The 57,671-nt window shown below is 46.0% G+C and carries 38 protein-coding genes and 1 pseudogene (2 of these 39 cut by a window edge); 31 read left to right on the top strand and 8 right to left on the bottom strand.

Annotated features, from left to right (window positions below):
• From coxB to GQF01_RS17315, 6 genes are all read left to right on the top strand, one after another.
• Positions 1-866, top strand: partial view of a cytochrome c oxidase subunit II gene (gene coxB, locus GQF01_RS17340; protein WP_161407976.1) — the 3' portion only. The gene continues 151 nt to the left of window position 1, outside the view; the window shows 866 of its 1,017 coding nt (coding positions 152-1,017); the start codon falls outside the window, past its left edge; the stop codon is at positions 864-866.
• Between the two features lie 27 nt (positions 867-893).
• Positions 894-2,765 carry a cytochrome c oxidase subunit I gene (gene ctaD / locus GQF01_RS17335; RefSeq protein ID WP_161407975.1) on the top strand — a complete coding sequence of 624 codons (1,872 nt, stop codon included), beginning with the start codon at positions 894-896 and terminating at the stop codon, positions 2,763-2,765.
• The gene (locus tag GQF01_RS17330; RefSeq protein ID WP_161407974.1) at positions 2,762-3,376 is read left to right on the top strand and encodes a cytochrome (ubi)quinol oxidase subunit III; all 615 of its coding nucleotides are present in this window, start codon (positions 2,762-2,764) and stop codon (positions 3,374-3,376) included. The genes ctaD and GQF01_RS17330 overlap by 4 nt, the downstream gene beginning before the upstream one ends.
• Position 3,377: 1 nt before the next feature.
• Entirely contained in the window at positions 3,378-3,695 is a 318-nt protein-coding gene (locus GQF01_RS17325) for a cytochrome C oxidase subunit IV family protein (RefSeq protein WP_161407973.1), read from the top strand.
• Between the two features lie 94 nt (positions 3,696-3,789).
• Entirely contained in the window at positions 3,790-4,647 is an 858-nt protein-coding gene (locus GQF01_RS17320; protein WP_161407972.1) for a cytochrome c oxidase assembly protein, read from the top strand.
• A gap of 18 nt (positions 4,648-4,665) precedes the next feature.
• Complete coding sequence (locus GQF01_RS17315) at positions 4,666-5,121, top strand: DUF420 domain-containing protein (protein WP_127453741.1); 456 nt, start codon at positions 4,666-4,668, stop codon at positions 5,119-5,121.
• Positions 5,122-5,212: 91 nt separating this feature from the next.
• Here the strand turns inward: GQF01_RS17315 and GQF01_RS17310 are convergent.
• Positions 5,213-5,443 (bottom strand): annotated as a pseudogene (locus GQF01_RS17310) (VOC family protein); the annotation flags it as partial.
• Between the two features lie 150 nt (positions 5,444-5,593).
• On the opposite strand from GQF01_RS17310, the gene GQF01_RS17305 reads away from it, so the two are divergent.
• The 3 genes from GQF01_RS17305 to GQF01_RS17295 all read left to right on the top strand — a co-directional run bounded on the left by GQF01_RS17305 (position 5,594) and on the right by GQF01_RS17295 (position 11,786).
• Positions 5,594-6,499: an ABC transporter ATP-binding protein gene (locus GQF01_RS17305; protein ID WP_161407971.1), complete on the top strand. Its 906-nt coding sequence runs from the start codon at positions 5,594-5,596 to the stop codon at positions 6,497-6,499.
• Positions 6,492-7,775, top strand: coding sequence for an ABC transporter permease (locus GQF01_RS17300; protein ID WP_161407970.1), 1,284 nt, complete (start codon positions 6,492-6,494; stop codon positions 7,773-7,775). Before GQF01_RS17305 ends, GQF01_RS17300 begins: the two co-directional genes overlap by 8 nt.
• A 747-nt stretch (positions 7,776-8,522) precedes the next feature.
• The gene (locus GQF01_RS17295; RefSeq protein ID WP_161407969.1) at positions 8,523-11,786 is read left to right on the top strand and encodes an S-layer homology domain-containing protein; all 3,264 of its coding nucleotides are present in this window, start codon (positions 8,523-8,525) and stop codon (positions 11,784-11,786) included.
• 184 nt (positions 11,787-11,970) lie between these two features.
• Here the strand turns inward: GQF01_RS17295 and GQF01_RS17290 are convergent, their stop codons facing one another.
• Positions 11,971-12,453 carry a MarR family winged helix-turn-helix transcriptional regulator gene (locus GQF01_RS17290; RefSeq protein ID WP_161407968.1) on the bottom strand — a complete coding sequence of 161 codons (483 nt, stop codon included), beginning with the start codon at positions 12,451-12,453 and terminating at the stop codon, positions 11,971-11,973.
• 310 nt (positions 12,454-12,763) lie between these two features.
• Between GQF01_RS17290 and GQF01_RS17285 the strand changes: the two genes are divergently transcribed.
• From GQF01_RS17285 to GQF01_RS17235, 11 genes are all read left to right on the top strand, one after another.
• On the top strand, positions 12,764-13,639 hold the full coding sequence (locus GQF01_RS17285; protein ID WP_235959852.1) for a carbohydrate ABC transporter permease: 876 nt from the start codon (positions 12,764-12,766) through the stop codon (positions 13,637-13,639).
• Positions 13,636-14,517 (top strand): carbohydrate ABC transporter permease, encoded by an 882-nt coding sequence (locus GQF01_RS17280; protein WP_235959850.1) that lies wholly within the window; start codon positions 13,636-13,638, stop codon positions 14,515-14,517. Before GQF01_RS17285 ends, GQF01_RS17280 begins: the two co-directional genes overlap by 4 nt.
• Before the next feature lie 35 nt (positions 14,518-14,552).
• Complete coding sequence (locus tag GQF01_RS17275) at positions 14,553-16,571, top strand: beta-galactosidase (protein ID WP_161407966.1); 2,019 nt, start codon at positions 14,553-14,555, stop codon at positions 16,569-16,571.
• 258 nt (positions 16,572-16,829) lie between these two features.
• A complete protein-coding gene (locus GQF01_RS36865) occupies positions 16,830-18,650 on the top strand; it encodes a sensor histidine kinase (RefSeq protein WP_161407965.1) in 1,821 nt (606 codons plus the stop codon).
• Between the two features lie 38 nt (positions 18,651-18,688).
• Positions 18,689-18,940, top strand: a complete 252-nt coding sequence (locus GQF01_RS17265; protein ID WP_161407964.1) for a hypothetical protein — start codon at positions 18,689-18,691, stop codon at positions 18,938-18,940.
• A 38-nt stretch (positions 18,941-18,978) separates the two neighbouring features.
• A complete protein-coding gene (locus GQF01_RS17260; RefSeq protein WP_161407963.1) occupies positions 18,979-20,619 on the top strand; it encodes a response regulator transcription factor in 1,641 nt (546 codons plus the stop codon).
• A 112-nt stretch (positions 20,620-20,731) separates the two neighbouring features.
• A complete protein-coding gene (locus tag GQF01_RS17255; protein WP_161407962.1) occupies positions 20,732-22,033 on the top strand; it encodes an ABC transporter substrate-binding protein in 1,302 nt (433 codons plus the stop codon).
• A gap of 156 nt (positions 22,034-22,189) precedes the next feature.
• Complete coding sequence (locus GQF01_RS17250; protein ID WP_161407961.1) at positions 22,190-28,474, top strand: discoidin domain-containing protein; 6,285 nt, start codon at positions 22,190-22,192, stop codon at positions 28,472-28,474.
• Between the two features lie 78 nt (positions 28,475-28,552).
• Positions 28,553-30,343 carry an S-layer homology domain-containing protein gene (locus GQF01_RS17245; RefSeq protein WP_161407960.1) on the top strand — a complete coding sequence of 597 codons (1,791 nt, stop codon included), beginning with the start codon at positions 28,553-28,555 and terminating at the stop codon, positions 30,341-30,343.
• A gap of 78 nt (positions 30,344-30,421) precedes the next feature.
• A complete protein-coding gene (locus tag GQF01_RS17240; RefSeq protein ID WP_161407959.1) occupies positions 30,422-35,119 on the top strand; it encodes an NPCBM/NEW2 domain-containing protein in 4,698 nt (1,565 codons plus the stop codon).
• An 86-nt stretch (positions 35,120-35,205) separates the two neighbouring features.
• On the top strand, positions 35,206-39,018 hold the full coding sequence (locus GQF01_RS17235; RefSeq protein ID WP_161407958.1) for a LamG-like jellyroll fold domain-containing protein: 3,813 nt from the start codon (positions 35,206-35,208) through the stop codon (positions 39,016-39,018).
• 380 nt (positions 39,019-39,398) lie between these two features.
• Here GQF01_RS17235 and GQF01_RS17230 read toward each other — a convergent pair whose 3' ends face one another.
• The 6 genes from GQF01_RS17230 to GQF01_RS17205 form a co-directional block, all read right to left on the bottom strand.
• Positions 39,399-40,298, bottom strand: coding sequence for a fumarylacetoacetate hydrolase family protein (locus GQF01_RS17230; protein WP_161407957.1), 900 nt, complete (start codon positions 40,296-40,298; stop codon positions 39,399-39,401).
• A 48-nt stretch (positions 40,299-40,346) separates the two neighbouring features.
• Entirely contained in the window at positions 40,347-41,120 is a 774-nt protein-coding gene (locus GQF01_RS17225) for an SDR family NAD(P)-dependent oxidoreductase (RefSeq protein WP_161407956.1), read from the bottom strand.
• A gap of 16 nt (positions 41,121-41,136) precedes the next feature.
• Positions 41,137-41,886: an IclR family transcriptional regulator gene (locus GQF01_RS17220; protein WP_161407955.1), complete on the bottom strand. Its 750-nt coding sequence runs from the start codon at positions 41,884-41,886 to the stop codon at positions 41,137-41,139.
• A 246-nt stretch (positions 41,887-42,132) separates the two neighbouring features.
• Positions 42,133-42,813: a TIGR00266 family protein gene (locus GQF01_RS17215; RefSeq protein WP_161407954.1), complete on the bottom strand. Its 681-nt coding sequence runs from the start codon at positions 42,811-42,813 to the stop codon at positions 42,133-42,135.
• 43 nt (positions 42,814-42,856) lie between these two features.
• A complete protein-coding gene (locus GQF01_RS17210) occupies positions 42,857-44,056 on the bottom strand; it encodes an MFS transporter (RefSeq protein ID WP_161407953.1) in 1,200 nt (399 codons plus the stop codon).
• Positions 44,057-44,255: 199 nt separating this feature from the next.
• Positions 44,256-45,233: an ArsR/SmtB family transcription factor gene (locus GQF01_RS17205; protein WP_407945411.1), complete on the bottom strand. Its 978-nt coding sequence runs from the start codon at positions 45,231-45,233 to the stop codon at positions 44,256-44,258.
• Between the two features lie 112 nt (positions 45,234-45,345).
• Here GQF01_RS17205 and arfA point away from each other — a divergent pair, with 112 nt between their 5' ends.
• The 11 genes from arfA to GQF01_RS17150 form a co-directional block, all read left to right on the top strand.
• Entirely contained in the window at positions 45,346-46,857 is a 1,512-nt protein-coding gene (arfA, locus tag GQF01_RS17200) for an arabinosylfuranosidase ArfA (protein ID WP_161407952.1), read from the top strand.
• Positions 46,858-47,105: 248 nt separating this feature from the next.
• Complete coding sequence (locus GQF01_RS17195) at positions 47,106-47,435, top strand: c-type cytochrome (RefSeq protein ID WP_161407951.1); 330 nt, start codon at positions 47,106-47,108, stop codon at positions 47,433-47,435.
• 97 nt (positions 47,436-47,532) lie between these two features.
• A complete protein-coding gene (locus tag GQF01_RS17190; RefSeq protein WP_161407950.1) occupies positions 47,533-49,566 on the top strand; it encodes an LTA synthase family protein in 2,034 nt (677 codons plus the stop codon).
• A gap of 33 nt (positions 49,567-49,599) precedes the next feature.
• Positions 49,600-49,755: a hypothetical protein gene (locus GQF01_RS36330; RefSeq protein ID WP_161407949.1), complete on the top strand. Its 156-nt coding sequence runs from the start codon at positions 49,600-49,602 to the stop codon at positions 49,753-49,755.
• An 84-nt stretch (positions 49,756-49,839) separates the two neighbouring features.
• Positions 49,840-50,616, top strand: a complete 777-nt coding sequence (locus GQF01_RS17180; protein WP_161407948.1) for an ABC transporter permease — start codon at positions 49,840-49,842, stop codon at positions 50,614-50,616.
• Positions 50,613-51,404, top strand: a complete 792-nt coding sequence (locus GQF01_RS17175) for an ABC transporter permease (RefSeq protein WP_202556426.1) — start codon at positions 50,613-50,615, stop codon at positions 51,402-51,404. The genes GQF01_RS17180 and GQF01_RS17175 overlap by 4 nt, the downstream gene beginning before the upstream one ends.
• 36 nt (positions 51,405-51,440) lie before the next feature.
• A complete protein-coding gene (locus tag GQF01_RS17170; RefSeq protein ID WP_161407947.1) occupies positions 51,441-52,412 on the top strand; it encodes an ABC transporter ATP-binding protein in 972 nt (323 codons plus the stop codon).
• Positions 52,413-52,428: 16 nt separating this feature from the next.
• On the top strand, positions 52,429-54,723 hold the full coding sequence (gene helD, locus GQF01_RS17165; RefSeq protein ID WP_161407946.1) for an RNA polymerase recycling motor HelD: 2,295 nt from the start codon (positions 52,429-52,431) through the stop codon (positions 54,721-54,723).
• 141 nt (positions 54,724-54,864) lie between these two features.
• A complete protein-coding gene (locus tag GQF01_RS17160) occupies positions 54,865-55,962 on the top strand; it encodes an endospore germination permease (RefSeq protein ID WP_161407945.1) in 1,098 nt (365 codons plus the stop codon).
• Positions 55,959-57,410: a spore germination protein gene (locus tag GQF01_RS17155; protein ID WP_328803473.1), complete on the top strand. Its 1,452-nt coding sequence runs from the start codon at positions 55,959-55,961 to the stop codon at positions 57,408-57,410. The genes GQF01_RS17160 and GQF01_RS17155 overlap by 4 nt, the downstream gene beginning before the upstream one ends.
• Positions 57,407-57,671, top strand: the beginning of a protein-coding gene (locus GQF01_RS17150; RefSeq protein WP_161407944.1) for a Ger(x)C family spore germination protein. It continues 896 nt past the right edge of the window; the window shows 265 of its 1,161 coding nt (coding positions 1-265); its start codon is at positions 57,407-57,409; the stop codon falls past the right edge of the window. The genes GQF01_RS17155 and GQF01_RS17150 overlap by 4 nt, the downstream gene beginning before the upstream one ends.

Here is a 57,671-nt window from a genome sequence, read left to right as displayed (position 1 = left end):
TTATCATGGTTTTTGTCGTAATTGTCGTATTTGCGATTTATGTGTATGTGTTAATTCGGTTTAGGAAGCGCAAGAACGACAACAGCATTCCGAAACAAGTGGAAGGAAGCCACGTGCTTGAGATCATCTGGACCGTTGTTCCGATTCTCTTACTGTTAGTGCTTGCGGTGCCAACAGTATCTTACACATTCAAGCATTCAACGAACTACACTAAGGACAAAGCCGCCGTTCACGTCAAAGTCACTGCGCATCAATTCTGGTGGCAGTTTGAATATCCAGATTTAGGCATCGCGACAGCGCAGCAGCTTGTTGTGCCTAAGGATAAAATTATTGCATTTGAACTTGTTTCCGCGGACGTCTCTCACGCATTCTGGGTACCATCCCTAGGCGGTAAAGTAGATACGAACCCTGGAATCACGAATACGCTTTACCTGCAAGCTGATGAAATATCTACATTCCAAGGTAGATGTACAGAGCTTTGCGGAGCGTCTCACGCATTGATGAACTTCACGGTTGAGTCGAAGAGTCAAACGGATTTCGATGCATGGGTAGCGAAAATGAAAGCACCAGCAACTGTGCCGGCAACAGCTCAGAAGGGTGAAGAACTTTTCAAAGAAAATTGTATGTCTTGTCACGCAGTTACTGCTAATGGTCCTGGTGTTGCTCCGAACCTCAAAGGTTTCGCTGATCGCGATACACTTGCTGGTATTTTGGAACATACTCCTGAGAAAATGGCGCTGTGGATACATAATCCGCAAGAACAGAAACCGGGCAACAAAATGCCAGCGTTCGGTCAAGCGGCAGGCGGTAAGCTTGATGACGCACAAATTAACGATATCGTTCAGTACTTACAGACTTTGAAATAAACTTCTCAGGTAAAGGAGGTTAATACGTTGGCTCACTCTCACCCAGTAAAAAAACATACCGGTCTCATGGATTGGCTTACAACAGTCGATCATAAGAAGATCGGTATCCTGTACTTACTTGCGGGCGGCCTTTTCTTCCTCGTAGGAGGACTTGAAGCCATTCTGATTCGGATTCAGCTCGCTTATCCGGATCAACATATTTTTGTCGGTGATTCATTTAACCAATTAACAACGATGCACGGAACAACGATGATTTTCTTTGCGGCGATGCCGATCATCTTCGCATTCATGAATGCCATCGTTCCTCTACAGATTGGTGCAAGGGACGTTGCGTTCCCATTCGTGAACTCACTAGGTTTCTGGCTGTTCTTCGCGGGCGGCGTCTTGATGAACACAAGTTGGTTCTTGGGTGGTGCACCGGATGCTGGTTGGACGGGATATGCGCCATTGTCCTCGATTACCGACAGCGGTTGGGGGCAGACGCTCGAGGGTAACATTCAAGGTACAGATTTCTATGTACTAGGTTTGCAAATTGCCGGTATTGGTACACTTATCGGGGGGATTAACTTCCTCGTAACAATTATTAACATGCGTGCACCTGGTCTTACATATATGCGTATGCCAATGTTCACATGGTCAGCTTTCATCACTTCTGCTTTGATCGTACTTGCTTTCCCTGCAATTACAGTAGCACTAGTTGAACTTATGTTCGACCGTGTCTTTGGCGGAGCATTCTTCGATGCTGCCAGGGGCGGTAACAACGTATTATGGGAGCATCTATTCTGGATTTTCGGGCACCCCGAAGTTTACATCCTGATTCTTCCAGCGTTTGGTATTATTTCTGAGATCGTATCGACGTTCTCCAAAAAGCGTCTTTTCGGATACAGCTCCATGGTCTTCGCAACTGTATTAATCGGTTTCTTGGGCTTCATGGTTTGGGTTCACCATATGTTTACAACAGGCTTGGGTCCAGTTGCTAACTCGATCTTCTCGATTGCAACAATGGCGATTGCCGTTCCTACTGGTGTCAAAATCTTTAACTGGTTGTTCACCCTTTGGGGCGGGCAAATTCGTTTCACAACAGCTAATATTTTTGCAACAGCTTTCATCCCGACATTCGTTATGGGTGGAACAACAGGGGTTATGCTTGCGATTCCAGCAGCAGACTTCCAGTACCACGATACGTATTTCGTAGTTGCTCACTTTCACTATGTTATCGTTGGTGGTCTAATTCTTGGCTTGTTCGCAGGTCTTTACTACTGGTGGCCAAAAATGTTTGGTCGCACGCTCAGCGAAGGACTCGGGAAATTACATTTCTGGTTGTTCTTCATCGGTTTCCATTTAACATTCTTCCCGCAGCATTTCTTGGGTCTAATGGGGATGCCGCGTCGTGTATTTACGTACCAGCCAGGGTATGATCTTGAAGTAGGTAACTTGGTTTCTACAGTAGGTGCCTTCTTCATGGGTATCGGTACGCTCGTGTTCCTAATCAACATCATTGCAACAGCAAGGAAACCAGTTACGGCGCTATCCGATCCTTGGGATGGTCGTACATTGGAGTGGTCGATTCCTTCACCTGCACCTGAATATAACTTTAAACAAACTCCGCTTGTTCGCGGCTATGATGCACTTTGGAAAGAGAAAATGGCAGGTAATAAGCAAATGACTCCGGCAGAACCGGTTGGTTCGATTCATATGCCGTCAGCATCCATCTTGCCGTTAATGATGTCCGTTGGCTTGTTCATTGCTGGTTTTGGTTTTATGTACAAAAACTACTATGTTGCAGGCGCTGGGATCATTGTTACATTTATTGCTATGTTCTTACGCTCCGTATACGACGATCATGGTTGGCATATTGAACCGGAAGAACTTGAAGATGACAAGGGGGTAAAGGCATGAGTACTCATCATACGGGCGTACTGCCTGCTAATCCGGAAACGGCTACCCTCGAAGGGAAAAATAAGGTTCTTGGTTTCTGGTTATTCCTTGGCGCCGAAGTTGTATTGTTTGGTTGTTTATTCGCAACTTACATTGCACTTCGGAACTCTGTTCCAGACGGTCCGACAGCTGATGAAATTTTCAAACTCAAAACAGTGGGTTGGTCAACTTTCATCCTCTTAACAAGTAGCTTAACAAGCGTGTTCGCGATCATCGCGATGCACAAACAGAAGCTGGGCCAATTGTTATTCTGGCTTCTTATCACGGTATTGTTTGGTCTTTCGTTCTTGGGTCTTGAGATTTATGAGTTCGTTGAATATGTTCACGAGGGTCATAAATTTACAACAAGTGCCTTCTCAACATCGTTCTATACGCTGGTTGGGTTCCACGGAGCGCACGTTGCCTTCGGTATTTGCTGGATTACACTGTTGATTCTACAAGGACTTAAGAAAGGTCTTACCGTTGTTACAGCACCTAAGTTCTACGTAGCAGCGTTGTACTGGCACTTTATTGACTTAGTCTGGGTATTTATCTTCACAGTCGTTTATCTGATGGGGAAGGTGGGTCATTAAGATGAGCAGCAATTCTCACGATACACACGCACCTAGCAAACGAGTAAAGCATGAATCTCCATTGAACCACTACTTGTCTTACATTATCTCGATCTTGCTGACAATGCTTGCATTTGCAGTTGTTCTCTACGGAGACCTCGATCGTTCGTTTATCTTGATCTTCATCGTCTCTTTGGCCCTTGTGCAAGCTATTATCCAGTTGTTCTTCTGGATGCATGCCAAAGAAAGAGGGCACCTGTTCCCGCTAATTTTTCTTGGGGGAGGAGCTTTCGTAGCTCTTACTGGTGTTATTACAGCTGTATATTGGATGTGGTGGTAAACCACTGGAAGAGGCAACTTTGTCTAGGCAAAGTGCCTCCTCTTTTTTTAGCATGAAGGTCTAGCATGAAGTTGAAAGGAGAAAGAGATCAGGTATGAGCCAAATTGGTGGGTTTTTTGAGTTGTGGAATCCTGTATTACTGTTGGTGGTCGTCGTTGTCGGATATACATATCGTCACTTTGTCGCTAAGGGGAAAGGGAATTCAGCAAATATTGAGCCAGTTTCGGCTTCACAGATGATCTCTTTCTATGTTGGGCTTGCTCTTTTCTACATTGGTCAAGGGAGTCCGATTAATTATATCGGACACCACTATTTGTTCAGCATGCATATGCTGCAGCAAACTATTCTATATCTCATCGTACCTATCTGTATTTGGCTGGGCACACCAGCGTGGATGATGCGTTCGATAATGAAAATTAAGGTTATTCGCGGTATATTCTCATTTTTCACACGACCGTTGATTGCACTATTCCTATTTAACATGCTCTTCTCCATATATCATATGCCTTTGGTTATGGATTACTTGATGATCAATGATCTATCGCTTTTCGGTTACCATACGGTGCTGTTATTTACGGCTTTTATGATGTGGTTCCCTGTTTTTTGTCCACTGCCTGAGATGAATCGCTTGAATGATTTGAAGAAGATGGCTTACATCTTTGGTAATGGCATTTTGCTGACACCAGCCTGTGCGCTCATTATTTTCGCGGATACGATTATTTATGACATGTACGCGAATGTATCCGTACCCTTCGCCCATTTATCACCTCTTGATGATCAGCAATTGGGTGGCGTTCTAATGAAGATGGTCCAGGAAGTTGTCTATGGAGCAACACTTGCGTATATTTTCTTCCGTTGGTATCGCAGAGAGCGTAAAGAAGATGACGATATGGATCTTATTGAGGCACAAGAGGGTCTGAATAATCAGAGCGGTAATTGGAATCGCGCTTAGGGGAAAGGATTTAGGGAGATGCACATTTTACCAACGATTTCTACGATGTTTATCGTGATCAGTGCCATTTTTGTCGGTTTCGGGTGGTATCATATTGTGAAAGGGAACCGGGAAACCCATCAGAAGCTGATGGTTCTTGGAGCTATTTTCGCACTAGCGTTCTTTATTATATATATGTCTCGTACGTTGTTTGAGGGTAACACCTCATTCGGTGGACCAGAGAGCTTGAAACTGCCGTATCATTTGTTCTTGTTCTTCCACATTGCCTTAGCTACGGTGGGCGGTGTTCTTGGATTAATAACACTTTGGTTTGCCTACAAAAACAAATTTCTTAAGCATAAGAAAATTGGCCGCGTGGCTGCAATTGTGTGGCTTTTAACAGCACCGACGGGTGTTTTGGTTTATGTTTTGCTCTACTTGATGTATCCGGGTGGGACGACGAAGCCGGTTATTGATGCGATTTTTGGATTGTAGGAAATAGATTCCGAAGAGGAATAAAGAGAAGAAGCTAATTCGCTGTGTTGAGCAGTTGAGTTAGCTTCTTTTTTTGTACGGAATTTTATCCTTAACCGTGAGCTGCATCCGTGTTCATGTAGTTGATTGCCCACATATGGCCGTCCAAGTCCTCGAAGGCCCAATGATACATGAATCCATAATCCTCAGGTTCTTCGTACGATTTCCCGCCTAAGGAGACCGCAGTATTCACGATTTCATCCACCTTTTCTCGGCTCTCGAAGGCCAATGCGATCGTCATTTGCGCATACTTTTCGGTATCAACGGTTTCCTTCTGCGTGAGCGACTTTAAAAGTTCTTTGGATATCAACGAACTTATCAACATACCAGTGGCACCAACCACTCGCAAAATTTCTTCTATTTACCAATTTCATGTAAACTATAATAATAGAACATTAATCTCTTAGCTCAATCAGAAAGGCAGGTTCAATCCATGACATACCCGCTTACAGTAGACAACGTTTCCAAGCAGTACGGTGAGAAAACAGCTGTGAACGCTATCACTCTGCGTGTGCAGGAGGGAGAAATTTATGGACTGCTAGGTGCTAATGGTGCTGGAAAAACGACAACGATGCGAATGGTTCTAGGACTTATATATCCCGATCAAGGACAAATTTTGTGGAAGGGGCAGGGCTATCGGGAAGAGTTGAAGAGGCTTATGGGCTACTTGCCCGAAGAGCGCGGCTTATATCCTAAAATCAAAGTAAGCGAACAAATTATATACTTAGCAGAGCTGCGCGGCTTATCTCGTAAGCAGGCAGAGACGGAACTGAAAGCTTGGCTTGAACGGTTCGACGTCCCTGAGTACTACAATAAGAAGGTCGAGGAGCTGTCCAAAGGGAATCAGCAGAAGATCCAATTTATTGCTGCCGTGATTCATAATCCTGATCTTTTGATTCTGGATGAGGCCTTTAGCGGACTTGACCCCGTGAATGTGGAACTGTTGAAAAAGACTGTGAAGAGCCTCCGTGACGAGGGGAAGACAATACTCTTTTCGAGTCACCGCATGGATCATGTGGAGGAGCTGTGCGAACATATCTGCATTCTGCATCGTTCAAATACGATTCTGCAAGGAAGCCTGAAGGAGATTAAATCTACCTTTCCGAAGGAGAGAATCACGCTGCAAACCGAGCAGCCAATTATGGGCTTGGAACAACTCCAAGGTGTTACGTCTGTGGAGAGACAGCAAACCGGCTATCACATTCGGATAGATTCCACTGCTGATGCGCAGCAGATTTTGCACCATGCGATAGGACAGTCTGCTATACATAGGTTTCAAATCATGGAGCCTACGCTGAATGAAATCTTTATTCAAAAGGTGGGAAAAGCGCATGAATAGGACATGGACTGTTATCAAATTCACCTATTTAACCCGTTTCCGCTCCAAATCATTTCGCGTGATGAGTCTTATTCTCATTGTACTGTTATCGGTGCTCATTCACTTGCCTACGATAATGGAGAAACTATCTTCGCATGAAGCGACGAAAATCGGCATTTTCGCAGGGAAACAAGGGGAGGTTGCAGGGAAGCTGGCCGCTTTTTATAATACTCAGCAGAATCCGGAAATCGTCATTGTACCCCTACTAGACGCAGGAAGTGCTGCCGCGAATGAGGCACTCGGGAAGAAGCAAATAGCAGACAAAACGATAAAAGGTTATCTTGAGTTTACAGATACAGCCGTATCCGGGTTCCCAAAAACGGTTTATAAATCCGAAGGAACGATGGAATTTTCGCTCAAAAACAAGCTACAGACAGCCCTACAACTGGTCAAAACGGACGTGGTCCTGCAAGGAGCAGGAATTGCCCCTGAGCAAAAAGCCAACATGCAAGCCCCCGTCTCCTTGGAAACGGTGCAGCTTCTATTGAACAATGAAGGAGCAGGCAAAACAGAGTCGCAAATGGTCATGTCCTATGCCCTCGTGTATGTCATGCTGTTCATGTTGTACATGGGCGTCATTGGTTTCGGCAACATGGTAGCCATGGAAATAACCGCAGAGAAGAGTTCGCGAGTAATGGAACTGCTCATCACAAGTGTGTCACCACTTAAGCAGATGTTTGGTAAAATTGTAGGTATCTGCTTGTTGGCTTTAACACAGATAGCCCTGTCCATCGCTGTAGGTGTTGTAAACTTAAGCTTATCCAGCAGCAGCCAGCTCGTCTCACAGCTCAATCTGAATTGGGCAGATCTGCAGGTTTCACTCATTGTTTATTTCTTGATCTTCTATCTATTAGGCTTCTTCATTTATGCGACCGTTTTCGCGGCAGTTGGTTCGCTGGTAAGTCGAACAGAAGATGTGGGGCAGGCGATTATGCCCGTGACGATGCTGGTCGTAGCCGCGTTTATGATCGCAATATTCGGATTAAACAATCCGAATACAGGATTCGTTGTCACGATGTCATTCGTGCCATTCTTTTCACCGTTAATCATGTTCCTGCGGATTGGGATGAGTTCACCAGCGTTGTGGGAAATATGGCTGTCAATCGTCATCCAATTGGTCTCAATTGGCGCAATGGCTTGGGTGGCGGCCAAAATCTATCGCACGGGCGTGCTCATGTATGGTAAAAGGCCTACCTGGAGAGAACTTCGTAAAGCGATGCGGGCTTATAAGATATAAAGTAGTTAAGTTTAAAATTATATTGACATAAACTATATTTAGTAATATATTATTTTATGTAAACTTTTTTTCATAACCTTTTTTTCCTTATGGGATTCGGAGTGGAAGCCGAATCCCACTTTTTTTATGCTCAAATACTTACTTTCAGCACATAGGCCAGTTTTGTATATACATATTGATACCGGTAGCGATGGAGTAGGTCCATAGGCATGAAATATAATTAAGAAAAAAACTATATTGACTTAAACTATATTATTTTGTATATTATAAGAGGAAATTGTATTCTTCATAAATGCAGTGGGATTCGGAGGGGATGCCGAGTCCCACTTTTTATTTTGTTTATATGATTGATAGATTCACTTCTAGGAGGATTCCCATAACCGCTGGAATCTAGCACAGACCATCAGGGAACTAATGCCAACGCCCATATAGTATTGACTTTAAATACAATTATAAATATAATCAATTAAGTAATTATATTTAAATATATAGTTTTAATCTAAACTATCTTAACTGATTAAACCTAACCCGGTTGCATCACATTTATTATTTTGAAGGGAGAGGATTTCTCTAGCATAGATTCAAAACCGAAGTCTATTAAGTCAGTTTGGCATTGGTTCTTGTTGCTAAGTTATCGGGTGATAAGGTGATGGAGTTAGAAAGTTTTGATGTTAGCAGTAAGGATTCACACTTATAAAAAATAACATCTAATTCGATTTATTCGAATTAGGGAGGAGAGAGTATCAAATGAAAAAGATGAAAAAAAGTCTTCAGGTAATCACAACAGCGACAATGGTTTTCTCGATGTTTGCATCAGTAGCGATGGCGGAAACAACAGCAACACCAGATTCTACGGTTAACACTGTCAGTACACAAGCAACTACGGTTAAGACATCCAAAGATTTCACAGATTTGAAAGATCTTGATGAAGCAACGAGAGTTAAGTTTGACGCAATGATCAGCGCTGGTATCTTCGATGGAGTCAGCGAAACAACTTTTGGACTGAAAGAAGAAATGAACCGCGCACAATTCTCGAAAGTTGCGGCATTGGTTATGGGTCTAGAAGTTAACAAAGATTTGAAAACATCCAGCTTCACTGACGTGACTGCTGACGATGCAGCCAACGGCTATGCTCTTCCATATATCGAAGCTTTGAAAACAGCTGGCGTAACAGACGGTTACGGCGAAGGTACTTACAACCCAGCTGGTAAAGTAACAAAAGAACAATTGGCTACTTTCTTGGTTCGCGTACTTGGTAAAGATGCTGAAGCTAAAGGGAAAACAGGTACTGATACTACTGTTTCCGATTGGGCTCAAGGTTATGTAGCTTTGGCGCTTGAATTGAAGCTTTTCCCTAAAGCAGATACTGGTTTCGGTGGCCAAACCAATGCTACACGTGACCTGCTTCTGACAGGTGCGTATGAAGCCAAAGCTCAGTATGTTGCTCCTGGTAAATTAACGGTAACTGGCGCTAAGGCAGCTGGCGTTCAAAAAGTTGAAGTATCCTTTAACAAACCGGCTGATACAGATAAAGCGACATTTACTCTTAAAAAAGGCACTACTGAAATTAAAACAACGGCGAAATGGTCCGATGATAAGAAAACTGCTACATTAACGCTGACTGACGAGAAACTTCGTACTGGTGAGTATAGTGTTGCTGTTAATGGTCTGGATGCATCTAATGTTGAGAAAACAACGGCTACTTTCACTGCGAAAGACGAAGTCCTTCAAAAGATTGATTTTGTAACTGTTGGTGATACAATTGCTCATTCCAAAAGCACTGTTGTTAAAGCGAAAGGTGTAAACCAATACGGTGAGAATGCTTCCTTCAATGCTGGTAGCTACACAGTTTATCCAGGTGGTGCAACTGTCACTAAAATCAATAAATTAGATGATGGAACTTTGGCAATCACGCTGGATACATCCGCTAGCACAGCTGGTGTAGGTATTGTTTCTCTATCCATCGTGAATAACGACCAACACGTAACTGCAGCGAAGAACTTCAAAGTAGGTACTGACCCAATTCTGACTAAACTTGAGCTGGGTGAAGCAACATACTCCAATCCTAACAATGCGATCTCAGGTAAAGGTGACTCCGTTAAGTTTGACCTTAATCTTTTTGACCAATATGGCGGCAATATCACATACGATTCCCCATACTTCAAAAAAGAAGATGTTAACATTATTTGGAACGAGTACATTGGTACAAACACAAAAAACAGCAATGAAATTATTAAACCAGAGTTCGAAGACAATGGCAGCAATATTCCTCGCCTGAAACTCTCTTTGACTGACAATGTTGATAAGAGCGGCGATTACACATTCACGATCATGAACCAAGCAGCTGCAGCTACTGGTAAAATAAGCATCAAATCCGTTGCTGTCGCTACAAAAGTTGAAATTGGTGACTTTAACGACGTAATTGCTGCAGGGGATCAGGATGTATATATCCCAATTGCTGCTTATGATGCTAGCGGAAACGCTCTGAGCGCTGATGATTTAGCTAGCGACACTAACCGCGAAAGAATCAGAGTTACAGTATCCGGTGTGGCTGGCAATATTGCTGGACAAGGCGAGATTATGGAATCAGGTGCTCATAGAGGATCTGTACATTTGAAAAATATTACTGGTGTATCTAAAGGCTCTGTTTCTCTAACATTGGTGATCGCTTCTCCGAACGCAACAAGCACGGCTACAAAAACATGGACGGTTGCTGATGTTCGTGTTCCAGATCGCATCAAAGAAGTAGTGAAACCTGCGAAAGAAATGATTGGTTATAACAATCCGACTTCCGGTGATGCGACAGTTGCATCCAGCTCCAATTTCCAATACCAAGTTCTTGACCAATACGGCAGAATTATGGACTACAACTTGGATACAAACGGAACGAATGGCAACGGTAGTGTAGGCACTTCTGTAACTTATGATGTATATGTACAACTTCAAAATGTACCAGACGCAAGCAATAACAATGACACAAGCTTCAATGCATTTAAAGTAACTAGAATTGATGATGTATCTAAAGTGCTTGTTGATGGCAAAACTAAAAAATCATTCACTGGTTCTGACGAAACAGATGAAAATGCATTGAAAGAATTCAATAAAGGCCTAAAAATTACGGCATTCGCGGGCAACGAAGGTAAGAAAGCTAACCTGCGTGTAGGAATTCGTAAAATTGATAAAGCCGATCCAACCAAAACACAAGAAATTACCTACGTTGAGCAACAAATTGCAGTAGCTCCAGCGGCTAACTCTTCCACTGGTGAAGATTGGAATTATACGTTGAGTGCTCCAACTAAATTGTTCAATACACTCGACAGCGATATTTTGGACGGTGCTGGATTTGACCTAGCTCCTGCAGGTGCTATTTCTAAATTCGCAATGAGTAATCGCATTAACTTTAAAGTAACAAATGCTGCTGGAGATGTAGTTTCTGTACCAAATAACTTTATTACGAATGTAACGTCTTCCAACCCTACCGTAGTTAAAGTAGACAAACGAGTTGCTGGTGGTAGTTATGGTAGATGGTACATGCTCGGTAATAAAGCGGGTACTGCTACGATTACAGCAACTTATATTGATAACAAAGGAAAAACGAAGTTCGCTACACAAACTGTAACAGTAACTTCAGATGCTCCAACAGTTGCTGATATGACGGCTAGCAAGAAAGTTACAGTAACTGGTGGCGGTACTTATGCTGCAACGACAGACTACGTTCCTTTCGGTGGCACGGCAGTAGGTGGAGTAGCAGGGAACATGGGTCTAACTAGTGTAGTGGTTACTGATTCCTATGGGGTTAGTTACGATTCTAGTGATGTTAATAAAATGAACTTCATTTATGGTCTTAACTTCACAGTTCAACATGTACGTCCTACGGCAGGCGCAGAGACGGACGTGACTATGGATTCAGCTAACAATGTTATTGTTGGGACTGCATTCAAAGGAACTTTCGATGTTATCATTATTGCACCAAGCGGTAAAACAACGACAACAGAAGTAACTGTTAAGTAATCTTGTACGTAATGCATAAATAAGAGAAGATCCCCTAAGGATCTTCTCCCTTTATGTTTTCTTTGTTAGTATTGCGCCAGATCAAATAGTGTATGCGGAACGCTAATTGTTTTTAAGTCTTTGGAAATGGATTAAAGGTATAAAAGAGGGGTTATAAAAGGCTGTTGATCAAGCACTGCATAGGCTAGATCGAAGTTCTATCGTTAATTAAATTAATCTCGGCCATAATATTTCGCATTTTTAATAGGTATGATGTAAATAATTGTCTGTCTTCTTCGGAAAAGACTTCTTTTACTTTACTCAGCCATTCAAAATGAGGCGGCATAATTTTCTCGACCAGTTTGGTGCCATTCTCAGTAAGTTTTAAAATAATCTTGCGGCGATCTTTAGGATGGTTGACTCTTTCTAGTAGATTTTCCTTTTCCAAACGATCGAGAAGGCCCGTCATTGAAGCACGAGTCACGTTAATTTTATCTGCTATATCAGATGGACCTAACGGCTCAGTACTTGTAAAAAGGAAAAATAACGTATGGAATTCTTCATTGGAAAGTCTATATGAGGCATAACGTTTATCATTTTCATACAGAACTTCACGCATTCGTAATACCAGTTCCAAGAAGGTCTCGGAAAACTCTTGGGTTTCGGCTAGCAATTCTTTGGTAAGCATTTCATCATCATCCTTTCTATGATAACCTTTTCATTTTGATTATATTTGTTTGAATTATATTTGTCAAAATAATACTGCTGAAAATAAAAAAAAGACTGTCTCGAAAGCAGAGTAATCTGCCGACGGGAGAGTCTTTTTTTGTGTGCTCAACAAAATTTATCAATTGAAAGCACAAAAATTATCATGTGAAAGCGTGTCCAATATATCTAGAATTAGGCTTACAAAAGATGATCTTAGGGGTAAGTACTAGCACCGCTGTCATTACAAACATCATTGATTAAGGAATGAGGGAAGTAAGTAAATGAATAACATGATGCAAAAAAGAGTGCTCATTTTTTCTTTTCTGGCGCTGCCGTTGGGATTAATGCTGTTATTCCTAATTTATCCTACGGTGAAGCTGTTCCAATACAGTTTGACCGACTGGAATGGAATTAGCAGAGATCTACATTTTGTAGGGTTTGACAATTATTTGAAAGCGCTCAAAATGTCGCAGGTGTGGCAATCGCTCTCGAATAACTGGCTATATTTCATCATCCATGCGCTGTTGATTCCCATTGAGATTTTATTGGCAGTTATGTTGAATGCCAAAATGCGAGCTAGCGAGTTTTTCCGTTCTATCGTTTTACTTCCTTACATCATTAATGGTGTAGCAGTCGCTTATATTTTTGGATATTTGTACAATCCAGTGAATGGTCCGATCAATGAGTTTCTGATGGCCGTAGGTTTAGAGGGTTGGATTCATAATTGGCTTAGTGATGTGAAGATAGTTAACTATTCGCTTGTAGCCATTTCCTTATGGCGATTCGCAGGATTTCATATCATTTTGTTCTTAGCAGGTGTGCAGTCTATACCAAGCGATTTGTATGAAGCTGCAACAATTGATGGTGCTAACAAAATGCAGCAGATTCGTTATATCGTGTTGCCAGGTATTCGCCGGGTTATTGAAATTATTTTGTTCTTAAATATTCGAGGAGCCTTACAAGTCTTTGATATTCCGTTTCTTGTTACACAAGGCGGTCCCGGTACCTCCAGTAGTACATTTACGATTTTCACCATTAATACGGCATTTAAATTCAATAGCTATGGCTTAGCTTCGGCCTTGGCAATAATTTTGATGGTTATGATCATTGCGTTTAGCTTCATTCAGAATTTATTGATTCGTGAGAAAGGGGAAAAATCATCATGAGCATGCCTCAAGCAAAGCTTGCAACCAAACCTCGTAGAATGGAAAGGGCATCGGTGTATTCCTTTCTTGGCAAATCGCTTTATTACGTCATTTTATCGCTCATCACGATTATTATTTTTGTCCCCTTGCTAGTGGTTGTCTTCGCAGCATTCAAGACGTCACCGGAGCTCGCGGCTACATCGCCGTTTGCGCTTCCGAAGAGCTGGTCGTTCCACAATTTTGCCGTCGCATTCGAGAAAGCGAACATGCTTGTAGGGTTAATTAACTCACTTAGTGTAACGGTTTCTAGCGTTGTCATTAATGCTATTCTCGGTGCAATGACAGCCTTTGTACTCAATCGGTTTAATTTCCGCTTCAAGAAAACAATCTTTCTGCTATTCATTATCGCATCCGTTGTACCCGCCTATACCACTGAAGTGGCGCGGTTTCAGACCATTAAGTCATTAGGCTTGTACAACACGTTATTTGCGCCGCTAATTATTTATGCTGGAACAGACTTGATGCAAATTTTCATTTATCTGCAATTCATTGAGAAGATTTCGAAGCAGTTAGACGAAAGCGCGCTGCTCGATGGAGCGTCGTATTTCCGGATTTTCCGCTCGATTCTATTCCCGCTCTTGCTTCCAGCAACGGCTACACTGGCAATCATCAAAGCCGTTGATATCATGAACGATATGTACATTCCTTATCTGTATATGCCTTCGAAGAAACTAAGTACCTTATCAACCGCATTGATGACGTTCGTAGGTGAGCGCGCTACCTATTGGAATGAGTTGTCTGCCGCGATTATCTTGGTTATGTTGCCAACCATCTTAATTTACTTGGTGCTTCGGAAATTTATTTTTGCTGGATTAATGGACGGAGCGATGAAAGAGTAGCACTGTTCAACTATTGAATTTTGGGGGTACTTGCAATGATTAATGACAAACTGCCATACATCTATTATGGCGGCGATTATAACCCTGACCAATGGCCAGAGGAAATTTGGCAAGAAGACATGCGATTGTTTAAATTGGCCGGCATTAATATCGTTACACTGCCTGTTTTTAGCTGGGCGAAGCTGCAGCCTTCGGAACATACGTACGATTTTGAATGGCTGGACAAAATTATTGCAACAGTCGCAGCGGAGGGCATTTTCCTATGTCTAGCTACATCAACTGCGGCGCAGCCAGCCTGGATGTCTCGCTTATATCCTGAAGTGCTTCCTGTCGATATTGACGGCAGGAAGCGCACGCACGGCTCACGCGTTAATTTCTGCCCGAGCAGTCCTGTATACCGGATGTTTTCTCAGCGTTTGGCGGTCAAGATGGCAGAGCGTTATGGACATCACCCGTCCTTGCTAGTGTGGCACATTGGCAACGAATATGCGCCTCATTGCTACTGCGATACGTGCGCGTCCGCTTTCCGTACTTGGCTGCAGAACAAATACGGGACATTAGAGGTTGTAAATCGCGTGTGGAATATGAGCTTCTGGTCTCATACGGTATATGAATGGGAAGAGATTGTTCCGCCTACGAATTTGAACGGGAATAATAAATGCTTCCAAGGGATCGCTTTAGACTATAAGAGATTTATGTCGGATGCTATCTTAGAATGTTATCAAGGTGAGTACGACAAGATCAAAGAGATCACTCCGGATATCAAAATCACTTCGAATATTTGGGGATTATTTAACGGTCTGGACCTCAAGAAATGGGCCGATCATATGGATGTTGTTTCATGGGACAGCTATCCCCAAATGAATGAACCCATGAGCAACGTCGCAATGAGGCATGATTATATGAGAGGGTTAAAGGACGGACAACCTTTCATGTTAATGGAGCAGACGCCAAGTCAGCAGAACTGGCAGCCTTACAATAGCCTCAAGCGGCCTGGGGTTATGCGGCTTTGGAGCTATCAAGCGATAGCCCATGGGGCAGATACGGTTATGTTCTTCCAATTGCGTCGTTCCGTTGGTGCGTGCGAGAAATATCATGGCGCTTTGATTGCTCACGCAGGACATGAACATACAAGAGTATTTAAAGAGTGTACACAATTAGGAATGGAGCTGCAGGTGTTGGGGGATACGCTTCTAGATTCCGTAACAGAATCCAAAGTAGCGCTGTTGTTTGATATTGATACTTGGAATGCCGTGGAAATGACCAGTGGTCCGAACGTGGATCTGGATTATCTCAAGCAAGCGCAGAAGTACTACAAAGCTTTTTATGATTTAAATGTAAGTGTAGATGTGATTAGCCCACTTAGTGATTTTTCCAAATATGAATTAATTATCGCACCAGTCATGTACATGTTGAAGCCTGGTGTGAGCGATCGACTGAAGTCGTTTGTGAAACAGGGCGGAACCATGGTCACCTCTTTTTTCAGCGGGATCGTGAATGAGAACGATCTTGTAACGTTAGGCGGCTACCCAGGTGAATTGCGAGATTTGCTCGGAATATGGGTAGAAGAAATTGATTCGCTTCAACCAGAAATGACGAATAAAATTGTGATAGATTCAGCTTTCGGAGAGCTCTATGGAGAATACGAGTGCGGGCTTTTGTGCGATTTGCTGCACCTTGAGGGAGCAGAGGCGCTTGGCGTCTATGGACGTGATTTTTATGCCGGCATGCCGGCAATCACCAGAAATACATTCGGACAAGGGGAAGCTTATTATGTAGCAACCGACCCTGAACAGAGATTTTTGGAACAACTCAGCCAAACAATTTGTGAACGATTAAATTTGGCGACAACGCACCAAGCTCCTGAAGGTGTCGAGATTAGAAGCAGACAGAAAGATGATAAAACGTATACCTTTGTTTTGAATCATAATGCATATGAAACAGCGATTTTATTGAATGCTGGATCCTATAAGGATTTATTGTCTCATCGAGTCTATGAGCGGACGCTGGTGCTAGAGCCGTACGGAGTAGCTATCTTAGAAGTTTGTAAATAATTAATCTCATAGGGAAGACGGCAATGTCTTCTCTATCTTTCATTGTAATTAATTGGATTTGATAGGGGGTTGACGTAGTTCGCAATAAATTTTATGATGACGGTAGATCATGTCGAATCTTGGTGAATACGCGATCAACAGATAAATGAAAGCGTAACAACTTTTACACAAATTACCTGGTACCCAGTTTCCCGTCATTTTGCCGGAATGTGTAATCTCACAGCAACGTTGTAACTTGAGGAAACGGGGGGACGGCCAGTGCGCATTTTTAAAAAGAGATGGCCAATTACTTCGATCTTGTACGTGATGTTCTTTTTTGTCATCGTAATGCCTATTGTTTTAGTTGCATTTCTGTCATTAAGGGCTTATACAGATATTTTGTTGTCTAACATCACTTCGCGCACTATGCAAACATTGGAACAAGTATCCTACTCCATCGATCAGGAAAAAAGTAGATATATCAGGACTATTGCCGCAATTGCCTCGGATAATAATCTAATTTCCCTTGCTACTTCGTACCATCGCAGCACACAATCCAAAGATCTATTCAACTCTTCCATCCAATTAGAAAATCAATTGAAAAATTATTTGCACGATATGCCCGACGTTGTGTCCGCGATGTTCGTTTATCGCGACGGAGGCGCCTATTTCTTTGAGGGCACCCATTTTCATAACATTAATACCAGGATTAACGAGAATTTATTGAAAGATACGCCGCTCTATCAGAAAGCGCTCCAAAATCAAGGGAGAGTTCTGTTATTCGGATCCGAAGAGAATGTACTGATTGAATCGAATGATAAGTATATTCTATCCGCAGCGATTGCTCCCCAATATGAAAGGTCATTTAGCGATATTGAAATGATCTATTTTGTGATACAAGCCAAAACATTTGAGAATCTGGCAGAATCCTCTTCCAACCAAAACGGTAGTTTCATTATCCTGGACGGCAACGGAAGCATCATGCTGGATACAAGTAAAGATAAAAATAAGAACATTGAAAAGCAAACGATCGAACAAGCCCAAAATAAGAAAAGCGGCAACTTTAAAACCATGGTTTACGACGAAAATATCTTTGTAACCTTCCTTACTATGGAGCGGACGGAATGGAAAATCATTTACATCACGCCATATGATCAGATGACTGCCCAAGTCAGAGAAATCTATCAATTAGTGATGAATGTTTCTGCGGCAGGATTAATCCTATTTTTGATTGTCTCGTTTTTTCTTGTTCGAAGCATCGTTGGCCCAATCAAATCGCTCATTTATCAAATGAACAAAATGAAGAGCGGATCCTTTCATGTCAATTTGGAGCTTTCTGGTCCATTGGAAATTTATTCGTTGGGAAAAACCTTTCAAAATATGACAATACGTATTCAAGAGCTCATCATCGAAAGGCAAGAACAAGAAAAGCTCAAAACACGCGCGGAAATCGATGCGCTTCAATCGCAAATTAATCCTCATTTTCTAGTGAATACGCTTAATGCTATTAAGATTATGGCGATGTTGTCCAAGGCTACCAATCTAGTGGAAATGACGGATTCTCTAATCAAATTGTTAGCTTCAACCTTTCATCGCGGCGGCTCATACATCCAAGTTTTTGATGAAATGCAAAGCTTGGAGAAGTATATCCATATTATGAAGGTCCGTTATGGTGACCGTTTTAAGGTCGAATATGATATCGATGATTGTGTGACGGATACTTATATACTCAAGCTGTTGCTGCAGCCTATTTTGGAAAATGCCATTATTCATGGATTTTACGGCAAAGAAGCGATGGGAATCGTCAAAATTACGAGTAGAAAAAATATGGATCAACTCATCATCACAATCACGGATAACGGAAAAGGGATGGAACAGCGGACGATGGAAGCCTTGCTGCATGAGAAAAAGGTGGAGTCATTGTGCGGAATCGGCATTGCCAATGTCAATGATCGGATTCGATTAAATTACGGCGAACCATACGGCTTGAAAATTAACAGTGAGTTAGGTGTTGGAACAGAAGTCATTGTGGTGCTGCCACTCTTATCGAATGATCCGGATCAATCGCAGGCAGCATTGACCGATGACAAATCTGCATAGATCGATGAGAAACGGATAAAGGGGGGCGCGTCTTTCCTATGAAATTTTGCTTATATGATACCAAATACGATCGTGTCATCCTCATTGAGAAAAGCTTTCTTTCAGCTTTGTTGTTGAAGGAGAAATTCGGGCTATCCGTTGATATTGCTGTCCTTCCTATTCTATCCAAAGAAGAGTACCTGTCGTTTCCCAGCTCGTTTCGCGGAGAAGTAAGCGGTCGATCTTATTTACTATACGAAGTCCCAGGAATCATAGAACAAAAGTATGATCAAGTCATTGTTCAGGATTAAAGCGGCACTAATGGCTTTATTTAGAATGGGGGAAAAGAATGTTTAGAGTCATGATCGTCGATGACGAGCCGCTGGTAAGACTAGCCATGGGTGCGATTATTCCATGGGGTGATTTGGACTGCGAGGTGGTGGCTGAGGCTGCGGATGGCTATGAAGCATGGCAGCGCATATCGGTACATCAGGACGTTGATTTGATGATTGTCGATATGAGTATGCCGATCATGGATGCACTTACCTTGCTGTCTAAATTGCAGGAAGCAAATTTGACTAATCCACCGCTAAGTATTGTGCTCAGTGCGTATTCTGATTTTGATTTTGTACGTAAAGCTTTCCTCCTTGGGGCTGTCGATTACATTATGAAGGCCGATCTCGATCCCGAACATATCATTCCTGTAATAGAAAAGGCGATTAGTCAGATCAAAGAGAAGACGATTTCAACGGCAAATTTGAATAAAAGCAATAGCGAATCCGATTTGAAGCAGCGAGAAACCTGGCTCCGAGGTCTGTTGTGCGATAAAGATTACATTTATAGCCATAACTTAACGCAGGACGACTCCTTTCAAAAGTGGATGTTGCAATTTGTGAATTTTCAGCATGTTATCATATCCGTCTTGCCGGATATACAATCCCCCGCTAGGAATATGGCGCTGCAAGCCGGTGCGGAGAATCAGGATCATTTAGTTAAGATCATTAAACAAGGGATGGAAATCGTTAAGCACCCTTATGAATTGTTGCAAGTTCAAGAGGAAGAGTATGCTTTCCTGCTTTGTTTTGAGTCGTCGACCAGTTACTTAAATCTGCGGGGGCGCGTGATGGAGCTCTTAGATTCTTTGCGCAATACGGTCAAAAACTTTCTGAATGTGTCGTTATCTATCGGCGTAGCTGACTCGTGCACAGACTGGAAATGCTGGCATCTTAAATACAGTCAGGCCAGTAATTTGGCAAGCTTGCGATTTTCTGAAGGCCCTGGGCGCGTGTATTATCCTGAAACGGTCAGCATAACCGAAAGGCCTCAACTTTTACCGTGGGATTATACCGTGATGATGTTCCTGATGGAGAAGGGGGATAGCTTGTGGCAGCAGCAATTGCATGCAGGGTTAAGTCAGCTGAGTGAAGTGCCGAATGTGACGCTGGAGAGCTCTCTGCCGATCTATGAGGAATTGATTTGGAACATAGGCGCATTGCTGCATGCCAAAGGGATGAACTGGACGCATGTGATAGAAACACGGCGAAGGCCTTATGAAATTGTGGAACAGTTCACTTTCCGTGAAGATCTGCACGAGTGGATTGAGAAGCTTGTCTTCCGCATGGCCGACTTGCTTCATCCTGATAAAATACGTGAAGAAAACCCACAGCGCTTGGTGGAAAGAGTCAAACGTTATGTAGAGAAAAACTACTGTACGGCTATCACCTTGGGACAGGTTAGTGAATGGGCACAGGTGACGGAAAGCCATTTGAGCAAACAATTTGTGAAAGAAACGGGCGAGCATTTTATTGAATATGTGACGAAACTCCGGATCAATGAAGCGACCAGACTGATTGAAACGGACATGAAAATGTACGAAATTGCGGTTAAGGTGGGATATGAGAATCCCGAGCATTTCAGCCGCGTGTTTAAGAAGTACCGGGGACTTAGCCCTCAAAAGTATCGGGACAATTATGCAAGGAAAAAAGAATGAGCACAAAATTTATCAAGCTAATCACTAAATATATCAATGAAAGCGTATTCTGTATTTTTGTAATATAAAGATGTAAATAACGTACGTAATCAAGAGGGGGTCAAGAAATATTATGAAAAAGAAATTAGTCACATCCGTACTTTCCATTGCCCTGACCATTGGATTAACAGGTTGCGGAGCAAATACGGCTATGAAAGAGAGTCCTACAGCTGCTCCAGTAGCAGACAGCACAAAAGAGAATGCGATTACATTAAAACTTGCTATGTGGGATAGCGACAGCGAGTTCCTAGATAGCTGGACTAAAAAAGTAAAAGAGTTTTCTACGGTTATGCCAAACGTGAAGATGGAAGTTGAAACCTTCAAAAGTGATGGCGACTATCTGCAAGCGATGAAAGTAAGATTAGCTGCTAACGAGCTGCCGGATATTATCGAATTGAAGCCTAACTTCATCAATGATTTCAAAGCAGAACTTCTGCCACTTGATGATTTGAGTGTTACGGCTAAGAATACGAAAGCGAAACAATTTGCTGTTGATGGTAAAGTGCTAGCTCTACCCGTCATCTCATTCCCAGAACTTGTTTACTACCACCCAAGTGTATTTAAAGAATTAGGTTTAAGCGTTCCGACTACGTGGGAACAGTTTGTAAGCGTATTAACGGAAATTAAGAAGAGCGGTAAATACCAGCCTTATGCTATGGGCGGTAAGGACTCCTGGCCGAACTATCCGTTTAATGAATTTATGCCGATGTTAGCATCCGGCGACGAAAACTATTACGACAAAATCGCTGGTATGGACAAGCCGTTTGAAAAAGGTACACCTTTCTACAAATCCTACAGCGATATCCAAGCTTTGTATGATGCCAAGGTAATGGGCGCGGATCCACTAGGATTAAGCAACGACCAAGCAACAGGATTGTTTGAAGCGAAAAAGGCAGCTGTTATTGCCGCGGGACTATGGTACTTGCCGCAATACAAATCTAAAGTAGGAAACATCGATGATATCGCAGCATTCCCATTGCCTGCACGTCATTCGGAGACAGAGCCGCTGAAAGTGATGACGTTCACGGACAACTTCTTCGGTATTAACAATAAATCCAAAAACAAAGAAGCGGCTAAGAAATTCCAAGAGTGGATGTTCAGCTCTGATGCTTACTCCTTCTACGTGAACAAAAAGCAAGCGAACTCTGTTATGGAAGGCGTCAAAGCAGATGTTCCATTCTTGAACGATTTCTACAAAACAAACAAATTTGAAGAGTTCAACTATCGTCCAGGCGGCGAAAACTTCAATAAATATGTAAACTCCATTCAATTGGATTGGAAAAAGCTTGGTCAAGAAATGATGGGTGGAACGTCGCTTGATAAGATCGCTAACGATTTGAATGACAAGTGGGCGAAAGCTAGAGCAAGTAAGTAAGTTTAGGCATGAAAGGGGAGAGGGACGAATAGTCACCTTCTCTCCTCATTTATGGGAAATTGATGCAAATCGGTTTCCATTTTTTAAAATGATTTTGGTAAGCGTTTCCAAATTATGGATTTGGTAGTTATACCATCTTAGAAGGAGGTTGTCTTGATGACTACAAAAGTTGGACGAAAAATATTTGCTTCCTGCCTTGCTGTTTCATTGGTTACACCTGCGTTTTACGGGTTAACACCACAAAAGGCGAGCGCCGCAACAACATCAATCAATTTAGATCCAAGCAACATGCAGCAAGCTTGGGACGGTTGGGGAACGGCATTAGCGTGGTTTGGTAATGTAACAGGCGGCTGGAACGAGGCTACGAAAGAGGCATTGGCCGATGCGCTTTATTCACCCGAGGGATTGAATTTCAATATTGCCAGATACAACATAGGCGGTGGTGAAAATCCTGCGTACGAAACGATGCGCCAAGGCGGTGAAGTACCTGGATTCTCCCCTTCGGCTGGCGTGTACGATTGGACACAGGATGCGAATCAACGTTGGTGGCTTGGAGCAGCTATAGCAAGAGGGGCTGACAAATTGGAAGCGTTCTCCAATTCTGCGCCTTACTATATGACGGTTAGTGGAAGTACAACTGGGAATTCGGATGCTTGGAAAGATAACTTGAAATCGACGGAGTATGACAATTTCGCAGATTATTTGGCAACTGTTGTGAAACACTTCGATACAGAGGGAATTAAGTTCGATACGTTGTCTCCAATCAATGAACCGAATACGAATTATTGGGGATTTGGCGGAGGGCAAGAAGGTTCTCACTGGGATACGGGCTCGCAAGCGAAAATGATTAATGCGGCTCGGGCCAAGCTTGACTCCAAAGGACTTCAATCTGTCGCAATTTCGGCTATGGACGAAACAAGTGTAGATACATTTATGACCGACTGGAACTCGTATGACGCTGCAACAAAGAATAACATTGGACAAATGAATACCCATACGTACAGCGGGTCGAACCGAACTGCTGTTAGAGATGCAGCTAAGGCTGCAGGCAAACCGTTATGGATGTCTGAAGTGGATCTGGGTCCTTCGGGCGTTGCTCACAATCATGATGATTTCGAACCGGCATTGGCACTAGCAGAAAGAATTATGACCGATATTACTTGGCTTGAACCTAAGGCTTGGGTACTGTGGCAAGCTATTGAGAGCGAGAAAAACATGCAGAAGGAAAACATGAACTGGGGTCTCCTTCACGCGGATTTTGATACACAAGATTGGTATTACGGGAAAAAATATTACGCCATGGCGCAATTCAGTAAATTTATCCCGCAGGGATCCAGATTTATTGCAGATAACAATGATAACACGTTAGCCGCGTACGATCCTTCCAAGAATAAAATCTATGTTGTATATAAAAATGCAAACACGACAAGCCAAGATATTTCATTAGACATGTCACAGTTTGATGCTGTCACTGGGACTGCAACGCCATATGTTTCTTCAGCGACGGAAAATGTGGAGCAGCAAGCAAATGTTCCGATTTTGAATAAAACATTAACTACGACAATTGGCCCGAAATCGATTACAACGTTTGTGATTGACGGAGCATCTTATACAGGCAACACGGTGATTCCGCAAAGCGGGATGACGGCTACAGCTAGCAGCTCTGCCTCAGGCGAAGGACCTGAGAAGACGTTGGACGGCAATACAGGAACCAATTGGCATTCCTCTTGGTCCGGTACTCCGGCGCCTGCTCCGCATTCCATCACTTACAACTTAGGCAACTCGTACAACGATGTGTACCAGTTGAAATACTTGCCTAGACAGGACAGCAGTTACAACGGAGTTGCGACCAAGTATGAAATCGCTGTCAGCACGGACGGCACGAATTTCAATAAGGTGGCCGAAGGAACGTGGAGTAACAATAAGGCTGAGAAGACGGCTACATTCTCTGCAGTAAGCGCTACACATGTGAAATTTACGGTGACGCAATCGAATAACGGCTCCGGCACGCAGTTCGGTTCGGCGGCTGAGATCAAAATTTTGAGAAAGCCAGGTTTTACCGTAGATACGGTTCTATTAAACCAGATATTTACCAGCGCAGAAGCATTGATAACTGCTAACCCTAGTTTGACGACATTGCAAACGCTAGTCAACGAAGGTAAGACAATTCGGGATACTGCGTATGTAACACAAGAAGCTATCACAACCATCGCAGGTAAAATTACCGCTGAGTACAATACGCAATCTAACTCGACGGGACGCATCCCGCAAAGCCAAATGACAGCATCTTCAACCAGTTCCGCTTCTGACGAAAGATCGGCGAAAACGTTGGATGGCGACACAGGTACCAAATGGCATACGGCTTGGGATGGCTCCTATACACCGCTTCCACACTCCATCACTTACAACCTTAACAAGGCGTATGACGGTGTATACAAACTGAGTTATGTGCCGCGGCAGGATGCAGATTGGAACGGTGTTGTGACCAAGTTTGAAATATCCGTCAGCTCTGATGGCACAGCTTTCACTAAAGTTGCCGAAGGGACTTGGGATGCGGACAGGCTGGAGAAGTCGGCAACCTTTAACGCACGCGGCGCTTCCTACGTGAAGTTCACAGCGCTGGCTTCCAAAAGCGATGCGGGTAAGCAGTATGCATCTGCAGCTGAAATCAATCTTTTCAACAAGACTGGGTTTACTCTGAATACAACGAAACTTGATAACGCGATGGCTGATGCGACTACGTTCATCGATGGCTTTTCGAGTGATCCTGCTTATTTGACTGATCTGGAAACATTGCGCACGCAAGGTACGACGCTGCTGAACAGCAGTACGGCGACTCAAGAAGAGATGGCAAAGCTGGCCAACAAGCTCACTGCCGAAATCGCAAAAGTTCAAAGCAATGAACAGCAAACGAACGGAATTAGTCTCTTCTACGCTCCAGAAGCTTATGGCTCAAATCCTTCCAGCCTCATGCTGGATAACAACAATGCAACGTTTTATGAAACTAATTGGGAATCAAACGGAAGAAAATACAGAGCTGGCGATTACATCATTGTGGACCTGGGTCAGAACAAGCCGGATGTTGGAAAAGTTATGGTTACGCCAAGACAGGACAAGGCGAACGGAAGAATTGGGCAATTTAAGATTTACTATAGTGATGCGGATTTAACCAATATACCGGTGAACGGTACGCAAGATTATTTGGACCAAAATTTCACTTTTGCAGCGAATGGCGTTTGGGACACATCCAGTTCCAGCGCACAATCGGCAACATTCAAATCGCATAAAGCCAGATATGTAGCCATTCAGGCTATTTCTACAGGCGGCGATGGTAATACGCTAACTACTGCAGAGATCGCTGTCAGTCAGAAAAAATCCACGGGCTTTGATACGTCAAGCTTGGAAAATGCCATTACGCAATTGCGTACGGCGTCTAGCGTTAGTGAGAAAGTAGCAGCAGCAATTGAAAATAAAATTGCATCGATTGGTGCGGTCAGTGCTTTAACGGAGGAAAGCATTCCTTACTACACTGAAATTCTGCAGGACTTATACAATTTATATCAGACTATAGGTAAAACAGATTCCATTAAAAGCGGCGAAGTGTGGCTCGATGGAGACGGCGTTCCCATTCAGGCTCACGGCGGAGGAATTCTGTACAACGAAAAGGACAAAACGTACTACTGGTATGGGGAAGACAAAACCGAAAATAATGTTGGCTCAGGTTATGTACCAGTAACTGGCGTTCACGCGTACTCTTCTAAGGATTTGTACAACTGGAAAAATGAAGGGATCGTATTGCCGGTATTCAACAACCCGCAGTTTGGCAAATCCTCTTTGCCAGATGGGAACTTGGATTTATATGTGGACGAGAGTAGCCCGGCTTATCAAAGCGGTGTTGACTTCAATCCGAATCGGGTTATTAACATCACGGACAGAAATTTCGACTATACAGGAGATATGAAATCGCCTGTCAATTCGTTGAGCAAACATAATTCAGCTGCACGCATAGAACAGCTTAATGCCTTGTATGCAGACAAAACGAATGCAGAGAAGCAAGCGATGTACAAGGATTTCAACTGGGATAAAGTAGTCGAACGTCCGAAGGTTGTCTACAACAAGAAAACGGACAAATATGTGATGTGGTGGCATCAAGACGGGCCGATCGCCGGATCTTACTGGACGGCGGAAGGCGGCGTTGCAATCAGTAATTCGCCTACGGGACCGTTCAAATATCTCGGAACGTTCAGATTGCCGAATAAAGGCGAACCTGGTGGCAATGACGGCATGCTTCGCGATATGACGCTATATGTCGATGATGATGGCAATGATGCGACAGATGACAAAGCCTATTTGATTTATGCATCGGAAGAAAATGCTACGACCGTCATCACGATGTTGAATGATGAGTACACAGGTCCTGCTCAGAATGGCAATGGCGAGTCTGTAGAGGGCGTTCATTATGTAAGAGCTTTTAAATCTTGGAGGGAAGCCCCAACGGTCTTCAAGCAAGACGGCGTTTATTATATGATTACGTCCGGCTTGACGGGTTGGAATCCAAACCGAGCTAACTATCACGTATCGACGAATGGCATGTTTGGTCCGTGGGAGGATAAAGGCGATCCGTTTGTGGATGACTGGAAAGGAACGACTCACGAGAGTCAAAGCACGCATGTTCTGCCTTACCGCGATGGCAATGGCGATCTCGTGCCTAATAAATTCATTTTTATGGCAGATCGCTGGTACCCAAGTGATCTGAAGGATTCCAGATATGTGTGGCTTCCAATTGAATTAAATAACGAGAACAGAACAATTGCTGCAAGATGGTCCTATGAGTGGGATTTCTCGGTCTTCAAAACAGGTACGACCGTGAACTTCAACAGTGACGGCGGCAGTGAGGTTCGTTCCGTGTACGGAGCTGTTGAAGGTTCGAAGATTGCAGCACCTGAAGTTCCGGTGAAGAACGGGTTTACTTTTGCAGGCTGGTATCAAGATGAAGCCTTGACGGTCGGCTGGGATTTCGGCGTGAACACGATTCCGGCAACTGATATCACGCTGTATGCGAAGTGGGAGCAAGTTGCATCTGTCATTACAGGCGTATTACCGGTAACAGTGACTACCGTTACCTACTCCGCGCCGGTACTGCCTGGCACGGTAACCGTGACTTATAATGACGCAACGACGGCTCAGAAGCCCGTGCAATGGGATGCGGTTCATCCGTCCCAATATAAGACAGTCGGCAGCTTTAACGTCAACGGTACAGTAGACGGCACAGCGATACCTGCTGTTGCGAATGTCACCGTGACCGATCAGGTGTACCTCGTTCAGTCGATTTCCGTGAGTGGCTTAGGCGGCGTGGGTACGATTACAGCGCAAGGAGGCACGCTGCAAATGCAAGCTACAGTATTGCCTTCGAATGCCAACAGTCAAGTCACATGGAGCGTCTGGGAAAACGATGGTCTCTCGATGACCAACAAAGCAACGATTAACGCCAGTGGATTGCTTTCGGCAACTATGAACGGAATTGTGAAAGTGGTGGCGACAGCTGCTGACGGCAGCGATGTTAAAGGTTTCAACTATGTAATGATCAGCGGTCAAACACCAACCGATGTACCTCACGCTACGCTGACAGGAGCGGCTGCGGTTCAAGCAGGAGCTGCATTCTCGACCAACTTTGGTTTAACGAATGTCACGAATAGCCCATCTTCCAGCGTATATGCAGCAGACATCGTAGTAAGCTTCGATGCAAATGCGATTGAATTCGTATCGGTGGATTCATTGAAATCAAGCTTTAAAGTGGTAGATACGAAAACGGATGTACCGGGTCAAGTTCGGATTATCGCGATTAGCGAAGGAGAAGCGGGAGCTATTACCGCTAGCGGAGATGTATTCAGAATGAATTGGAGGGCAAAGCCTCAACAATCATCCCCGACAACTAATCTAAATCTAAGCAAGGCAGCCGTTTCTAATTCACTTGGTCAAAAGATGGATGCCTCCTTGGCGAATCTAACGATTTCTTTTGTAGATAAGACGACGCTGCAAACGGTCCTTAATTTGGCACAGACCATCCATGATCGTGCGGTAGAAGGAACGCAAGTTGGACAATATGCAGCAGGTTCCAAAGCGGTGCTGTTAGCTGCGATCCAATCAGCCGCTTCGGTCAATACGGCTCCTGCGGTTAGCCAGCAGCAGCTGGATGACGCAGCCAATGTGTTAAACCAAGCGATCCAGGTATTCAACCAGCAGTTCATCACGACTTATGCGCCAGGAGATGTTAATAGAGATACTGTAATTAATATCGCAGACTTGGGTGAAGTAGCCAGGAATTATGGCAAGACCTCTGCAGCAACCGATTGGAATGACATGAAAGGTGCCGATTTCAATCATGACGGCAAGATTAACATTATCGATGTAGTAGGAATCGCTAAACTGATCCTGCAATAACCATCAATCTGAAATGGAAGAGGAAGGCCAAGCCTTTCTCTTTCCATATTCGGATGATATTCAGAAGGAGTGAACCCCATGATACGCAAAACAGGGTTATTTTTCACGGTTATGATGTTCTTATTCACGATTATCCCGTTCGGTACGACGGTAGGTGCTGCCGGAATCCCTTCATTCAAGGTCAATCTAAATGCTTCTCAAGTAACAGTCGGCGACAATGTGGTCGTAACGATCCAAGGTAGTAATGTAACAGATTTATATGGGTATGAAGCTGTTTTAACCTATGATGCAGACCGGCTGGAATTCAATTCAGTTCAATCGCAATCGAATGGCTTAATCAATGGGTACAAGATCGCGCAAGCTTCAGGTAATCAAGTCACATTTGCTAATACGAAAATGGGAGATAAACCTGGGGAAAATGGAAATCTAGCTATTTGTACATTGATATTCAAGGCTAAGCAGAGCGGACAAGCTAACCTAACTTTGACACAGATGACAACATTGACATCGCAAGAACTGCCGTCTATTTGGAATGTTAACGCACAAGCTACCGTTAAAATTAACGGGACGACTCCTGGTCCTGGGGGCGGCGGAGGAGGAGGTACAACGACTCCATCAACGAATGAAGATCTGGGCGTCTATGTACCAAAAGAATCAGAGCTACGGATTGAAACGACACAAGACGGTCAAACCTCAGTAACCGCGGTGATTGACAGCAAACGTCTGGCTCAGAAATTAGCGGATCTGCAAGCAACGGGCGGAAGCACCGTTTTGAGCTTTGAGATTCCTGGCGAGCGCGAGTTGACTGCCTTGCAGTTACCGCTGCCAACGTTGTTTGACAGTTTGAAGGATCATAAAGATACAATTTTAAGCGTACGAAGCCATTTGGGCACTTATGATCTTCCGATGTCCATCCTGAATCAGGCGGATTTCGCGGGTATGGCTGGCGTAGAGGGAGCGACGTTGATCATTCGTATCGATAAAGCCAAATCGCTGCATGAAACGAAATTTGATCAATCCATCTCTGATAAGGGTATGGATCGTGTGAGCGATATGATCGATTATAAAGTCATTCTTAAAACCAAAGACAAAGAACAGGAAATTCATAGCTTCGGCAACAACTTCGTGACTCGTGTTATCCAAGTAGATGAAATCATTCAAGATTCCTCGGCAGCGACCGCGGTTGTTTATGATCCAGCTACAGGAGAAATGAAGTTTGTACCTTCCGTGTTTACCGTTAAGGGCGGCAAAACCGAAGTGAAGGTAATCCGAAATACGAACAGTTTGTACGCGATCGTTCAAAACAAGAAAACGTTTGACGATATGATTGGCCACTGGGCACAGCAAGATGTGGAACAACTGGCTTCAAAAATGATTATTAACGGGACTTCGGACCGTATGTATACACCTGAAATGCAAGTCACCCGCGCCCAGTTTGCGGCATTGCTCGTACGAGGACTGGGACTTTCTGAGGAGGCAGGGCGCAGCGTCTTTACAGATGTCGCAGACACGCAGTGGTATGCCCCGGAAGTGAATACAGCGGCGAAGTACGGCTTGGTTCAAGGCGTAGCAGAGGGTCAATTTAGCCCGGATGCGCAGATTACAAGAGAGCAAATGGTCGTGATGATGATGAAAGCGATTGGACTTGTGAAGGGAACCTCAGTATCTAACGCCAGCGCGACGAATGCTCCGTTCGCCGATCAAGACCTGTTGTCGGATTATGCCCGCAGCGCGGTAGCAGACGCCGCCAGCAAAGGATTGATTCAAGGCAAAACAGCAACGACGTTTGCACCTCAAGATGTAGCCACTCGAGCTGAAGCAGCCGTTATTATCAAACGAGTGCTGCAATATGCGAATTTGATCAATTAAGAAGAAAGTTTATCGCAAAACGTTTTTCGGTAAGCCTGCTATCAGCAGGCTTACTTCTTCAAAAAGGAGGGGTTTTAATTGTATAAAAAGATTTCAACGTGTGTAGGACTTATATTTATGCTTGTTTGTACCTCAGTGGCCCCCGTGTTTGCAACTACAAATAATCAACCCCCGGCAAACCCCGTTGTAAATGATAGTTACACGAATCAGAAGAACTATGTGGATCTCAGGTTTGGTATGTTTATCCACTATAACATGGGAACCTATCACGATCAGGAATGGGTCACGCCTGGACAAGATCCACTATCTTTTAATCCTGAGCATGTGAACACGGAACAATGGGCGACAGCTGCCAAATCCGCAGGCATAAAATATACAGTTCTAACGACCAAACACCATGACGGATTTGCCCTGTGGCCAACCAAGTATGGCAATTACAACGTGATGAACAGCTCTTACAAGAAAGATATCGTAAGGCAATATGTCGATTCCATGCGTGCTCAAGGCATTTTGCCGGGGTTATACTTCTCCATCTGGGATCGTCAGCAAGGGATCGCAAAAGGTTCCGTCAGCAGAGCAGATATCGATTTTATTAAAGGACAACTAACCGAGTTGCTGACGAATTACGGCGAAATTCCGGTGTTGATTATCGATGGCTGGGCCTGGGAGATGGGACATAATGAAGTTCCCTATCAAGAAATTCGCGAATTAATAAAGCGCTTACAGCCTAATATTCTTATTGTGGATCATAATGGACAAACGCAGCCATGGGATGAGGACATCATTTATTTCGAAGAACCTAAAGGCGTTTGGGCACCTTCCAATAATGCATATGCCGCTAATCAGGGTATGCCGCTAGTCTCCAGTCAATGGTTCTGGCACGATTGGATGACGAATACAGAGCCGGCAAGCGTAGAGAATATTGTGGAAGATCATCTAGGTTATTTGGAACCGCGTTATACAAACTTTCTAGTCAACGTTTCACCGAATCCGGATGGGGAGTTGGATGATAACGTAGTCAATCGATTGGGGGAGATTGGACAAGCCTGGACGCCGAATGAGTCTCGACCTCCGCTGCCGGATCAGCCGATTGTGATGGAGCATCCGATTACAGCAAATTCGGCAACGGCTACTAGTGGGATTGCAAGCAATGCGATTGATGGCCTTATGGATTATGTAGGCACTTACTCTGAGACGGTTTGGCAAACCAACACATCTCTGCCTCAATCTCTTACACTCGATTTGGGCTATACGTACAACAACGTGAATATGTTGAATTATTTGCCTTCGCAAAATTTAACACAGGGCATGATTACTTCTTATACGTTATATGCAAGCGAGGACGGAACGAATTTCACTTCGGTTAAAAGCGGCACATGGGACGGGGACAAGACCATGAAACGTGTGACCTTCCCATCGCAAACAGCACGCTATGTCAAACTGGAAGTGAACTCGGCCGTAGGCGGCTTCGCTGCTGCAGGCGAGCTGGCAGTAGGCTCTTACACCAATGCCGTTCCAACTCGGACGGGGATTGACTCCTTTGATGTTAATACGTTGTATCGCATCGTCAATAAAGCGACTGGCAAAGCATTGGGAGTCGGGAGTTCGTCTGCGAATGGAGCGGCTGTTGCCGGGCGAACCCAGTCGAGTGCGCTGGATCAGCAATGGGTTATCGATGATTTGGGTCTGGGCAAATATAAGCTTGCCAATAAGCAAAGCGGACAAGTTATGGATGTTCCCGGCGCCAGTAAATCACCTGGAAAACCAGTCATTCAATGGACAGATTCCGAAACTGCGGCAGATCCTACAGCCATAAACCAGCAGTGGGCCATCTCCAATGTAGGCAATGGCTACTTCAAAATTACCAACGTAAACAGCTTGTTGGCATTAGAAAACAGCAACGGTTCTTCTGCTGACGGAAATCCGACTGTACAAAACACATATACCGGAAGCGACAGTCAATTATGGAAAGTGGAAAGACTGCCTTCTCTGATTAAAAATGTGAAAGTGAACGGAGTGCCGGTCAGTGGCCTTCATTCTGAGAATCGTACGGCAACGCTGACTGTTTTTAGAGAGAAAAACCTGGAAGTTCCGACAGTTACTGTGGACAAAGCATCTGAAAACGTGCAGTTGGTCATCGACCCAGCCGACAGCTTGCCAGGCACGACAACCATTACAGCTACAGCAGACGGTGGAGCGACACAGGAAGTCTACACACTGAACTTCGAACTGGTGGATCGTTATGCGAGCGACCTGAACTGGTTAAGTGCATCTTCAGGCTGGTCTACGGTTAAGAAAGACAAGAGTCTGGACGAAAATGCGATAAGGCTAATGGGAAGTAACGGAGCTGTAACGTACGAGAAGGGCTTTGGCGTACATGCGAATTCAAGAATTTTGTTTGATATCTCGGGTAAAAATTATGAGTCCTTTAGTGCTCTTGTCGGAGTCGACCAAGAGATAGTCAAATCTCCGTCCTACGCCGATGTTGAATTTAAGGTGCTTGTAGACGGCGTAGAGAAATTTGCGAGCGGTGTCATGAAGGTTACCAACGTGGCTAAACCGATCGATGTCAGTGTAGCTGGCGCAAGCATGGTGGAACTGGTTGTTACGCAGAGCGATAACGATAATAGTGAGGATCATGCAAGCTGGGCCAATGCGACGTTTAGAGTAGCGGATGCCAAATCTGAACGGAAGGAAGAGTTGCCTGAAGTTGACTATTTGAGCGATCTGAACTGGCTAAGCGCAACCTCGGGCTGGTTGGATGTGAAGAAAGACAAGAGCATTGGTGGCAATGCGATCATATTGAAAAATGGTGCTGAGGATCTCTCCTTTGCCAAAGGCCTTGGCACTCATGCCAATTCAGTGATCAAGTATGATCTTACTGGGGCTAATTATGATACTTTCTCCTCCTTTATCGGTGTAGATAAGGAAGTGAACGGCGGAAGTTATAACGGCTCGGTACAGTTCAAAGTATCGGGAGTGAAGAACGATGAAACAGTCGAATCGCTTTACTCCGGAAGTGTGTTGAGAGAGTCGGATAATGCCCAATTTGTGAAGGTGAATGTCAAGAGTTACAAAGAGCTAATCTTGGAGATTACGGATTCTGGCAATGGAAACAGCGAGGATCACGGCGATTGGGCGGATGCGAAGCTGACTAAGCAGACTGTTGAAGCGACACCAGTGATTTCAGGAGTTACGCCAGTAAATGTGGTTACGGCTGAGGATGTTGCGCCGGTTCTGCCTGCGAATGTCAGCGTGACGTACAACAATGGAACAACTGCTGTTAAGTCGGTTCAGTGGGACCCGATAGATTCAACCAAGTATGAGGTAGCCGGCAGTTTTATCGTAAATGGTGTTGTAGATGGCACAGTCATCCCCGCTGTAGCGAATGTAACGGTGACTGAAAACACGGCTAGAGCTGAACTAGTGGCGCTTATCGCAAATGCCCAAGTTCAACATGATCTTGCTGTAGTAGGAACAGCCGACGGCAATTACCCGGCAAGCTCGAAATCAACCCTGCTAGCGGCAATCGTACAAGCGCAGCATACGGCAGATCTGAATTCTGCTACTAATCAGGAATTTGAAGCTGCAACGGCAGCGTTGAACTCCGCACTGCAAGCGTTTGTGCTAACCAAGATCGGGCAGGTAAACGTGAATGTACAATCGATCGCTGTCACAGGCTCGGCGACGACGATTACCGAGAAGGACGGAAGTCTTCAATTAGAAGCCTATGTGCTTCCTGCCAATGCGACGAACAGGTCTGTGACATGGGTGGTCTATGAAACAGATGGCGTAACCATATCAGATAAAGCAATTATAAATACAACTGGTAATCTCACGGCCAAGAAGAACGGGGTCGTAAAAGTGGTAGCATCAGCTACAGATGGCAGTGGTATTCAAGGCTCCAGCTCTGTTGTGATCACCGGTCAGACACCTCTCCCGACAGACGTGCCGCAGGCTACGCTTACGGGCCCAGCAGTCGTTCAAGCTGGCACTGGGTTCTCGACCAAGTTCGGATTAAATAATGTATCATCCGCCGTTTATGCGGCTGATATTACCGTAACTTTTGACGCCGGGGCCCTCGACTTTGTATCTGTGGATCCGTTGATTTCTGGATTTGCGGTGGTTGAGACGAAAACCGATATCCCGGGTCAAATCCGGATTATCGCTGCGAGCCAAGGGAATACGGGCGCGGTAACGGCAAGCGGCGACGTATTCCAATTCAATTGGATCGCGAAGCCGAATCACCCGTCCACGACAACGAATTTAGTTCTGACTCAAGTGGCTGTTTCCAATGGGCTTAGTCAAAAAATGGATGCTGCTCTAGCGAATCTAACAGTTTCACTTACGGCGGCGACAGAGAAAACAACGCTGCAGACGATCATCAGCTTGGCGCAGTCCATCTATGATCGCGCCGTAGAGGGAACCCAAGCCGGACAATATGCGGCAGGTTCCAAAGCGGTGTTATTATCTGCGATTCAAGCGGCAGTTGCCATCCAATCGGATTCTGGGGCTACGCAGCAGCAGTTGGATCAAGCAGCCATTACGTTGAACCAGGCGTTGCAAGCTTTTAGTGGGAAAATTGTTACGGTTTATGCGCACGGAGATGTCAATGGAGATAACGCCATCGATATTGGCGATTTGGGCAAAGCAGCTGTGCATTACGGGAAGACTTCAACTAGCAGTGACTGGAATGTGGCGAAAAGCGCGGATATCAATCAGGACGGTAAGATTAACATTGTGGATGTCGTAGGTATCGCTAAGCTGATCCTATAGTAACGATTGAAGAGGCTGTCCCATAAGTCATAGGGTGACTGTGGGGCAGCCATATTTTTTTTAAGATTGTGGAGGATGATGAAGCGATGGCTGACAGGGTTTTCAAACGTCAACTAAGCAGGGGTCTGTTTATATTGGCTATTCTAACATTGCTGCTTGGACAAGTGATTTCTGTGAATGCAGCGGTGCCTACCGATTCGGTGGTAAAGTTACCTTTTGATGGCAATACCCTTGATGGCTCGGGCAATCCTATAAGCGTTGCCAGTACGGGCTCTCCAAGTTTTGTGACGGGTCGTTTGAACCAAGCGATTAACTTTGACGGAACTAATCAGTACTTGAATTTAGGCAGCACGAATCAAACAAAATTCGGGACAGGGGATTTCACCGTTTCATTTTGGATTCGTTCTTCCGCCGTATCTGGCGATCCCGTCATTATTGGCAATAAAGATTGGAATAGCGGGTCCAATACAGGTTGGGTCCTGTCCCTGCAATCGAATGGGAGCATCATGTGGAACTTCGCGCCAGCCGGGAATTCCCGAAGCGATGCTTATATTTCCGGGGTAGCTGACAATGATTGGCATTTCATTACCGTTTCCCATCAACGAAACGGATACGCTACGCTGTACAAGGATGGCGCCGTGGTGTCTGCTGTTGCTATTTCGAGTAAAACAGGAACCATTGATACGACCTACCCGACAGCGATCGGACAGGACGGCACGCTCAATTACTCTTCTCGTTTAAATGCCAATATTGATCACATGCAGCTATTCAAACGGGCGCTGAGCGATACGGAAGTCAAAGACATGTTCAGCTCGTTTACGATGGGATCAAGCACCCAAAAGGTGCTCGTCATCGGCATTGACGGCACGCGTTCCGATGCTCTGCAAGCGGCAAATACGCCAAGCATGGATGCGCTAACTGCTGGCGGTGCCTATAGTTACAATGTACAGGCCAATTCCAACTACACATGGAGCGGGACCGGTTGGTCTTCCATTTTGACAGGCGTTTGGTACGATAAACACGGTGTCACAGATAATTCCTTTTCAGGAAAAAATTTTACGCAGTATCCTTCCTTGATGCAACGGGTCGAACAGTATAATCCCGCATTGTCTACGACCTCTATCGTGAATTGGGGGGCTATCAACGACAATATTATTTCAGGTATCGACTCGGAAACGGCAGTACCAACGGACGATCTCGTCAGAGACCAGACTGTAAGTTTAATGCAAAACGGCAATCCTGATTTCACGTTCATTCAATTCGACGATGTCGATCACGCGGGTCACGCGTACGGATTCAGCACTTCGGTTCCACAGTATATTAACGCCATCGAACAAACGGATGCAAGAATCGGTGCCGTGGTGAACGCCATTCAAAGCCGCAGCACTTACGCTGAGGAAGATTGGCTCATCCTAGTGACAACCGACCATGGCGGTACGGGTACTAGCCATGGCGGCAACAGTGAGCAGGAAAGATCGATATTCCTGATTCTCAATGGCAACTCCGTTGCTAAGGGGCCGATTGCCAACACGCCCAATCAAACCGATGCACTCGTTACTGCAATGAAATTTCTCAAAGTGCCCATTAATCCAGCTTGGAAACTGGATGGACAAGCGATTCCATATGATTCGTCATTGAAGCTGCAGCTGGACGGCAATATGCAGGACAGTTCCGGCAATCATACAACCGTTACTTCGCAAGGCTCACCTACCTTTACTACCGGGCAAACAAATCAGGCGATTCATTTTAATGGAACCCAGCAATACTTGAATTTGGGAAGTACCTCGAATACGGATTTTGGTACTGGCGATTTCTCTGTTTCATTCTGGATTCGTTCTTCCGGCGTAGTTAACGACCCATCCATTATTAGCAATAAAAACTGGAGTAACGGTGCTAACACAGGCTGGGCTGTCATCCTGGAATCAGATGGCAGCGTGAAGTGGAACTTCACGCCTGCTGGACAATCTCGCAGCGACGCTTCTATTCCGGGAGTTTCCGATAGCAAATGGCACTTCATTACCATAACTCATCATCGCAACGGCTCTGCTTCTCTGTATAAAGATAGCGCATTAGTAACATCGGTAAATATTTCAGGCAAATCAGGAAGCATTAATACGAATTACCCAACAGCGATCGGTCAGGACGGCACATTAAATTATTCTGAGCATTTAAATGCCGACATCGACCATGTTCAGCTATTTAAACGGACGCTGAGCCCATCCGAAGTTTCAAACCTGTACAACACTACAAAGGCATCGAGCGATGCGAGTTTGACGGATTTACAAATGAATGGTGATTCGGTAAATGGCTTTGAAATGACTACGTTAAGCTATGCATTAAGCGTCCCGAGCAACGTAACGGTTGCAAATGTAGCCTATACGACATCGGATGCAGCCGCAACGGCTGTTGTGAATGGCGGGAATAACTTGTCCTTGGGTGACAACTCGATCACCGTTACCGTTACGGCGCAAGACGGTACGACGAGAGTTTACACCATCGTAGTAACAAGGCAGTCACCGCCGCAGTTAAATGCCCTCATCGTACAAGTACAGACGGTATTAGATGCAGCGGTAGAAGGCCTCATGGCTGGGCAATATCCTAGCGGTTCCAAATTGATTTTGCAGGAAGCACTTAATACGGCCAGAACAAGCGCTGCCATTGCGCAAACGGAACAAGACTTCGATCAAGCAACAACGACTTTAAACCAAGCCCTGTTAACATTCCAAAACTCGGTTATCGTTCTGATTCCTGGGGATCAGCAAGTATATGTACAGTCAATTGCAGTGACAAGCCCATCGTCCACAATTGACATGAAGGGCGAAACCCTTCAATTAAGCGCAACGGTGCTTCCAGTCAATGCCACGAATAAGTCTGTTACATGGGCTGTTTACGAAAAGGATGGCACACCATTGACGGATCAAGCCACAATCGATCAAAATGGCGTGCTGACTGCTGCGAAAGACGGAATCGTAAAGGTGGTAGCAACAGCTACAGATGGCAGCGGTATACAAGGCTCCAACTATGTCGTGATCACCGGTCAGATACCTCTGCCGACGGACGTGCCGCAGGCTACGCTTACGGGTCCGACAGTCGTTCAAGCAGGCACAGAGTTCTCGACCAAGTTCGGCTTAAACAATGTAACAGCCAGCGTATATTCGGCGGTTTATGCAGCTGATATTATAGTAGCTTATGACGCTGACGCCATCGACTTTGTATCTGTAGATCCGTTAATTTCCGGATTTATGGAGGTACAGACGCAAACCGATATCCCGGGCCAAATTCGGATTCTTGCTGCGAGCCAAGGGAATACGGGAGCAATAACGGCAAGCGGAGACGTATTCACATTCAATTGGATGGCGAAGCCGAATCATCCGTCTACGACAACGAATTTGGTACTGACCAAAGTTGCTGTTTCTAACGGGTTAGGGCAGAAGTTGGATGCTGCGCTAGCTAATCTGACAGTTTCAGTTACGTCGACAGATAAAACAACGCTGCAGACGGTCATCGGCTTGGCGCAGTCGGCTTATGATCATTCGGTAGAAGGAACGTTAGTCGGACAATATGCGGCTGGTTCCAGAGCGGTGCTATTATCCGCTATACAAGCAGCATCGGCCATCCATTCGGACCCTACGGCCACGCAGCAGCAGTTGGATCAAGCAGCCAATACATTAAACTTGGCGCTGCAAGTTTTTAACGGGAAGATCATTACGGTTTATGCGCGTGGAGATGTCAATGGAGATTACGCCATCGATATTGGTGACTTGGGCAGAGCAGCTGTTTATTACGGGAAGACTTCAGCAAGCAGCGACTGGAATGAGGCGAAAAGCGCGGACTACAATAATGACGGCAAGATTAGCATTGTAGATATCGTAGGGATCGCTAAATTGATCCTGCAATAAAGATGCAAGGTTACAACCAGTGCCCGGTTCAACGTTAAGTTGGCCCGGGCATTGTGTCATTATTAGGCTTGTAAGCTTTAGATTCACAATGCCAAAAAGGGTAGAGGATGTTTTCCTCTGCCCTTTTTTTGGTAGATGATTAGTTTTTAAAGGAACAACAATCCACTATTTCCTCGAAAAAGCGAAATTTCCGTATGCAAGGGAACTACGTTCCGCTATTTTGCCAAATTCACCTGAAAACGTTGCTATGGAGGGCAAATAAGAGCCTGTAGTTCCGCTCAGCTGAAAATATGCTCGCTTTTCCCAAAATAGAGGCCCCCAGTTCCCCTAAGCTGAGGAAGACCTTCTTTCATGAACGAGATCTCGATAGCAGGAGCTGGTTACTCGCTAACCATACGATTCGTCAAGCTTCCCAGCTTCTCAATGGAAATGGTGACAACATCGCCATCCTTCAGATAGACGCGCTTATCAACCGGGTCGCCCAGCACAACACCTTCTGGCGTTCCTGTGAGAATGATATCCCCCGGGTATAAAGTCATATGCTGAGAAATATAGCTGACGACCTCATCACAGTGGAAAATCATATCCGCTGTATTCGAGTTTTGGCGCACTTTACCGTTGACCGTGGTGCTGATCTTCAGATCATTCGGATTGCCAACTTCGTCTGCAGTGACTAGATAAGGGCCAAGCGGGCTGAAATCATCGCACGATTTACCGAGCAACCATTGAGCCGTACGCATTTGCAGATCACGCGCAGAAAGATCATTGACACAGCAGTATCCGTAAACGTGGTCCAAAGCTTCTTCTTTGGAAATATATTTGGCCTGCTTGCCAATTACGATAACGAGCTCAGCCTCATAATCGACTTCTTTGGTAACACGGGGGAGGGCGATATCATGGCCATGTCCCGTCAGCGTATTATTAAATTTGTTAAAAAGAATCGGATATTGCGGGATTGCGGCATTCGTTTCTTCGGCATGCTTACGGTAGTTAAGTCCGACACAAATAATTTTGCCGGGTTCAGTGACGCAGGGACCGTAGTTCAAAGTCTCTTCATTATGTATCAGCGTTTGGCGATCATTGCTTTCAAGTGCGAGGTGGACGAGCTGGTGCAGAGCTTCAGTGGCTGCTGCTCCGCCTTGAATAGCTTCGGTAACCGTGGTTGGAACAGCGAATGCTGGTGATAGCTGCTGAACAGCTTGAGCGACATCGAGTACACCGGAATCGGTTTGAATACCTAGATGGAAAGCATTGTCTTGGGTAAATGTAAGCAGTTTCATGTGAAAACCTCCTGAATAATGAGATATGAAGAGTTTATAAGGAACAGGCTAAGCATTTTTACCAAAAGTGACCCCACCGTCAATGTACAAGGGAGAGCCCATCATGAACTTGGAATCATCAGAAGCAAGGAACAAGGCAGCTGAAGCTACATCTTCGGGACGGCCCATTTCGTTGCTGAGCTGTCTGGTTTTGAGAGAGGCGATAGCAGCTTCTGGATCGTCATAAGAGGTGTGAATGTAATTTTCAACGAAAGGAGTCATGATCGTTCCCGGCAGCAAGGCGTTCACCCGAATACCGTAAGAGGCATAGTCCACCTGCATGGATTTGGTCAGCGCAAGGACGGCGCCTTTCGTTGCGGCATAGGAAGCACGGCGAGCCAATCCGATTTCGGCAATACAGGATGACATGTTAATGATCGAGCCTGATTGTCGTTCCATCATATGGGGGAGGACATGCTTCGAAGGGAGGAAGACACCCTTTACGTTAATGCTCATGATGCGGTCCCACGCTTCAGGGTCAAGCTCATGAAGCGCCCCGACACCGCTAATGCCTGCGTTGTTGAAAAGCACGTCAATTCGGCCGTAGGCTTGAATGATTTGATCAACCATCGCCTTGACGGAGTCAGAGTGCGTAACATCTGCTTGAATGAAGCGGGCTGCCCCGCCGCCCTCTATAATTTCATTCACCGTCTCGATCCCTTTGGCTTCGTCGAGATCGTTTACGATGACCTGGGCGCCTTCCCGCCCGAATAAGAGAGCAGTGCTTTTGCCAATGCCTGAAGCTGCACCTGTGATGAGAATAACTTTGTTGTGTAACCGCATGTTCAATTCTCCTTTACTATTCGGATAGCTGATGAGCAAGCTTACAAACTTCTTCTATACAGATCTGCTTCTTTTGCTGCCACTGAGGCAACATCATTGAGCAGCTGACAGCGGCGATGACCTTCCCATACAAATTTCGGATTGGAGCGGCGACGCAGTTGAATCCGATAACGGCTTCTTCCAAATCGAGCGCGTAGCCTTGTTTGCGAATTTGATCCAAGTCTTTAGTGAGGTCTTTCAACGATACGATGGAATGGGCAGTTAACTGTGAAAATGGTTCTTGATCTGCCCGGTAGAAGCTACCCAGTTCCTCATCACTAAGATCAGCCAGCATGACCTTGCCGAGTGCTGTGGCATGTGCAGGCAGGCGCATGCCGGGTCCAGAGGCGAGACGAACTGGCGTAAGCGCTTCCTCTTTGGCGAGATAGAGCACTTCATTGCCATCTAATCGAGCTAATTGCAGCGATTCACCCAGTCTCAGCTTGGTTTGAGATGCTTCCTTGTGGAAGGACTCGTTCAAGTCCCTATGCTGGACAGCCGCATGGCCCAAGCGCGAGAGCTCGCGTCCAAGGCGGTAGGTTTCGCCGGTATCCTTCTCGATCCAGCCTAGGTTCTCCAGCGTTAAAAGCAGCGAGTACATCGAGCTTTTGTTGATACTGAGCGAACGGGACAGATGGATGAGTTTCAGCTGACCGGGCTGCAGTGATATTTCTTTGAGAATAAGATGAGCACGTTCAATGGCTGGAACGCGGTATTTATCGTCCAATCGTTGGCCTCCCAGCTCATTTGGTTTAATATACAAAACTTAGTTTACCAGTTAGAACTATCATAGCATAGGGCAGTGGGAAAAACGAGAGGGTAAAAAGAAAAAGAGACTTTCCCAAGTCATATGAATGACGGAGGGATAGTCTCTTGTGGGCGTACGTATGTCGCTAATGGACACCACAGCGTTTATTCGAAGGAAACGAGGCCCGAATAAAATTTAACGGACATCAAATCTACAAGGGGTAGATTATCTGCCGCCTGGCATAAATTGCTTCAACCATCCGCCAAAGCTTTGCGGATTCCTCGTTTGAATAAGCACGACGCCTTCGCCGCGGAATCGGCATACGACACCTTCACCGCTTGTGAAGCTGGAGAGCCAGCCTTTGGCCGCTTTCTCAATCGTATACTGCGTATAATCCGGCCATGCGACCAGATGCCCGTTATCAATGACAACCTCTTGCCCAGGTGCAAGGTTAATGGCATGAATAGCTCCGTAGGAGGAGAGGAAAACCGTGCCTCTACCGCTAATTTCAACGATGAAGAAGCCTTCGCCGGACATGAAGCCGCTCATCAGGTTTTGCATTTTCGTATTTACTTGAATGCCGGATGTTCCAGCAAGGAAGCCGTCCTTTTGCACATACAGCTTGTACGATCCGTCTAGCTCAACAGCCTCAATATCACCAATCACAGCCGGTGCCAATAGAACCTCGCCGCCCCCACGCGTTGGGGTTAATTCCTGAAAGAAGAATTTCTCGCCGCTCAGCATACGGCCAAGACCTTTCATAATGCCGCCATCTATCGTACCTTTGAGCTCAATGTTAGGCGACATCGAGACCATAGCTCCTGCTTCTGCCTTAATGTTTTCTCCAGCTTCAAGCTCCACGCGCAGCATTGGGAATGCGCCTTTATATAGAATCTCGTGTTTCATAAATCATCCTCCATGAATAAGTAGCATTTGAATAAGAAAATGGTTAAGCCGAATTCGACTGCCGCAGTGTCTCTAGGCTGCGATTCAAATAAACGAACAAAGCGCAGAGCAGCAGGATTCCCATAGTGATATAGAACACCGACTTAAACCCATAGGCTGCTGCAAAATGACTGCCAAGCAAAGGGCCAATCAGATTGCCGAGAAACAGCGAAGATGTGTTAAAGCCGTAGGCTGTCCCCTGAATCTGAGTAGGGGCGAGTTTCAAGACCAGTACATTCAAGGAGGGAATCATGCCTCCGATGAACAGCCCCAGCAGGAATCTTCCGACGAGCAGCATCGTAATGCTGGTAGCGAAGGCCTGCGGAATGAAGGCGAGTGCCGCCATCGACAAAGCGATGACAAGTGTTTTGCGTTGGCCGATACGGTCGCCCAGTCTCCCTAAGGAGGGCGAGCCGAACAAGTTGGCGATACCAGTAATCGCCACGATTAAACCGGCAAATAGCTCCAAATGATTGCCGGAGTAAATCGTTTTGGCATAGACCGTCACAATGGGCTCGATGCTCATCATCCCGACTTGCGTAATGAGTGAAGCGGCAAAGACCGGCAACAGCGGGCGAAATAGGCGCCACTCTGTACGTTCTCGTGCTTTTTTCTGTGCAGGAGCTTTGCGCTCCTCATGAATGAAAATCATCACGATGAGACTGGCGCAGAGCATGAGACCGCCTGTAACAAAGAAGATGTGGCTATAACCGATCATACCAGCAAGCAACCCTCCGATCAAAGGGCCGATCAACGATCCGGCGATGGATCCTGTTTGCAGCGTGCCGAGCGCCTTCCCGGAGTGCTCCCGGGGTGTCACCGATGCTTGCAGGGAGACGGCCATGGAGATGAAACCGGAGAAGAAACCATTCAACAGCCGAAGCGCAAGCAGCTGCCAGGGCTCCGTGACAATGCCCATCAAGGCGGTCACAACAGCCATGCCGAACCCGGCTCGCAGCAGCATGATTTTGCGGCCGCGACGATCGGCGATTGCTCCCCAGAGAGGCTGCGTAAGAAATGAGGTGATGAACTGGGCGGCAACGATCCAACCTGTCCAGCGCACGACATCACCAACCTCGTGGACCCCAAGTTGTCCGATATATAGAGGCAGAAACGGAAGAATGAGGTTCATTCCGCACATGATGGAAAAGTTAGCCCCCCATAAGATCCACAGTGACTTTTTCCAATGTAAGGGTGCAGGCATCAGAGAGGCTCCTTATCTTTTTTTCCCAGTATAGCATACTTCACTTCGATGCCATTTATAGGGGCTGGGAAATAATAAAGCTATCCCTAAGCGGATGGACCGCTGACTAAGGGATAGCTGTAAGACAGATGATGCTATGTATTCAAAATGCACGAGACCGATAGCTGACCCATGTGCCATGAGGTTTACCTGATTAGTCTTACCGCCGGTAGGTGCGGAAAATGATATCCCGGTTGTAGTTGCCGAAGCCTTCACCGTACAACGTGAGCCCGCCGACATGCGCCGCATGCTCCGGCACTTCAATCCGTAGTAGCCACTCGTTGCGCGACATGCGGATGTCCTTGATCGTAACGGCCGAGAGCCGCTGCCCGTCAAGGAAAGTGCCCTGTTCGGTGATTCGGATCACCTTCAACCAACCATATTGGTTGATGGAATCCGGCCACCAACTGGGCGTGTAGTGCCCGCGGCCCTGCCCCGAATCGCCGGGGCTTGTCCAATAGCCGAGCAAGGTGTCGTTGACATAGAAATGAATGTCCGAAGGCCAATTCTCGGCAATGCCTGGCGCTTCCGAGCCAAGCTCCAGCGAAATCTCAATCTCCTCCAGCGTCTGGCTGGGGAGCAAATAATTCGGGATGCGGTACTCCACGAAGCCGCTCCCGAACCAGAGAATCTTCGCATGCATTCGCTCAGGTTCGAAAAAGTAGCGCGGATCGTCGTACTGCCCGATCGTATGATCGGCCGTCGCGAGACCGCATGTAGGCTGCACTTCAAAGCGCGTGTAATGTCCGATGGGAATGGACACTTCATCGAACACGCGCTTAGGCTCACTCAGCTGCGGCAGCTGAATCTCGACGCGCGAAACCGCGAGCGAGCACATCTTATGCGTGCCGCCTTGTTTGCGCACTAACGCCGTGTGAATCAAGCCTCCGGCCTCCAGCTTCTTCACATGCATAGTCACGATAGCGCTGCTTAAGCCAAGCGTCTGGGCTAGTTCCTTCACGTTCATCTCTTGCTGAGCAAGCAAATCCAAAATCTGAAGCCGCACATCGCTCGCTAAAGCTTCATAGAGCGGCAGCCATTTGCGGTCTGTTGACGCTTGTATCATAGGATTCCAATCCCCTCTATTTCTATCTATTCCTAACTTCGACTGATTTATATAAATATAAATCCAAAACATTCTTAAAGAAAGGCTTGAAATCAAGCATTGATTATTGTTTAATAGAAACAACATCATAATATTTGTATTAACTGGTTCATATTTTTATTAATTATACTATGAGGTGATGACAATGTCTATGAAAGCAAGCATGATTGTCGACAAGGATTTTACAATAGGAGAAGTAGATTCTCGTATTTACGGCTCGTTTATTGAACATTTGGGACGCGCTGTCTATGGAGGGATCTATGAACCAGGACATCCGCAAGCTGATGAGCAGGGGTTTCGTGCGGACGTCATGGAGCTGGTCAAAGGGCTGGATGTGCCAATCGTACGTTATCCGGGGGGGAACTTTGTATCCGGTTACAATTGGGAGGACGGCATTGGACCAATCGAGGAGCGTAAGAAAAGGCTGGATCTGGCTTGGCGCACGATTGAGCCTAATTTGGTAGGACTTAACGAGTTCATGGATTGGTGCCGCAAAGCGAACACCGAGGCGATGATGGCGGTAAACCTAGGGACTCGCGGAGCAGATGCAGCTAGAGATATCATTGAATATTCCAATATCAAAGGCGGTACCTACTGGAGTGATCTGCGGATTTCCCACGGGTATCAAGCTCCTCATAACATCAAAACCTGGTGCTTAGGCAACGAAATGGACGGTCCATGGCAAATTGGCGCCAAAACCGCTGCGGAATACGGGCGTACAGCCTGTGAAACAGCTAAAGTCATGAAGTGGGTTGACCCTTCAATTGAGCTAGTAGCTTGCGGTAGTTCCAGTTTGACTATGGCTACCTTCCCAGAATGGGAAGCGACTGTCCTCGAGCACACCTATAATCATGTTGATTATATTTCACTGCATCAGTATTACGGCAATCGCGACAAGGATACTTCGAACTTCCTGGCCCAATCCATGGGCATGGATCGTTTCATTAATACGGTCATCTCTACAGCCGACTATGTTCAGGCGAAAAAACGCGGTAAGAAGAAAATTAACCTTTCCTTTGACGAGTGGAATGTCTGGTATCATTCTAATGATGCTGATCGTAAAATCGAGCCTTGGTCCATCGCTCCTCCGCAGCTGGAAGATATATATAATCATGAGGATGCTCTCCTCGTAGGTTGTATGCTAATTTCGATGTTAAAACGTGCGGATCGGGTCAAAATGGCTTGTTTAGCCCAACTCGTCAACGTTATTGCGCCAATTATGACGGCTAACGGCGGAGCAGCGTGGAAGCAAACGATCTATTATCCTTACATGCATGCAAGCTTGTTCGGACGCGGAACGGTTCTTGTGCCTCTCATTAAATCGCCTAAATATGATGCGAAAGATTATACAGATGTGCCTTATTTGGAAGCAGTAGCTGTTCATAATGAGGAAAAATCAGAAGTAACAATCTTCGCTGTTAACCGTCATTTGGCGGAGGCGCTTCCGCTTGAATTGGATCTTCGCAGCTTTGGTGCCTGCCAGGTTACTCAGCATATCGTGCTGGAGAGTGACGATTTGAAAGCCGCGAATACGATTGACGCTCAAGATCGTGTCAAACCGCACAACGGCGGCAATGCAGCCGTAGATTCGAATGGTCAAATTCACGCAACGCTTGGGAAAGCGTCCTGGAACGTGATTCGTTTGAAGTTGGCCTAGGTTCATAGGCTGGTCAACAGCTCTTCACAAAAGACATGGTACGAAGCAGATGCTTCTGCCATGTCTTTATCTTGTTCTTTTTACGTATTTTTTACATCATCTTAATAAAATAAATCATCCTCACGCATCACATACTATGACCAAGCAGCTGGCGGGAGTCTATCAGGCTTGACGAATGGACGAATTCTTTATTTTGCAAGCCATGCTCTGGTATGATGGAGGAAATCTTTCTTTAAGGAGTTTCCTGTATGAAAATAAAGCTGCTGATGATGAGTATGATCATTTTATCTATGGGGCTGACGGCCTGCGGAAATGGAAATAAACAACAAAATGACGCGCAGACAACGCCTGCACAAGCCGATCCACAAAAGGTTTACCAGAACTTTTGCATCTCTTGTCATGGTAATCAATTACAGGGCGGAGAAGGTCCCAACATTCAAAAAGTCGGGGAACGTTTGACGGAAGATGAGATTATAAAGCGCATCCAAAAGGGTGGTGGCGGGATGCCGCCGTTCCAAGTCGCGCTCAAAGAAGAGGAATTGAAGGTGTTGGCTGCGTGGTTGGCAGGTCTTAAGTAGAGGAAATAAATGGGTATCCTAAGGTTCCTTTAAGGTTATCTACATATTTTCTTCACAATTGGGGTTTAGAATAGGGGCAAGAGGAGAGTGATGCAATATGCACTTGAATTTGAAGCCCCGGAGCCGTCTTCGCAAGAAGCCGAATAAGAAGATGAGACCACAACGACTGGGTGCGACGATTTCGTTAGTACTTTTTTTAATTTTATTACCTGTATTATCAGTGGCCGGCATGGAGCTACTCGAGCGCGGCTCGCTGCATGATACGATGAGTTGGATTACGTCCAATCAATCGCTTTTTCTATTAAATGCAGGAATCACCTTTTGTTTGCTTATTTTTATTTATGCTTTGGTGGGGTCCCTAGCGATCTCAGGAGCAATCTCGACCTTATTGCTTGGCCTTATGGCTTTAATTTCTTACATGAAGGTGACAATGATTGGGGAGCCATTCTTCCCGTGGGATATTTTGCTCAACAAAGAAAGTATGGATATCGCTTCGCTTGTGACGGGTAAAGCCGCGCTGATCAGAATCGGAGCTATCATTGTCTCGATTATTGTTGTACTTGCCTTAAGATGGATTATTCCACGCACCACGATTTCGATTATCTCAAGAGTTGGTTTAGGGCTGTTCTCGCTCTATGCCTTATATGCTTTCGGGATCAAAACGCCGTTAGCAGGCAAAATTCTGGACCATATCGGTGTGAATGAAATTGTTTGGAATCAACAAGAAAACTATGCGAATAATGGGACAGCGCTGGCTTTCACACTCAACGTGAAGAATTCCATTGTTCAGAAGCCGGAAACCTACAGTGATGTGGCCATTGGAGCTGTAGCGGCAAATATTGAATCTGTCTCCCAGGCTCAAACACAGCCAGCTATGAAAAAGGCGTCAGTCGATACGCTGCAAGGGAAGAAACCGAATGTTATCTTCATTATGAGCGAAGCATTCTGGGATCCAACGTTGCTGTCAAATGTGACATTCAGTGAAGACCCACTGCCTACGATCCACCGTTTGCAGAAAGAGTCGACCTCCGGTTACCTATTGTCCCCTCAATTCGGTGGCGGAACAAGCAACGTAGAGTTCGAAGTGCTTACTGGTAATTCCATGAGCTTCCTGCCGGGAGGATCTATCCCGTATCAGCAATATGTAAGTAAACCTGTTCCAAGTTTAGCGAGTTATTTTGCCGGTCAGGGTTACAAAAGTATGGGGATTCACTCCTATGAAGGCTGGTTCTGGGATCGCAACTCCGTCTACAAACAGCTTGGTTTTGAATCTTTCAAAAGCAGTGAGCATTTCGTGAATCCGGAAACGAAGGGTTACTTCATCTCGGATGCCGAGGTGTCTCGCAACATAATTGATGAGGTGGATAAAACAGAGGATCCGATGTTTATTTACACCGTTACGATGCAGAATCACGGTCCTTACGATGATCCGCGGTACGGAGAAAATCAGTTCAAGGCGGAGGGCAATCTGACGCCGCAAGCCAAAACGATTTTGGAAACTTATACGCAAGGTGCACATGATGCAGATCAAAGTCTGCAAATGCTCATCGATCATTATCAAAATTCGGATGAACCTACGATGATCGTCTTCTATGGGGACCATCTGCCGATGCTTGGCCTCGATTACCAAGTGTACAAAGAAGCTGGATTCATCTCAACTAGCAATGCCAATGCTTGGTCGCTGGACGAAGTGAAGAAAATGCACAGCATTCCGCTCGTGACTTGGTCGAATTTCGATATGCCCAAGCAGGATATTCCGCTGCTAAGCGATTCCTTCCTAGGCGCTCATGTTCTGGATATGCTGCATATGGAGAAACCAGCGAACTTCACGCTGAACGCGGAACTGGCCGCGCAAGTACCTGGATTGTTGAGCAATCTGGTTGTGGATCAAGACCAAACGCTTCATGCGGAAGCGCCTGAATCTGCCAAAACACTGATTGACGATTACAGGAACGTTCAATATGATCTCCTCTTCGGCAAGCAGTATCTAGCCGGTTACATTGATCATGATTATTTAACGAAGGCCTCGCAGCCTAGTTACAATGCCGAGTTTGATCAACCGGACTCCAAACTTCGGGCTGAAGGGGATAGCGGTAGTCCTCCGGAAGCTAAGCCTGTGAGTGCGCAGTAAAATAGTTTAGGAAAGAAGCTGTCCCTAGGTCATATGAAAATGACTTTAGGGAAAGCTTCTTTTTGCGTTGGTCGCCATGGATGGGCCCAGCTGGCAGTTGTCGTGCTGACTCAAATTTTAAAGGGAAATTCTCCCGTTATTTCAGCAATTCTTTGCTTTGCAAAAAAAACATTGCCATTCATAGGGTAATTTTGGTAATATGGAACTCCGTCTCTACGCTGCGGCTGCAGTGGAAAATCGTTTTTTTGCACGAAAAAACATAGGAGGTGTACAATGCTTTTCGCGGTTTTAGCCCGTAAGGCATACGCAAGAAATTTGCAATATCGCGGTTCGCATTTGCTCCATAATGCCGTCAGTGCAGTGTTTGGCTTCATTTATGCAAGTATTTGGTCTGGACTCGGCAGCGACTCCTCGCTCGGCGACTACGGAGCCAAAGGGATGGTCGGCTACATTGCTTTTAACCAGGCGATCCTCTGGATTACACAGTTTACGACGAACGGACTAGGACTCGAACAGTCGGTGCGCACAGGTCAGATTGCGGTTGATCTCATGAGGCCCGTGCATTTGTTCTATCAAGCTATGAGCAGGGAATGGGGCCAAGTATGGTATCAGTTTCTGTATAAATTTATCCCGATTTACGTCCTCTACTTTTTTATTTTCTCCTTACAGCTTCCACACCAGGCTTCCGTTTACGGCTGGACAGCGATTGCGCTGGTTGCAGCAGCTTATATCTCCATCTGCATGAACTATTTGATTGGCATTGCTGCCTTATGGACCACGGAATCCCGTTGGTTTTACTGGCTGAACTACTCCTTCAGCATGCTGCTCTCCGGCTTCTTCATTCCGCTGGAATGGCTGCCAGGTTGGCTTCGCACTATAAGTAATTTCACACCTTATCCGTATCTACTCTATTATCCGACTCGTATTTACATGCAGCTAGAACAAGGCACGATTGTGCTCGGGGCTCTTCTTTGGGGCATCGGGTTTACTTGTGCCTGTCTGGCTGTTACGCATGCGGTACGCAGAAAGCTGGAGGTGCAGGGCGGATGATGTCAGTGAGGCTCTATCTCCTGCTGATCAAGGCGAGCATACGCAGCCGGATGCAGTATAAATTCAACTTTATTTTCTCAACGCTCATGGCCTCATGCATACAAATTTCTGAATTTCTCATGGTGGCGCTAGTGATGATGCGCTTCGGCAATATCAAAGGTTGGACGCTCTATGAAGTTTGTTATCTCTATGGCGTCATGATGATCTCCAAAGCGATTTACCGTACGCTGGCTTCTGATGTGCATCATTTGGAAAAATATCTCGTATCCGGTGACCTGGATGCGCTATTGACGCGCCCTGTCCCAGTGCTGTTAGCGCTGATGACACAAAACTCCCGCATCCTCTTCGCTGAAATCGGTCAGGGCATCATCTTGCTCATTATTGCCATGCGAGTTCTGATGGCTAATGGGCAAATTGGGTGGCCCTCGATCCCGTTAACGGCATTAATTATCTGTACGGGAGCGATTATTTTATTCGCGATCGGGCTGGCTACGGCAGCTGCGGGCTTCTGGCTGACACGCATCGAATCCTTACAAAATATGACGGAGGACGCCTCCCAAACAGCGGCTCGCTATCCGCTTACGTTATATCCCAAATGGCTGCAAGGAGCCCTTCTAGTGCTTGTTCCGGTTGGCTTTGTGAATTACATACCGACGTTGTATTTACTGAGGCACGAAGGTGGTATCGGCATGCTGCTAGGCACTGTGGCTGTTGCTTGCGCTGCGCTCTGGCTGGCTATGCGATTCTGGAAACTGGGCTTATCCCGCTATCAAAGCACAGGAAGTTAGTTAATATCGTTAATAAAAAGGAGGGATGGCGTCAACATGATAACGGTCACAAATTTGCGCAAAACATTTCATACTCCGGTCGTCCAAGAAGGCAGATTTTCAGGTGTCCGCACCTTGTTCTCGCGGGCGTATAAAGAAAAGGAAGCTGTACGAGATCTAAGCTTTGAGATTGAATCTGGCGAGTTCGTCGGGTATATTGGACCTAATGGTGCGGGAAAATCAACAACGATTAAGATGTTGACTGGCATCCTGCATCCAACATCGGGTGAAGTGCTGATCCATGGCTTAAGTCCGCAAAAGCACCGAAGGCGCGTCGTTGGCAAGCTTGGCGTCGTGTTCGGGCAGCGCAGTCAGCTATGGTGGGATTTGCCAGTTAAGGATTCCTATGAGATTCTAACAGCGATGTATCGCGTGGAGGAGAGCACCTCACGCCGCCGACTAGATGAGTTGAATGAACTCCTGGAGCTTAAAGAGCTGATGGATATGCCTGTTCGTAAGCTTTCGCTCGGTCAGCGTATGCGTGCTGATCTGGCGGCAGCTATGCTGCATGATCCCGACATTTTATTCCTTGATGAACCTACGATTGGGCTGGATGTTGTAGCTAAGAAGAACATTCGCGGCTTCTTGCAGACGTTAAATCAGGAGTTTGGGAAAACAATTTTGCTGACGACGCATGACATGGATGATATCGAGCAGTTATGCAAAAGGGTGATTGTGATTAATCACGGTCAGATCGGATACGACGGCTCACTGGATACACTAAGAGACAGAATTGGTTTACCAACGATGATGAAGATTACGTATCGCGGGGACATCCAAGTGCCAGAGAGCTGGGAGCTGCCGTTCCGCGTCGTGGAGCAGGAGGCTGGCGTGCTGACGATTGCCTGCAACCGCCAAGAGCTAAAAGCGATGGATGTGCTGCGAGTTGTCAGTCTTTGGGGCGATATGGACGATGTACATATGGAAGAACCTGAGTTTGAAGAAGTCATCCATGGGGTATACAAATAGGCAGGAGGGAGAATAAATGCCAATTAATGAAGAAGAACGGGAGCGGGAAGATCAGCGTGTTGCCTCTGTACGCTCCCAAATTAAAGAGCGGATTATGGACCTGGGGGAGACGGTCGATCAGCGCGGATCGGAATTAACGGCAATCGGACGAAGCTTCTGGGACGATATCTCCGTCAATGCGGATAACGCTGATGATCTCATCGAGACAGCAGCGAGTATGGCCCAGCAGGAGCATGTGCTGATGGGTCAGAAGCGCAGCTTTCAGGTGGCGCAAGATGCGCTGTACAAATTGCAGCGCGTCGTTGATGCGCCGTATTTCGCGCGCATAGATTTCCAGGAGCAAGGCGAGCAGGAGCGCGAGAAGATCTACATTGGTCTCACCTCCTTCATTGATCCGAAGACGGATGAAATACTCATATACGACTGGCGGGCACCGATAGCCAGCTTATTCTATGACTACCCGCCGGGGCCGGCCACGTACCACACCCCGGAGATGGATGTCAGCGGCGACATGCTGCTCAAGCGCCAGTACATTATCAAAGCCGGCGAGCTGCAGGATGTGTTCGATACCGGGATCTCGATCGGCGATGAGATGCTGCAGAAGATGCTCAGCCGCAGCGCCGACGAGAAGATGCACAGCATCGTAACGACGATTCAGCGCGAGCAGAATCAGATCATCCGCGATGACAGGCACAAGGTGCTTGTCGTGCAGGGCGCAGCTGGCAGCGGCAAAACCTCAGTCGCGCTGCAGCGCATCGCGTATTTGCTCTACAAATATCGGACGACGCTCAGCGCCGATAATATGATTTTGTTCTCGCCGAACTCGCTGTTCAGCGATTACGTCTCGCACGTACTTCCAGAGCTGGGCGAAGCGACCATGCAGCAGACGACTTTTCAAGATTATTTAACCCATAAATTAAGCGGCACAGGGCTAAAGCTTGAAGATCCCTACGATCAGCTGGAATTTATTCTGACCGGCACGGAGCAAGATCCTGCCTACAAGGCGCGGATGCAAAGCATCCCCTACAAAACGTCGGAAGCCTTCCTCAGCGTCATCGAGGCTTATGGCGAGAAATTGAAGCATGGCGGAATCCGTTTCGTTGATCTGTCGGTTGGGAAGAAAGTGCTGATTACGGCGGAAGAGCTCAGCGAACGCTTCTACGGCAAAGCCTCGATTCTCGCGCTTGGTGAACGCATGGAGCAACTATCCGAGTGGATGCTGGAGAAACTGGATGAGATTCAAGCGGATGCGCAGAAACGGTTCTATCGTAAAATGGTGCGGGAGCCCAAATATCTCGGTACGGAACCCGAGATGAAGAAGATGAGTAAGATGAAGGCGCACAAAGCCATTGCTCCGCTTAAGGAGAAGGCACGCAACCTTGCTTACGTCGATGTACTCGGCATGTATCGTGAGCTATACACGAATAGAGAGCTGCATGAGGAGTTGATGGCGCAGGCTGGCCAGAAGCTTCCTGAGGCTTGGGAGAGCATCAGCTCTTTCACTTCTGCTGCACTGGAACAAGGGATTCTGCACTACGAGGATGCGACGCCGCTTGTGTATCTGAAGGGGCTTGTTGAAGGGCAGTTGCGTGTTGGAACTATTCGTTACTGTCTGGTAGATGAGGCGCAGGACTACTCGCCGTTCCACTACGCGTATCTCAAGAAGCTGTTCCCGCGTGCCCGGTTTACGCTGCTTGGCGACTGGAATCAAGGGATATTCACGCACGCGAACGCCGCCAGCGACGCGGATGGCCCTAAGAACGAGTACAGCTCGATCAGCGAGCTGATGAAAGAGGAGGAGACGGAGACGATCCGTCTCGTCAAGAGCTACCGCTCGACGCGCGAAATCGTCGAGTTCGCCAGCCGCGTGCTCCCGTTCGGCGAGCCGATCGAGCCGTTCAGCCGCAGCGGCGAGGAGCCGCGTCTTCTGCGCGCGGCCAGCGAGACCGAGCTCTGCCGTTTGGTCGCGGATACGGCGCTGACCCGTCAGCACGGCGGTGCTAGCTCCGTCGCGATTCTGTGCAAGACCGAGCGCGAGACGGAAGCCGCGCACGCAGCCCTTAAGCCGCTGCTGCCTGGCCTCACGCGGATCACGAAGGAGACGCTGCACTATGAGGCAGGCGTCATGATTATGCCGGCGTACCTCGCCAAAGGGCTCGAGTTCGACGCCGTGATCCTCTACGATGCCGGTGCGGCTGTCTACGCGGAAGCGAAGGAGCGCAAGCTGTTTTACACGGCTTGCACCCGTGCGCTGCATCACCTTGATGTTTGCTACCAAGGTGAGTTGACACCTTTTCTCCCGCAAGATTAGATATTCGCCAGTTGAAGATACCGCCCTTCGAATCATTCGGGGGGCGGTTTTTGTATGTCCTGTTCTTGCATAATTCCACCTGGATTGGAAAGCTTAACAAATAAAAAGTTTCCACCTAATACCAAAGTGGGAGATTACCTTATGGCTGCAAGTTATAGGAAGATTACTGCGCTTCAGTTGTATTACGTCATTATTATTTCGATTGCCATAACGAATCATGTACTCCTAATCCCTGTGCTGCTGCATTTCGGTAAACGTGATTCGTGGGTGGGTGCGGGACTATCGATCCTACCTACATTCATGTGGGTATGTCTCATGTATATCGTGATCAAACGCTCTAAACAGATGAACTTGCTGCTATGGATCGGACAGAGATACGGGAAATTCGTTGTATTCCTTCTAAAAGTAGTCGTAATCGGCATTGCCATGACGCATGCGACCATTACTATGCAGGATATGGTGACATGGACGCACATCTCCTATTTGCCGCGAACCCCGCCAATTATGATTTCGTTGGCATTTATGGTTTTCTGCTTTTTTGCTGCCCGTGAAGGGATGAGGGCCATCGCGATAACCTCAGGTATTTTGCTCCCCGTGGTTGTATTGCTAGGCTATTTTGTAATGGGCGCAAATTTTCAATACAAAGACTACAGCTTGCTTACGCCTTTATTTACCCATGGCTATGGACCTGCGCTGAAATCGATGTATTTAACTAGCGGTTCTTCATTTGAACTGTTAAGTATTGTTTTTCTCCAGCATCATGCAGATACTCGTATTCGGCTACCCTCTTTGCTCATCGTTGGGGCTTGCTTAGTAGGTCTCACTGTCGGTCCTTTAATTGGGGCCATTGCGATTTTTGGACCGTTTGAAGCGGATGAATTAAGGTATCCTGCTTTTGAACAATGGCGTATGGTGACACTTGGGAAATATATTTCCCATCTGGATTTCTTATCTATCTTTCAGTGGATATCGGGCGCATGTATCCGCATGTCCATGCTGATGTTTCTCTCCATTGATGTGTTGATGATCAAGAAGAAACGTACCCGGACACTGCTTTTAATCGGGCTGAGTCTATTTTTCGTCACGATGTGCCTGCTGCCGGTCACGGACAAACAGATGGTGAATTTTATCCAAGACTGGTATTACCCCATGATGTTTATTACCGGTGCAGGATTGCTTGTTGTCCTGCTTGTACTGACCATTCTGCCGATGAGGCGCAAGGAGAAGGTGATGAAGTGAATGAGCAAGATTTGCGAGATTGGTTTGCCTCGTCGGCCGATGTCATCATCAAGGAGTATTCGTTATCTGAGGGGGATGTCAGTAAGAAGATTCTGCTAATGTATTGCGACGGTATGATTAATAAGGATCATATAGAGCAGCGTGTACTCCCTCACCTTCAGCATATCATCTCGCATCGACAGGAGAGGGACATGTCCGAGTTCACGCTCCCTACACTGCTTCAAATGCAGGAGATGACAGGACCTGACGTTATGGAGACGATGGCGGTCAATCTATATTCAGGGTTTCTGGTTATGTACTTTGAAGAGCAACAACGCCTCTTTGGGCTCGATTTGTCCAATCCGCCTAACCGATCGCCGGAAGAATCCAATACCGAGACTTCCATTAAAGGACCAAGGGATGGGTTCACGGAAAGCATCGTAACCAATATTGCGTTGATTCGCAAGAGGCTGTTAACTCGCAGTCTTTGTTGTGAAAAGATGGAAATAGGCAAGCGAAGCCACACTACGGTAGCACTTATGTATATCGATGATGTCATCGATTCGGATGTGCTTCGGGACGCAAGGCAGCGTTTGCAGGCAATTGATCTAGATGCCTTGATTTCCAGTTCTCAACTGGAAGAGTTGTTAACGGGGCAAAAGTATAATTTCTTTCCATTGCTGGATTATGCGGGCAGACCTGACTTTGTAGCAGATAGCTTGCTGCGCGGACGTTTCGCCATTATTGTCGACGGTTCACCGATGGCTCTCATCGCTCCGGCAAATTTGATGTTTATTCTAAAATCGCCAGAAGATGTACACTCTCCTTTTTACTATGTAGCGTTCGAACGAGTACTGCGTTTGGGGGGACTGATTGTTGCTACGTTTCTTCCCGGTTTCTGGATATCGCTCTCTGCTTTTAATCTCGACCAAATTCCGTTTTCGTTAGTCGCTACCATTTCGTCTTCCAGACTGGGTTTGCCGTTATCGGGTCCTATGGATTTTATTATTATGCTGCTGCTGTTTGAATTGTTTCGAGAAGCTGGCGCGAGGCTGCCTAAAGTTGTCGGACAAACCGTTACCGTTGTTGGAGGGCTGATTGTTGGCGATGCGGCGATTCGTTCTGGTATCACCAGCCCGACCACCCTTGTCATAACTTCAATATCGACGATAGCCATGTATACCCTCGTGAACCAGACACTTGCTGGGATCGTGACGATTTTGCGAGTGATTATCTTATTGGAATCGATGATTTTTGGGATCTATGGGTTCATGGTGTCGCTGATCGGGCTTGTATTATACATGTCGACCTTAGAGTCATTCGGTGTTCCGTACTTGTCGCCCTTGTCGCCGCCTCGCTTTAGGGAAATGATTCCTGCGATTTTCGCCAAGCCTTTCAGCAGCATGAAAAGTAGACCTAAGATGCTAAGCCCGAAGGACGACACACGTCAGAGTGAGGATTCTCAATGATCATGAATCGATTAGGGCGGATGTTGGTCGGCGTGCTGATTCTCGTCAGTCAGACAGGCTGCTGGGATATGAAAACGATTCAAGACACGAACTACTTTACAGCGATAGGCTTCGATTTCCAAAAAGGGCACTACATCGTCTATGCGCAGATGTTGGATTTCAGCTCCGTTGCGAAGCAGGAGGCGGGCAAAGCTGGGCAGCCGCCTCAGATTTGGGTAGGTCGTGAAGAAGGGGCCACGGTTAATGAAGCTTTCAATCGGT

Origin of the sequence: Paenibacillus silvestris (genome assembly GCF_009882985.1) — a bacterium.
Taxonomy (GTDB): Bacteria; Bacillota; Bacilli; order Paenibacillales; family NBRC-103111; genus Paenibacillus_E; species Paenibacillus_E silvestris.
Note: the sequence above shows the minus strand (reverse complement) of the source record. Positions and strands in the feature narration are given on the sequence as shown.

Bases quoted from the DNA above. Each gene is read 5' to 3' on its own strand.
- GQF01_RS17330 (WP_161407974.1), top strand. From the start codon at position 2,762: ATGAGTACTCATCATACGGGCGTACTGCCTGCTAATCCGGAAACGGCT.
- GQF01_RS17325 (WP_161407973.1), top strand. From the start codon at position 3,378: ATGAGCAGCAATTCTCACGATACACACGCACCTAGCAAACGAGTAAAG.
- GQF01_RS17320 (WP_161407972.1), top strand. From the start codon at position 3,790: ATGAGCCAAATTGGTGGGTTTTTTGAGTTGTGGAATCCTGTATTACTG.
- GQF01_RS17315 (WP_127453741.1), top strand. From the start codon at position 4,666: ATGCACATTTTACCAACGATTTCTACGATGTTTATCGTGATCAGTGCC.
- GQF01_RS17305 (WP_161407971.1), top strand. From the start codon at position 5,594: ATGACATACCCGCTTACAGTAGACAACGTTTCCAAGCAGTACGGTGAG.
- GQF01_RS17300 (WP_161407970.1), top strand. From the start codon at position 6,492: ATGAATAGGACATGGACTGTTATCAAATTCACCTATTTAACCCGTTTC.
- GQF01_RS17295 (WP_161407969.1), top strand. From the start codon at position 8,523: ATGAAAAAGATGAAAAAAAGTCTTCAGGTAATCACAACAGCGACAATG.
- GQF01_RS17290 (WP_161407968.1), bottom strand. From the start codon at position 12,453: ATGCTTACCAAAGAATTGCTAGCCGAAACCCAAGAGTTTTCCGAGACC.
- GQF01_RS17285 (WP_235959852.1), top strand. From the start codon at position 12,764: ATGATGCAAAAAAGAGTGCTCATTTTTTCTTTTCTGGCGCTGCCGTTG.
- GQF01_RS17280 (WP_235959850.1), top strand. From the start codon at position 13,636: ATGAGCATGCCTCAAGCAAAGCTTGCAACCAAACCTCGTAGAATGGAA.
- GQF01_RS17275 (WP_161407966.1), top strand. From the start codon at position 14,553: ATGATTAATGACAAACTGCCATACATCTATTATGGCGGCGATTATAAC.
- GQF01_RS17265 (WP_161407964.1), top strand. From the start codon at position 18,689: ATGAAATTTTGCTTATATGATACCAAATACGATCGTGTCATCCTCATT.
- GQF01_RS17260 (WP_161407963.1), top strand. From the start codon at position 18,979: ATGTTTAGAGTCATGATCGTCGATGACGAGCCGCTGGTAAGACTAGCC.
- GQF01_RS17255 (WP_161407962.1), top strand. From the start codon at position 20,732: ATGAAAAAGAAATTAGTCACATCCGTACTTTCCATTGCCCTGACCATT.
- GQF01_RS17250 (WP_161407961.1), top strand. From the start codon at position 22,190: ATGACTACAAAAGTTGGACGAAAAATATTTGCTTCCTGCCTTGCTGTT.
- GQF01_RS17245 (WP_161407960.1), top strand. From the start codon at position 28,553: ATGATACGCAAAACAGGGTTATTTTTCACGGTTATGATGTTCTTATTC.
- GQF01_RS17235 (WP_161407958.1), top strand. From the start codon at position 35,206: ATGGCTGACAGGGTTTTCAAACGTCAACTAAGCAGGGGTCTGTTTATA.
- GQF01_RS17230 (WP_161407957.1), bottom strand. From the start codon at position 40,298: ATGAAACTGCTTACATTTACCCAAGACAATGCTTTCCATCTAGGTATT.
- GQF01_RS17225 (WP_161407956.1), bottom strand. From the start codon at position 41,120: ATGCGGTTACACAACAAAGTTATTCTCATCACAGGTGCAGCTTCAGGC.
- GQF01_RS17215 (WP_161407954.1), bottom strand. From the start codon at position 42,813: ATGAAACACGAGATTCTATATAAAGGCGCATTCCCAATGCTGCGCGTG.
- GQF01_RS17210 (WP_161407953.1), bottom strand. From the start codon at position 44,056: ATGCCTGCACCCTTACATTGGAAAAAGTCACTGTGGATCTTATGGGGG.
- GQF01_RS17205 (WP_407945411.1), bottom strand. From the start codon at position 45,233: ATGTTTTGGATTTATATTTATATAAATCAGTCGAAGTTAGGAATAGAT.
- arfA (WP_161407952.1), top strand. From the start codon at position 45,346: ATGTCTATGAAAGCAAGCATGATTGTCGACAAGGATTTTACAATAGGA.
- GQF01_RS17195 (WP_161407951.1), top strand. From the start codon at position 47,106: ATGAAAATAAAGCTGCTGATGATGAGTATGATCATTTTATCTATGGGG.
- GQF01_RS17190 (WP_161407950.1), top strand. From the start codon at position 47,533: ATGCACTTGAATTTGAAGCCCCGGAGCCGTCTTCGCAAGAAGCCGAAT.
- GQF01_RS36330 (WP_161407949.1), top strand. From the start codon at position 49,600: ATGAAAATGACTTTAGGGAAAGCTTCTTTTTGCGTTGGTCGCCATGGA.
- GQF01_RS17180 (WP_161407948.1), top strand. From the start codon at position 49,840: ATGCTTTTCGCGGTTTTAGCCCGTAAGGCATACGCAAGAAATTTGCAA.
- GQF01_RS17175 (WP_202556426.1), top strand. From the start codon at position 50,613: ATGATGTCAGTGAGGCTCTATCTCCTGCTGATCAAGGCGAGCATACGC.
- GQF01_RS17170 (WP_161407947.1), top strand. From the start codon at position 51,441: ATGATAACGGTCACAAATTTGCGCAAAACATTTCATACTCCGGTCGTC.
- helD (WP_161407946.1), top strand. From the start codon at position 52,429: ATGCCAATTAATGAAGAAGAACGGGAGCGGGAAGATCAGCGTGTTGCC.
- GQF01_RS17160 (WP_161407945.1), top strand. From the start codon at position 54,865: ATGGCTGCAAGTTATAGGAAGATTACTGCGCTTCAGTTGTATTACGTC.